46 protein-coding genes and 6 pseudogenes (1 of these 52 running past the window's edge) are annotated in these 57,671 nt (G+C 31.0%); 1 reads left to right on the top strand and 51 read right to left on the bottom strand.

All coding sequences use genetic code 11. The annotated features are described in order from the left end of the window. From HGAG_RS10850 to HGAG_RS07440, 29 genes and pseudogenes are all read right to left on the bottom strand, one after another. Nucleotides 1–226, bottom strand: a pseudogene (locus HGAG_RS10850) (DNA-binding protein); the annotation flags it as partial. A 43-nt stretch (nt 227–269) separates the two neighbouring features. Beyond that, nucleotides 270–6,107: pseudogene (locus HGAG_RS07300) on the bottom strand (helicase-related protein); the annotation flags it as partial. Nucleotides 6,108–7,899: 1,792 nt separating this feature from the next. Then, nucleotides 7,900–8,865 carry a DNA cytosine methyltransferase gene (locus HGAG_RS07305; protein ID WP_019118540.1) on the bottom strand — a complete coding sequence of 322 codons (966 nt, stop codon included), beginning with the start codon at nt 8,863–8,865 and terminating at the stop codon, nt 7,900–7,902. Next, entirely contained in the window at nt 8,858–10,579 is a 1,722-nt protein-coding gene (locus HGAG_RS07310; protein WP_019118541.1) for a DNA topoisomerase 3, read from the bottom strand. Before HGAG_RS07310 ends, HGAG_RS07305 begins: the two co-directional genes overlap by 8 nt. Nucleotides 10,580–10,671: 92 nt before the next feature. Further along, nucleotides 10,672–11,655, bottom strand: a complete 984-nt coding sequence (locus HGAG_RS07315) for a nucleotidyl transferase AbiEii/AbiGii toxin family protein (protein ID WP_019118542.1) — start codon at nt 11,653–11,655, stop codon at nt 10,672–10,674. Next, a complete protein-coding gene (locus tag HGAG_RS07320; protein ID WP_019118543.1) occupies nt 11,648–12,259 on the bottom strand; it encodes a DUF6088 family protein in 612 nt (203 codons plus the stop codon). The genes HGAG_RS07315 and HGAG_RS07320 overlap by 8 nt, the downstream gene beginning before the upstream one ends. A gap of 74 nt (nt 12,260–12,333) precedes the next feature. Next, nucleotides 12,334–13,199, bottom strand: a pseudogene (locus tag HGAG_RS10855) (CD1107 family mobile element protein). Nucleotides 13,200–13,213: 14 nt separating this feature from the next. Next, complete coding sequence (locus HGAG_RS07330; RefSeq protein WP_019118544.1) at nt 13,214–14,797, bottom strand: stalk domain-containing protein; 1,584 nt, start codon at nt 14,795–14,797, stop codon at nt 13,214–13,216. After that, nucleotides 14,784–15,023 carry a hypothetical protein gene (locus tag HGAG_RS07335; protein WP_001080402.1) on the bottom strand — a complete coding sequence of 80 codons (240 nt, stop codon included), beginning with the start codon at nt 15,021–15,023 and terminating at the stop codon, nt 14,784–14,786. Before HGAG_RS07335 ends, HGAG_RS07330 begins: the two co-directional genes overlap by 14 nt. A 14-nt stretch (nt 15,024–15,037) precedes the next feature. Then, nucleotides 15,038–17,617 (bottom strand): C40 family peptidase, encoded by a 2,580-nt coding sequence (locus tag HGAG_RS07340; RefSeq protein ID WP_019118545.1) that lies wholly within the window; start codon nt 17,615–17,617, stop codon nt 15,038–15,040. Nucleotides 17,618–17,624: 7 nt separating this feature from the next. Further along, the gene (locus HGAG_RS07345; RefSeq protein ID WP_407648126.1) at nt 17,625–20,027 is read right to left on the bottom strand and encodes a VirB4-like conjugal transfer ATPase, CD1110 family; all 2,403 of its coding nucleotides are present in this window, start codon (nt 20,025–20,027) and stop codon (nt 17,625–17,627) included. Beyond that, a complete protein-coding gene (locus tag HGAG_RS07350) occupies nt 19,939–20,349 on the bottom strand; it encodes a PrgI family protein (RefSeq protein ID WP_004812226.1) in 411 nt (136 codons plus the stop codon). The genes HGAG_RS07345 and HGAG_RS07350 overlap by 89 nt, the downstream gene beginning before the upstream one ends. A gap of 1 nt (nt 20,350) precedes the next feature. After that, nucleotides 20,351–20,641 (bottom strand): hypothetical protein, encoded by a 291-nt coding sequence (locus HGAG_RS07355; protein WP_000914151.1) that lies wholly within the window; start codon nt 20,639–20,641, stop codon nt 20,351–20,353. A gap of 9 nt (nt 20,642–20,650) precedes the next feature. After that, a complete protein-coding gene (locus HGAG_RS07360; RefSeq protein WP_000466917.1) occupies nt 20,651–21,514 on the bottom strand; it encodes a VirB6/TrbL-like conjugal transfer protein, CD1112 family in 864 nt (287 codons plus the stop codon). Between the two features lie 10 nt (nt 21,515–21,524). Beyond that, the gene (locus tag HGAG_RS11380; RefSeq protein WP_425277032.1) at nt 21,525–21,605 is read right to left on the bottom strand and encodes a Maff2 family mobile element protein; all 81 of its coding nucleotides are present in this window, start codon (nt 21,603–21,605) and stop codon (nt 21,525–21,527) included. A gap of 6 nt (nt 21,606–21,611) precedes the next feature. Beyond that, the gene (locus tag HGAG_RS07365; protein ID WP_019118547.1) at nt 21,612–23,258 is read right to left on the bottom strand and encodes a recombinase family protein; all 1,647 of its coding nucleotides are present in this window, start codon (nt 23,256–23,258) and stop codon (nt 21,612–21,614) included. Between the two features lie 3 nt (nt 23,259–23,261). Further along, on the bottom strand, nt 23,262–23,486 hold the full coding sequence (locus HGAG_RS07370; RefSeq protein ID WP_004825731.1) for a hypothetical protein: 225 nt from the start codon (nt 23,484–23,486) through the stop codon (nt 23,262–23,264). A 154-nt stretch (nt 23,487–23,640) separates the two neighbouring features. Then, nucleotides 23,641–24,342 carry a hypothetical protein gene (locus HGAG_RS07375; protein WP_019118548.1) on the bottom strand — a complete coding sequence of 234 codons (702 nt, stop codon included), beginning with the start codon at nt 24,340–24,342 and terminating at the stop codon, nt 23,641–23,643. Between the two features lie 82 nt (nt 24,343–24,424). After that, the gene (locus HGAG_RS07380) at nt 24,425–25,495 is read right to left on the bottom strand and encodes a PDDEXK nuclease domain-containing protein (RefSeq protein WP_019118549.1); all 1,071 of its coding nucleotides are present in this window, start codon (nt 25,493–25,495) and stop codon (nt 24,425–24,427) included. Between the two features lie 380 nt (nt 25,496–25,875). Beyond that, entirely contained in the window at nt 25,876–26,907 is a 1,032-nt protein-coding gene (locus tag HGAG_RS07395; RefSeq protein WP_004829661.1) for a PDDEXK nuclease domain-containing protein, read from the bottom strand. Between the two features lie 202 nt (nt 26,908–27,109). Continuing rightward, nucleotides 27,110–27,637 (bottom strand): PcfB family protein, encoded by a 528-nt coding sequence (locus HGAG_RS07400; protein ID WP_019118551.1) that lies wholly within the window; start codon nt 27,635–27,637, stop codon nt 27,110–27,112. Nucleotides 27,638–27,820: 183 nt separating this feature from the next. Then, nucleotides 27,821–27,994: a hypothetical protein gene (locus tag HGAG_RS11655; RefSeq protein WP_019118552.1), complete on the bottom strand. Its 174-nt coding sequence runs from the start codon at nt 27,992–27,994 to the stop codon at nt 27,821–27,823. A 73-nt stretch (nt 27,995–28,067) separates the two neighbouring features. After that, entirely contained in the window at nt 28,068–29,702 is a 1,635-nt protein-coding gene (gene mobQ, locus HGAG_RS07410) for a MobQ family relaxase (protein ID WP_019118553.1), read from the bottom strand. A gap of 331 nt (nt 29,703–30,033) precedes the next feature. Next, the gene (locus HGAG_RS07415) at nt 30,034–30,324 is read right to left on the bottom strand and encodes a DUF3847 domain-containing protein (protein ID WP_019118554.1); all 291 of its coding nucleotides are present in this window, start codon (nt 30,322–30,324) and stop codon (nt 30,034–30,036) included. Nucleotides 30,325–30,677: 353 nt separating this feature from the next. After that, a complete protein-coding gene (locus tag HGAG_RS07420) occupies nt 30,678–32,423 on the bottom strand; it encodes an ABC transporter ATP-binding protein (protein ID WP_019118555.1) in 1,746 nt (581 codons plus the stop codon). Continuing rightward, nucleotides 32,416–34,191: an ABC transporter ATP-binding protein gene (locus HGAG_RS07425; RefSeq protein ID WP_244263854.1), complete on the bottom strand. Its 1,776-nt coding sequence runs from the start codon at nt 34,189–34,191 to the stop codon at nt 32,416–32,418. The genes HGAG_RS07420 and HGAG_RS07425 overlap by 8 nt, the downstream gene beginning before the upstream one ends. A gap of 116 nt (nt 34,192–34,307) precedes the next feature. Next, nucleotides 34,308–35,771 (bottom strand): ABC transporter ATP-binding protein, encoded by a 1,464-nt coding sequence (locus HGAG_RS07430; protein ID WP_019118557.1) that lies wholly within the window; start codon nt 35,769–35,771, stop codon nt 34,308–34,310. Beyond that, nucleotides 35,768–36,481 carry an energy-coupling factor transporter transmembrane component T gene (locus HGAG_RS07435; protein ID WP_019118558.1) on the bottom strand — a complete coding sequence of 238 codons (714 nt, stop codon included), beginning with the start codon at nt 36,479–36,481 and terminating at the stop codon, nt 35,768–35,770. The genes HGAG_RS07430 and HGAG_RS07435 overlap by 4 nt, the downstream gene beginning before the upstream one ends. Nucleotides 36,482–36,485: 4 nt before the next feature. Continuing rightward, complete coding sequence (locus HGAG_RS07440; protein WP_019118559.1) at nt 36,486–37,067, bottom strand: MptD family putative ECF transporter S component; 582 nt, start codon at nt 37,065–37,067, stop codon at nt 36,486–36,488. 537 nt (nt 37,068–37,604) lie between these two features. On the opposite strand from HGAG_RS07440, the gene HGAG_RS07445 reads away from it, so the two are divergent. Further along, nucleotides 37,605–38,597, top strand: coding sequence for a helix-turn-helix domain-containing protein (locus HGAG_RS07445; protein WP_019118560.1), 993 nt, complete (start codon nt 37,605–37,607; stop codon nt 38,595–38,597). A 260-nt stretch (nt 38,598–38,857) separates the two neighbouring features. Here the strand turns inward: HGAG_RS07445 and HGAG_RS07450 are convergent, their stop codons facing one another. From HGAG_RS07450 to HGAG_RS10870, 22 genes and pseudogenes are all read right to left on the bottom strand, one after another. Next, nucleotides 38,858–39,352 (bottom strand): hypothetical protein, encoded by a 495-nt coding sequence (locus tag HGAG_RS07450; protein WP_019118561.1) that lies wholly within the window; start codon nt 39,350–39,352, stop codon nt 38,858–38,860. 429 nt (nt 39,353–39,781) lie between these two features. Continuing rightward, the gene (locus HGAG_RS07455) at nt 39,782–40,000 is read right to left on the bottom strand and encodes a helix-turn-helix domain-containing protein (RefSeq protein ID WP_002839984.1); all 219 of its coding nucleotides are present in this window, start codon (nt 39,998–40,000) and stop codon (nt 39,782–39,784) included. Between the two features lie 117 nt (nt 40,001–40,117). Then, complete coding sequence (locus HGAG_RS10860; protein WP_004825242.1) at nt 40,118–40,276, bottom strand: Maff2 family mobile element protein; 159 nt, start codon at nt 40,274–40,276, stop codon at nt 40,118–40,120. A gap of 1 nt (nt 40,277) precedes the next feature. Further along, on the bottom strand, nt 40,278–40,589 hold the full coding sequence (locus tag HGAG_RS07465) for a single-stranded DNA-binding protein (RefSeq protein WP_019118562.1): 312 nt from the start codon (nt 40,587–40,589) through the stop codon (nt 40,278–40,280). 191 nt (nt 40,590–40,780) lie between these two features. Next, the gene (locus HGAG_RS07470; RefSeq protein WP_019118563.1) at nt 40,781–41,056 is read right to left on the bottom strand and encodes a hypothetical protein; all 276 of its coding nucleotides are present in this window, start codon (nt 41,054–41,056) and stop codon (nt 40,781–40,783) included. 18 nt (nt 41,057–41,074) lie between these two features. Beyond that, nucleotides 41,075–41,890, bottom strand: a pseudogene (locus HGAG_RS07475) (VirD4-like conjugal transfer protein, CD1115 family); the annotation flags it as partial. A gap of 11 nt (nt 41,891–41,901) precedes the next feature. Then, entirely contained in the window at nt 41,902–42,087 is a 186-nt protein-coding gene (locus HGAG_RS07480; RefSeq protein WP_002842105.1) for a transposon-encoded TnpW family protein, read from the bottom strand. A 157-nt stretch (nt 42,088–42,244) separates the two neighbouring features. Further along, nucleotides 42,245–42,958 carry a hypothetical protein gene (locus HGAG_RS07485; RefSeq protein ID WP_019118564.1) on the bottom strand — a complete coding sequence of 238 codons (714 nt, stop codon included), beginning with the start codon at nt 42,956–42,958 and terminating at the stop codon, nt 42,245–42,247. Nucleotides 42,959–43,046: 88 nt separating this feature from the next. Next, a complete protein-coding gene (locus tag HGAG_RS07490; RefSeq protein ID WP_019118565.1) occupies nt 43,047–44,042 on the bottom strand; it encodes an ORF6N domain-containing protein in 996 nt (331 codons plus the stop codon). A 432-nt stretch (nt 44,043–44,474) separates the two neighbouring features. Then, entirely contained in the window at nt 44,475–45,002 is a 528-nt protein-coding gene (locus HGAG_RS07500; protein WP_019118566.1) for a DUF3801 domain-containing protein, read from the bottom strand. Between the two features lie 183 nt (nt 45,003–45,185). Further along, complete coding sequence (locus HGAG_RS11660; protein WP_019035175.1) at nt 45,186–45,359, bottom strand: hypothetical protein; 174 nt, start codon at nt 45,357–45,359, stop codon at nt 45,186–45,188. Nucleotides 45,360–45,432: 73 nt separating this feature from the next. Next, entirely contained in the window at nt 45,433–47,073 is a 1,641-nt protein-coding gene (mobQ, locus tag HGAG_RS07510; RefSeq protein ID WP_019118567.1) for a MobQ family relaxase, read from the bottom strand. A 178-nt stretch (nt 47,074–47,251) separates the two neighbouring features. Continuing rightward, a complete protein-coding gene (locus HGAG_RS07515; RefSeq protein ID WP_009346081.1) occupies nt 47,252–47,581 on the bottom strand; it encodes a DUF3847 domain-containing protein in 330 nt (109 codons plus the stop codon). Between the two features lie 83 nt (nt 47,582–47,664). Next, nucleotides 47,665–48,081, bottom strand: coding sequence for a sigma-70 RNA polymerase sigma factor region 4 domain-containing protein (locus HGAG_RS07520; protein ID WP_001074477.1), 417 nt, complete (start codon nt 48,079–48,081; stop codon nt 47,665–47,667). Between the two features lie 265 nt (nt 48,082–48,346). Further along, nucleotides 48,347–48,931: pseudogene (locus HGAG_RS10865) on the bottom strand (MptD family putative ECF transporter S component). A 10-nt stretch (nt 48,932–48,941) separates the two neighbouring features. Beyond that, nucleotides 48,942–49,646 carry an energy-coupling factor transporter transmembrane component T gene (locus tag HGAG_RS07530; protein ID WP_025194627.1) on the bottom strand — a complete coding sequence of 235 codons (705 nt, stop codon included), beginning with the start codon at nt 49,644–49,646 and terminating at the stop codon, nt 48,942–48,944. Nucleotide 49,647: 1 nt separating this feature from the next. Further along, the gene (locus tag HGAG_RS07535; protein WP_002842626.1) at nt 49,648–51,153 is read right to left on the bottom strand and encodes an ABC transporter ATP-binding protein; all 1,506 of its coding nucleotides are present in this window, start codon (nt 51,151–51,153) and stop codon (nt 49,648–49,650) included. Nucleotides 51,154–51,155: 2 nt separating this feature from the next. After that, nucleotides 51,156–52,865 carry an ABC transporter ATP-binding protein gene (locus HGAG_RS07540; protein ID WP_004838399.1) on the bottom strand — a complete coding sequence of 570 codons (1,710 nt, stop codon included), beginning with the start codon at nt 52,863–52,865 and terminating at the stop codon, nt 51,156–51,158. Beyond that, nucleotides 52,858–54,597 (bottom strand): ABC transporter ATP-binding protein, encoded by a 1,740-nt coding sequence (locus HGAG_RS07545; RefSeq protein WP_002842637.1) that lies wholly within the window; start codon nt 54,595–54,597, stop codon nt 52,858–52,860. Before HGAG_RS07545 ends, HGAG_RS07540 begins: the two co-directional genes overlap by 8 nt. 140 nt (nt 54,598–54,737) lie before the next feature. Beyond that, the gene (locus tag HGAG_RS07550; protein WP_000708365.1) at nt 54,738–55,256 is read right to left on the bottom strand and encodes a ClbS/DfsB family four-helix bundle protein; all 519 of its coding nucleotides are present in this window, start codon (nt 55,254–55,256) and stop codon (nt 54,738–54,740) included. Nucleotides 55,257–55,306: 50 nt separating this feature from the next. Then, entirely contained in the window at nt 55,307–55,879 is a 573-nt protein-coding gene (locus HGAG_RS07555) for a TetR/AcrR family transcriptional regulator (RefSeq protein WP_000079884.1), read from the bottom strand. Between the two features lie 75 nt (nt 55,880–55,954). Further along, nucleotides 55,955–57,671: pseudogene (locus tag HGAG_RS10870) on the bottom strand (DUF4368 domain-containing protein) (it continues 121 nt past the right edge of the window).

Raw genomic sequence — 57,671 nt, forward strand, 5'->3', positions numbered from 1 at the left:
TTACATTTTCAACAATCTTACCTTGTTCTTTCATATCATCTATCATATAGTCAAAGTCATCACTTAGTAGACCTGTTGTGTCATTGTTCATATATAAAACATAAACTTCTTCAAGTGCTTTTTCGTCATTGATACCTTTTTCTATGCTCACAAGTGCTTTTATAAAATCCTTGTAGTTATCATTCATCATTTCTTCTAAGTTTTCTCTAATATCTTTGTATTCCATAATTTCCTCCTTGTATTAAATAAGGAGAGCTTTTAGCCCTCCTCTATCGTTCTTGTCCTTTTTTACTTTTTTCTTGATTTCTATCTTTTTCTTCTTCTGATTTTAATTTTGATATTTGTCCCAATATTGATGGTTTCTCTTCTCTTGCGTGAAGATTATCCTCTACATCATAAGTTGATTCAAAGTAATCACTATCTTTAAAATCATTGTCATACCTATCTGGTATTCCATCATTGTCAAGATCTTTTGCTAGTGGATCATAGAAGTTTCCATCATCATCTATTTCTAGTCCTAGTGCTTGTTTTAAATCTTCTTCATCTACTGATACCAGATCATCAAAACTTGACATCTTTATGGCTTCAGTCATATCTTTAAGAGCTTGTGAATTGGATATATCTTCTTCTACAAAAGATTCTGTTCTAATAGCTACATTATCTACATACTGAGTCCATGTTTTTTCTTCCAAATTTACCTCATATTGAATAGAGTGCTTCCCATCAGGTGTTTCTGTATAAGCAAGTCCTATATGGCTTAAATCAGGGTATAGTTTGTCAAAGTCTTCATAACTATTAGATTCTGAAAACTCGTAGTTAGAATAATCGACTATCGCCCTCTTTAAATTTTCTAATAATGGTGATTGGTTTTCTAATTCTTCGACTTCTCCCATATCTAAAAGTTTATTAATCTCAGCTAGTCTTAGTATCTTATCCCTTAACTCATCTGCTCTTTCAAATGGTTTTGTCAATTCTACTTTGGCATTTTCTAAAGATTCTTTATAGTTTTGAAGATTTTGATTTAATCTTTCAAGTCTTGCAGGCATTTTTTCAATGGCATTATCAAGCCTTGTTATATTACCATCAGTAGAGTTTGAAAACTCTCCGAAGTATTCGGCTTTTCCTAAAAGTTTAAAGGTATGAGTATTAGTCATAAAGTTATATGAAACTTGTAAGTCTAAATTTCTATATTTACCAATAACCTTGCTATCATTTATCTTTACCTTTTTTATTTCTTCTAATAGCTTCTCTCCAGCTTCTTTCTTATCTAAAATTTTATTTGTCCCAAGACTGATTGAAGTGAATTTACTATCTCCTTCTCCTAATTTCTCAACACTTGCAATATCTTCTTTAACTGCTTGTATTTCCATTTCAGTTTTTAAAATACTTTGAGGATAAATTTTATTTACCTTATCTTCAAGCTTATATTTATTAGACTTGTAGTTTGATTCCAACATTTTTAGTTTTGTAACTTCGTTATCTAAATCCATCTTTTCTTTAATTAAAGGATTACCAGTAGCTAAAGCCTTAATTTCTGAATAAGATAGACTTGCCTCATCAACATCTTCAGCAACACGCACAGGTGTCTTGCTTGTCATTATTTGTGATATGAATTTCTGCTTATTCTCTATTGTCTGCCACAAATAAGAATCAAAGGTATTCTCTGTGACATATCTAAAGATATTTACCTTATCATTATCATTACCTTGACGAACAATTCTACCACTTCTTTGCTCTAGGTCAGACGGTCTCCATGGGACGTCTAAATCGTGTAAGGCTATTAATTTGTTTTGTACATTTGTACCTGCTCCCATTTTTTGAGTAGAGCCTAATAATACTCTTACTTCTCCTCTCCTTACTTTGGAGAATAATTCGTCTTTTTGTTTGTCTGTATCTGCTTCGTGGATAAAGGCTATTTCATCTTTTGGTATTCCCATATTCACTAGCTTATTTCTAATATCATCATAGATATTAAATTCTCCATCTCCTTTTGGTGTGGACATATCCGAAAATACTAATTGAGTCGATGAATTTTCTTTTGTCTTATCCCAGATCGAAAAGATATTTTTAACGCATACATTAACCTTTGAATTAGGATCATCGGGAAGTAGTGGATTTATTAATCTTTGGTCAAGAGCAAGTTTTTTACCATCATTTGTAATCTTTAACATATTATCTTCTGTTGGCTCGACCTGGTTATTTCTAACTGCGTCAGCTCTTTCTGAAATAGCTTCTAATATTTCTTTTTGTTCCTCAGTAGGTTTCGTTTTAATAACTTCAAAATTTGCTTCTGGCACTGGCAAATTTAACATATCTGAAGTCTTTATATCTGCTACTTCTTTAAACATAGACATCAACTCTGGCAAGTTATAAAACTTTGAAAATCTTGTCTTTTGCCTATATCCTGTGCCTTCTGGAGATAATTCAAAGGTGTTTTCTGTTTCTCCAAAAGTAGAAGCCCAAGCGTCAAAATGTTCTAATCCCCTTGCCTTTAAATCATCATACTGAAGGTATCTTTGCATGGTATAAAGCTCTGTCATTGAATTTGATATTGGTGTACCAGTAGCAAATACAACGCCCTTTCCATCTGTCATTTCATCCATATACCTACATTTCATATACATATCCGAAGACTTAAAGGCTTCACTTTGACCGATACCCGCAACATTTCTCATCTTGGTATGCAAGAATAAGTTTTTGTAATTATGAGCTTCGTCTATAAATAACTTATCTACTCCTAGTTCTTCAAAGGTTATTACATCGTCTTTTTTAAAGTCATCATTTAATTTTTCAAGTCTTACCAAGAGTTTCTTCTTTGTCTTTTCCAGTTGTTTTACTGTGAAATTTTCTCCTCTATTTCTTTTGTTCTCATCAATAAAGGAAACTATATCATCTATTTGGTCTTGTATATGCCTTACCTGGTATTCCTTGGACATTGGTATTTTTTCAAATTGAGAGTGTCCTATGATGACTGCATCATATTCTCCTGTTGCAATCCTACCAATAAATCTTTTCCTATTTTTTGGTTGAAAGTCTTTTTTATCTGCCACCATAATATTTGCTGACGGATATAATTGCATAAACTCTCTCCCGATTTGAGTGATTAGATGGTTAGGAACTACAAATAATGATTTACTTGCAAGTCCTAACTTTTTAGATTCCATAGCAGAAGCTACCATTTCAAAAGTTTTTCCTGCTCCTACTACATGGGCAAGTAGTGTATTTCCACCATAAAGAGTCCTTGCAATGGCATTTTTCTGATGTTCTCGAAGTCTGATTTCAGTATTCATTCCATCAAAAGTTAAGTTAGAACCATCAAATTCTCTATTCCTAATTGAATTGAATTTTTCATTGTAAATTTTTTCTAGCCTATATCTTCTATCAGGATCTTCAAATATCCAATTCTTAAATTCTTCTTTAATCAGCTCTTGCTTTTGACTTGCAAGCATAGTTTCTTTTTTGTTTAATACAGAAGTCTTAGAACCATCATCATTTATTACTTGGTCAAATACCTTTGTATCTTTTAGATTAAGAGCATTTTCAATTAGCTTATAGGCATTCACTCTACTTGTACCATAAGTCATGTTAGCAAGGTCATTAGTCGAGTCAACACTTTTACCTTCAATATTCCATTCACTTGTATGTGGCGAAAACCTAACATTTATATTCCACCTATCATAACCTGGCGTTTTTAAAAGATTAAAAGTAAAGTCTTCTATATCTTTTTGAGGTATCCAAGTTGCTCCTAACCTTACATTTATATCAGAAGCAGTGAGTTCTTCAGGCATAACTTCTTGTAATTTTTCTCTTTGATATTTGAGCTTGCCTAACTCGTTTAATAATGTATCTTTCTTTTCAGAAGGTGCTAAATCTATTACATTTTCAATTTCTCCTATATATGAATTGAGATAACCAATCTTTTCTCTAATATTGCCACTTAGATACTCATCAGCCGATACATATGAAAAGTGAAAGGGATCGTCATTATTAAAGTTTTCAAAGGGCATTCTGTTATTTATTAGGTCTGTGTCCTTAATATCTAAAAAAATCTCGCCCTCAAGCTCACCAATTAAAGTATCCCTATCTTTATTAGTGATAGATTCCATATATTCAAAATCTACATATCCTTTTTGTGAAACTGATAAAACTAAAGCTTCAAGAGAAGTATCTACATGGTCTACTACCTTTGCCTTTGTTATTGTTCTTTTTGAGAATATATCACTCTTAGCTTTGAAATTATCCTCATCATCAAGTATTTCTATTGATGAAACCAAAGAAAAGTTTGAGTCTTCCTTTAAGGCTCTAGTGTTTGATAAGGAGTTAATAAAGCCATGTTTCTTTGAAAAGTTATCATAGACCTCATTTAACTTTGCTTGTGACTCTTCTATTTCTTCGTCTGAAAAATCGTCCTTTTGCTTTTCTATTACATCTTTTAAAGCATTCATTACATCAAGATAATCTTTTATCTTTTCTTTATTTTTATCTGATATATTCTGCTTAATTAATACTGAGTTTTCTCTTAGGTAGACTTCTTCATCAATGATGGTATAGGAAAAATTCTTAACATCATCTGTTGCTGGAAGACTTAATTCTTCATCTTCCAATAGCTCGACTTCTTCATATTTTGAGTTTGAAGATATTTCCTTACTTGCAAGATCCATTAAATCTTTTAGATTTTCGTCTTCTTTTTCATCACAAGTAATAGTATTTCCAAATCTTCCAGATATTTCTTTCATATCCCCTAATACCATCTGAGGATTATCTACAAAGTATTTATTGTAGGTCAAACCTTTATTATCAGTTGCTAGATGAATCCAATCGTCATCTCTTTCTATAACTGAATCTCTCTTTTTTAAGAAAATAATATCTGAAGTAACTTCTGTGCCAGCAAGTCCTTTAAATGTTGTATTAGGAAGCCTCATAGCTCCTAAAAACTCACATCTTGCATTAATATATTTTCTAACGGATTCATCTTTTTTATCCATAGTTCCAGATGAGGTTATAAAGGCAATAATTCCTCCATTCCTTACCTTATCTATTGACTTTGCAAAAAAATAATCGTGAATCAGAAAATTATTTCTGTTATATTCACGATCGTTAACTTTAAAATCTCCAAAGGGAACATTTCCTATTACCAAGTCAAAGAAATTATTTGAGAAGTTTGTTTCTTCAAAGCCTTTAATTTGAATATTAGCTTCAGGATAAAGTTCTCTTGCTATTCTTCCGCTTAGACTATCTTTTTCTACTCCATAGACTTTAGAGCCTTGTATTTCACTTGGCATATTACCAATGAAGTTACCAACTCCTGCAGCTGGTTCAAGAATATTTCCAGTCTTAAAACCCATATCTGTTAGAGTCTTATATATTCCATCCATTACCTCTCTAGGTGTATAAAACGATGTTAAGGTAGACTCTTTAGCATTTAAATACTCTTCATTTGTTAGATTTTCTTTTAAAATGTTTCTTGCTTCAAGCCATTGCCCTCCCTTTTCTTCATCGAAGACATCGGCAAGACCTCCCCAACCCAGATAATCAGCCAGATATGCTTGTTCATACTCTCTTGGACTCCTATTTTCATTTTCAAGTCTTTTTAGCATTTTAATAGCTTTGATATTTTTATCTAGTCTTTCTGATGGTGTAAGGTATTCTGAGTAGATATGATTTTTCAAGTCATAATTTCTAGCAAAACTTAGTCTTTCCTTATTAGGTTCATAGCCTAGATTCTTTAAATCTTCTTTACCCCTCAATAAGTTTTCGGCTGCTTCTCTTGGAACATTGTATCTATCCATCATTTGGTCAATTTCAAGATTGTGGTTATCTATAAAGCTTTCTTGCTCTACTTGTCTTTCAATTTGTTTTTCATGCTCAGATAATTTGTATATCTCATAATTTCCACTATCTAAAAGGTCATCAATCTTTCTACTTTCTTCAAATGTTTCACCCTTATATAAAGGATATTCTTCCCCATTAATTTCTACTTTAGTTCCAGTTTCAATCAAGTTAATTCCATCAAAGATCTTCTCATCTTCTAAAATAAATTCTTTTCCAACTTTTACTGCTAGTTTTTCTGATGTTTGACTTAGATTTTCAAAGATTTCTTCAAGGTATGAATCGTTTCTATATGGAATTACTTCCGAACCCCTAATCATACCTCCCATGTATTCCATATTATCTCTAATGGTTACAGTTTTAAGTCCTCCACTTAGTTCATCAAAATCTGTAATTGTAAAGTCCTTATCTTTATATCTAACCTGATCGCCTATCTTAAATTTAGGCTCTATCTTTTCCTTAATTTCTTCTTGTAGAAATTTTTCCTCACTTAGGGCAACTTGTTCTTCTAAATATGAAAATTCACGCTCATTTACTTCTTCACCATCACCAAGATCAATCCTATAGTGTTCGACAACTTCGCCGTCTACATAGTGGTCAAAATAGAATTTGAAATATCCGATATAATCATCTGTCATTTCTCCAAATTCATTTTCTCCAAGAGTTTGATTATGGTCTTTAACATCTATATCTTTTTGTCTTAGGACATTTATTAATTCTTTGGTTACTATCTGTCCACTATAATCAGGAACTAATTCGTGGTTTTCATTAAATTCTACAATCCAATAATCTTTTCTATCTTCAGTGTTTTTGCCATCAAAAAAAGAAGCTTCATCAGCTTCCTTTTCTTGGCTTATTTCATTTTCTAAGCTTCCACGTATTCCTTGATTGCCATTCTCTTCACTGTTGCCATCAAGTTGTTCATCTGTCCTTGGTATTGCTCTGGATTCTCTCTCATCATCTTCTCTGTCAATCCTTGTGCTTTCATCATCTTGACTTTCTCTCTCTTGATAAAGTCCACTGCCTGATTCTGAATTTCCTTCAGGTGGTTCAAAAGTGTTTTCTCCTCGTACATTTTCTGAAGTTTCTTCCAGTTCTCCATGTCCTCGCTCCCTACTAGGTAAGACAGTCTTAGAACTGCGTATGTTGGATTCGGAAATCTCTCCATAAATTCCAGATCCTTCTCCATCATGTCCAAGGTTTTCTCTTCGATCTTCATCGCTATTTCCTCTGTCGCTTCCATCTGTGAAAACTCGTCCATCTCTACTTCTTGACCTATCATCTCGTCTATATAAATCATCTTGACCTCCTCTATCTTCATTTATATTTTCTATATCTCTATTATAGTCGGCACCGGCCCTTTCTGTCAGCAGCCTAGCACGATCCATTTCCTTAGATTTTTCTATTGTGCTATCTATAATATCTTCGCTAACCCTTGATATTACAAGACCTATCTGTTCTAAAGAAATTGTATTTATCCTAGAAAAATTATTTTTTAAATTTTCCATATCCATAGGATAGACTGTATTAAACCTATTAGCTACCGCATAGGATATTGAGTCTCTAATAAATTTTTCAAAGCTAAGTCTATCCTCTATATCTATCCTCAAATCAGCAAGAGCCAATTTAATGTATTCATCTCCATAAATTCGACTTAAAGAAAATATATTTTCATTAAGTGAATCACTAGATTCAAATGAAAAATCTCTTATTATTTCTTTTAAAGCCTCGTTATGGTTTTCGTGGTCAAACTGCCATAAGCTAACCTCATTAATATTCCTATTCATTGATGTGGTCTGACTAATATCAAAAATGTATGAAACTTTTTTGTTTATATCACTTCCAACTAAAATTGGAATACCCTTTTGCCCCCTCATAACAACTCTACCAAAATATTTCTTCCACATATCAAAGGTCGCACAAGCTCTAGCTTCAGGTTCCTTGTTATATATACTTAACTGGCTTGAAAAATCATATTTCTGATTATTGCCTATAACTTTTAATAGCTTTAAATATTCTTTTTCATCTTGTAACACTTCATACTTTATAGCTTCTTGTATATTCTTAAAATCATTTACTTGCATTCTCTACCTCCATTCTATAAATTTCTTTTATAATAGCCATTAAAACATCAACCACAATAGAATTGCCGGCCTGCTTATATAGTTTACTTGAAGTACAATTTTTTCTTCTTGGATGCACTTCTTCTAATTTATCCATATCACTATCATCAAAACCCATGAGTCTTAAACATTCTCTTTCTGTTAAATACCTATATTTACCATTTCCAATATCTATTATTCCTGAATTAGGAACTCTCATCTGTTTTGTAGAAATAGTATAAGAAAAATCTTTAATCACTTTGAGTCGCCCTCTAAAACTATTATCTATGCCTTTATTTAAAGATTTCAGCATATAAGGTTGGGTCATTGTATAAAGTTCACTTACATCCTTTTCTAAAAAATCACTTAGTGGTCTTGTTTCTTTCCTCTCCAATTTATTAAAAGAAAAGTTATTTGCTCCAAGACATGAAACAACAAATATCCTCTCCCTTTTTTGAGGTATCCCAAAGTCCATTGCATTTAAGATTTCATACTTGCTTTCATATCCAAGGTCTTCTAGATCCTTTAGATAAATAAAAAAGGAGTCCCTCATATTTCTATCAAGGACTCCCTTTACATTTTCCCAAATTATCCATTTAGGTTTTTCTTTCATTTCTTTAATTATTCTAATGGTTTCAAATAGTAGGCTTGATCTAGTTCCTGAATTCTTTACTCCTCCTTGCTTTTTTCCTATTCTTGAAAAGTCTTGGCAAGGACTTCCATGCATAATTAAGTCTATCTTTTCATTAGGACCTTTATATCCTACTACTGATTTTGGCTTATAATCTTCTCCATAAAGTGCGTTGTATGATTTAACACAAGCCTTATCTATTTCTACATAATCAACAACTTCATAAGGTATCTTTAAATTAACAAAAGCCTTTCTAATAGCACCTATGCCACCGAAAAGCTCTAGTATTTTTACCTTATTCATTTAGATTATTCTTGTACCTATCTACAAGCTCCCTTATACTATCTTCTATTTCTCTTAAAAAGTCTTCTTTATCAACTTCGCCAGAGCTAATATTTGCAAGTTTCATTTCCCATTCAGATGTTGTTTCTGCCGACTTAAACTTATCCTCTACAATTGATACAAGCCTATTGCCTTTTTCTGTTACAAGTAAATTTTTCTTATCTCTTCTTATAAGGTCCTTATGGATAAGATTTTCAATAATTCCTGCTCTTGTAGCTGGTGTTCCTAAGCCTTTTCTCTCTACTTCTATATCTTTATCCAAGGATTCTACTCCTGCATTCTCCATAGCCTTTAAAAGTGTATTTTCATTATAATGACTTGGAGCTTTGGTAAATTTCTCCGATATATTTTTAGAAGTTAGCTTAATTTTATCTCCAGTCTTTACATCTGGTAATTCATTTTCTTGTCTTTCCTTTCCATAAGCCTTTAGGTACTTTGTATAACCTTCATCGATTATAGTCTTGCCACTTGCATTGAAGTTAAACTTGTCATATTCATATCTGATTTTTCTACTAGATTCCTTTAAGTTATCCGAGCATGAAGCAAGTAATTTATCCTTAATTAGATTATAGATTTTGCTTTCTTTATCAGATAAATCTTTGGATTTTCCAATGCCTGATATAGTAGGAATAATTGCATAGTGGTCTGTAACTTTAGATGAATTAAAAATAGACTTGAAATTTGATTCATTGATTTTAAAATCTTTTTCAAGTCCTTCTAATAATTCTTTCATAGTATTAACCATGTCATCGGTTAAATATCTACTATCTGTTCTTGGATATGTGATTAGCTTCTTTTCATATAAAGCTTGTGCCAGATTTAAAGTGTCATTTGCTGAATATCCAAAATATTTATTTGCTTCTCTTTGTAAGGTAGTGAGATCATAAGGCTTATCTGGTTTTATAATTATTTCTTTATCTTCTACCTCTGTAATAACTATTTCATCTTCTAGCAAGTTTAAAAGTTGCTCTGCAACTTCAATTCTATCAATCCTATCTGATACAAGCTTCAATCCTCCATAAGATAGGTCAACTGTATAATATTTTTGCTTCTTAAATAGGTTTATTTCACTATCCCTTTTAGCTATCAAATATAGAGTTGGTGTTTGTACTCTACCAACTGAATATGTTTCCTTGTAAATGCAAGAATAAAGCCTACTTAAATTCATTCCTACCAGCCAATCAGCAATTGCTCTTGCACTTGCTGATCTATATAAGTCTTCAAAGTTTTCCCCGTCTTTAAGATTTCTAAAGCCATCTTTAATAGCTTTGTTTTCCATTGAAGATATCCAAAGTCTTTGAATCTTCTTCTTACATTTAGCTTGATTATATACAAGCCTGAAGATAAGTTCTCCTTCTCTTCCAGCATCACAAGCATTTATAACTGTGTCGATGTTCTTATCGTTTAAAAGTTTTTTCAAAACTCCATATTGTTTTTTAGTGTTTTTAGATACTTCATAAATATATTCCTCTGGGATTATAGGAAGAGTGTCTATTGTCCATTTCTTCCATTTTTCGTCTATCTTATCTGGACTTGCCATTTGAATTAAATGACCTACACACCAAGAAACAATGTATCCATTCCCCTCATAATATCCGTTTTTTCTTGTTCTTGCTCCAATTACTTTTGCAATTGTAACTGCTACACTTGGCTTTTCTGCTATTACTAATTTCATTCATACCTCCATAAATAAAAAAAGAGCGAAAGATTTCTCTCTCGCTCAAAGTTTTTCTCCCGAATAATATATTATTTTCGGGAGAATTCTATTTACTTATTAATTTCTTTTTCTAGTTCTTGAAGAACTTTTATAATCTCTTCAAAGTTTGGATATTCTCCATATATCATTTCTGACATAGCCTTATAATCTTTTTCTATTTCAGAAAATCGGTAGTCTCTTGGGACTAATTTTAATCTACCATTTAATGCATCTTCATACTTTGCCCACTTCCTAGGATAAAATTTCATTTTAAATTCAGTCACTTTCTTTAATAACTCCTTGTCATCTAAGGCTTTGTTCTTAAAATCTGAATTTGCTATTTTATATAGGTCATAAAAGTGTCTTGCATACCTATGTGGCATAGGAGAAGATTCTGGTCTATTTGCTTCGTGGTGTAAAATAGTTGCCTTTTCCCAAAAAGTTCTCTCTGGTGATACTGTTCTTATATTAGTTTTTTCTTTAAATACATTTGGATATGCTTCACTGATTATTGGTGAAATTTTAACTCCAATTGCAGGTGTCCATGCTGCAAGACTTCCTATTTCGAGTCTTATATTTTGTGTCAAATAATTAGATTCAAAGATTTTAGGATATTTACATAGAATTGTTTGTGGATCAAGAGTATCAATCATAAATTCAAAGTCCATGTCCTTGAAATCTTGTTCTAAGACTTTTAATAATTCATCTCTTAAAAAGATTTCAGTCTTTTCATTGACTTCTTTGTTGAATTTATCCTGTTTAGTATTTGATCTTTCTAACCAAGGTTCTTTTTCTTCGTAACCTAATACTCGCCAATCTAAGATTAGATCTATATCTTCAGAAAATCTTTCTATAAGTCCAAAGCATTTTGAAAGTGATGTTCCTCCTTTAAAGGTAAAATATTCCCTCCATTTGTTTTCATTAAATAGATAATCTAAGATAAAAGTAACCCAATAGTCCTTTTCAATAACTGCCTCAGATATATTTCTCTTTCTGGCTGTATTTACCATTAAAACTCTTAAGTCTTCTTTGTTTTCTATATAAAACTTATTCATTTTTGCCCTCACAAATTTCCCTTATTACTTCATATATCCATGCAGGAACTGATTTTGATTCGTTCATTAAGTCTGTTCTTTCTTTTTCACTTAAGTTTTCTCTTATCTTTTGTATAACTTCGTCAGTTATATTTTCTTTGCCCAAAGATTTAATTGCTTGAATCACAGTCGCTGTCTTCAAAGACATATTGGCAATTTCTCCTGGATTTACTTTTTTAAATTCTAAAACCGTATCCCCAATTTTATATTCCTTATATCTGCCACTAGATATATATTTATAGTGAGTTGGTACTTGTGTTGAAAGTCCTAATAAGTTTAAGGCTGTGCTATTATATGGTGCAATATTCCAATTGTATTTTCTTGCTATGGCAAGTGCTAATTCGTGAATTGATACTGCTTCGTACTCTCCAATTAATTCACTATATATTGGATTATAATAGAATCCATTAATTACTCTTTTTATTTTATTTTCACTAACTAGTTGATTTAAAGTTCTACGAACAGTTTCATTTCCTGCTATATCTAAGAAATCATTGTTTATAAAAACTTTTCTGTTATCAAAATCATTAATTCTATTTTTTATTTGATCTAAATAGGAATTCATTTTGCACCACCTTTCTCCCGAATATTGTATCATATTCGGGAGAAATAATCAATTTAGATTAAATTTTCATATCCTTATAATAGTTCATCGTCATCATCATCATCTAGTGATTCTTCATTACTTTCTTCATTGTCAGATTCATCTTCTGACTCACTAATATAATCCTCATCATCTTCTTCAAAGTCTTCCAACATTTTATCTTCCTTAGCTTTGACTACTTTAAAATAATATCCTGCTCCTACAACTCCTCCAATTACAAGTGCAACAATTAGAAATGAACCTATCCCGCTTTTCTTTTCTTCTTTTACTGGAACAGTCTTAGGTTCTTCTTTTTTACTTCTTCTTTCTTAGGCTCTTCAACCTTTATAGTATTTTTATCTTCTGATTCTATCATATTAAGTAGGTCTTGTTCTCCTACTTCTGTCAATAGCCTTACATTATCTTGGTTTGATGAGTGATCCACTATTAAGTGCATAGTTTTTCCACTTTTAGTTTGAAATGTTAAAAATTGTCTTACATCTACTGGATTTTCTTTATCTTTTTCTGTATCTCCACTTGGTGTAATATCTTTTCCATTCTTATCTACATTTTCAATTACTGAACCTCTTGCCTTATTTTCCCCAGTCGCAAGATTATTTACTGCCTTTGTATTACCACCTTTTACAAGTGGTGTTTTCTTAGGAGGATTATTTGAATGCTTATTTGCTTCACTTGTATTTCCTGGTATTCTTGGAACATCTTGATAAGGAATCTCTTCTTTTGATGGTGTAAAAACATCATCTTTCAACATTTTTTCAAATTCTTCTTTTTGTGGTTCATAGATTGATTCGTTTTGACTTTCTATTTGCCCTTCATTTGTCATTGCAAATGTAGTTGCTGGTACTGTAAATGTAAAAAGGAGTAACGCTATGGCTACTCCTCGTTTAATGCTCATATTCATTTTTCTATCCTTTCTTATTTTACATTTTTAAATACATAGACTGCTTTTCTAGCATTGTCCCATTCTATTGTTTGGTTTTTACCATCTTTAATATCTCCATGACTTGCTCCAAAAGCTTTAGCAATATTTGAAATTGAAGCATGAATTCTTCCATTTATAATCACTGGCTTAACATCTGAATTGTAGACCTTTCCATCTGAATCTTTCATAACACCAGTATCAATATTTAGTCTTAATGTCTTTTTAGCTAGGATATTATTCTCTTTATTGGAGAAAATAGCTTCACGAGTAGAGTTGTCATACTCAACATTAAAACCTAGAGTATAGGCAATATATCTTACTGGAATCATAGTTCTTCCTTGGTCTACATAAGTCTTCACATCCATATAGACTGTTGTCTTACCATCTTTGTTGATAATGTTATAAAAGTTTTTATCTACTTGAAAAACTGCAAATTCTTTTTCATCTTTAACTTGTTTTTTATCTCGTCTTTCTTCTTGCTTTTTCATCTTGTTAAGATCAAATTGATTTAGAATGTTCTTGTCATCAGCTTTCAAAAGTTCGTCCCACTTCTTATCTTGAGATTTCTTATCTTCTTTCTTCTCTTTGTTTTCTTTTTGGAGTTTTAGAAGTTCATCTAATTTCTTAGATAAGTCTTGGTTTAGATTTTTGTCTTTTTCATCTTTAGATTGTTTTTCAAGTTCTTCTTTCGATTTTTTATTTACTTCCTCGATTAACTTCTTTGCTTCTTCGATTTTCTTATCTAATTCTTCTTTTAGCTTTTTAATTTCTTCTTCAGAAGCTTTTTGTTTTTCTTCTAGTTCTTTAATCTTCTCTTCTAATTCTTTTTTTGTATTTTCAGAAGATTCTTTTAAACTATCAATAGCCTTTTGAAGCTCTTCAATTTTCTTACAGCATTCTGACTTAGAATTTTCTGTCTCTTTCTTTTTAGACTCGAGGTCTTTTATCTTAGCATCTTTTTCATCAAGAGTTTTTTCTAAGTCCTTAATTTTATTATCTTTATCCTCAATTACTTTAGTCTTCTTTGCAAGCTCCCCTTCTAAAGACTCAAGCTTTTCTTGCATTTCTTTGGTTTTATTTTCGTTTTTATCGGTCTTTTCTTTCTCAGCTTCTAACTCCCATTTTGTAGATGAATAATCCTCTTTTAGTTTTGCATTTTCATCTTGCAATCTTTTTAATTCATCTTTAAGCTGAGTAATTTCTGCTATTAGTTCATCATTATTAGAATTTTTAAGATCCTCAATTTCTTTATTCAATTGAGCAATCTTATTATCTTTATCTCTAATCTCTTCTTCTAACTTAGATTTTTCTTGTTTTAAGTTCTCTCCATTATCTTTGCAAGATTCTAACTTTTTCTTTAATTCATCTATCTTTGATTGGTCTTCTTGTTTCTTATCATTTAAGTCTTTGATCTGATTTTCTAAATCATTAATATTACTTATAGAACTTTCTATCACTTTTTTACTACCATCTGTATCATCAGCTTTAGCTAGTACATTAGTAGTTGAAGTTGATGTTAAAACTAATAAAAGAGCCATAAAAAAGGCTCTTAGTTTGTTCGTATTAAATTTCTTCATTATGAATGTTCTCCTTTTCTTTTAATTTTTCTTCTCTTTTTCTATCATTGATTTTCTCCATTAATTCTTCCAAGCTAATATTGTTCCTCCTAAGAGTTACAATTATTTCTTCATTTTCAACTTGTATTTCTTCATCGCAAATTTCCTTGTATTTTGCATTTAAATCTTTTAATTTCTCTTCTATTTTTTTCTTTTTGTTCCTAATACTTATAAGTTTTCTGTTCACATAATATCTCCCTTCTATCTTGGTCTTCCAAAACCATAAAAGTGTGATTTCCAATATTTTGAATTTATTGATGTGTATTGAATTGGATCTCCTGCGTGAATCATCATTCCGTTACCTGCGTATATTCCTACATGAGATATTGGAGTTCCACTGTTATATGTTGAGTGGAAAAATATAATATCTCCAGGTTGAGCTTCACTTGGACTTACTGGATTACAATAGTCTTTGTATATTCTCCATGCAGTTGTTCTTGGCATTCTTTTTACACCAGACTTTGTAAATGACCAACATACAAATCCTGAGCAGTCAAAGTTAGATGGTCCACTTGCTCCAAACACATATCTTTTGCCTATATGTTTTTCTGCTTCATTAAATAAGGCTTTGGCAGTAGCTGAATCAAAAGCAAGACCAGGATTTCCAAAGTTTGGATTATCTACTATTTCTCCTAAGTCCCCACTACCTGATCCAAAAACATCTCCCATATTTCCTTTAGCTTCAAGAAGAGCTTCATAATGAACTACATTGTCTGGATAATCTTTAAATATTTCCCTAACAACTTCATCCATTTCTTTTTTCTTTAAAGTTACAATTAACTTTTTATATTCGTACTCTTCTTTTTCATAGCTAGTATAAGGATTGCCACGACTATCATATCTAGTTCTTGCTACTGTTCTTGTTCTAATCTCAATTTCTTCTTTAAAATCAAGCTTATACATCTTATCGAAAAGTTCTTTTAAAATTCCTTTTACTTCAGATGCTGATTTTACTTCTCCACATCTTGAAGTTATATAGGATAAAAGTTCATGGGTATTATGACCAATTTTTCCTTCTTTGTTTATGATATATTCGTCATATCCAGGATGACTTGTTTTTACACTTTCGATTTGTGATTGTAGGTCATATTCCATTGATGAAAATTCTTGATTAACTTCACTTAGAACTGTGTCTTGTGATAGGTATGTTGTTGTCATTACTGAGTTTACTGAATTGCTTAGTCCACTCATACCAACACTTCCACCACCAACCATGATTGATAGCATAAGACCTAGTCCTATTACTAAAAATAGAATTATCTTACTTTTTCTTACTATTAGTTCTTTAGAAGCCTTACCTAAACTTAAAATAGCTTTTTTAACCCTATCTACAAGTCTTGTTTCGTGCTTTTTAGCTATCATGCTTTTCATTTGTTTTCTTTGGTAAAACTTCTTAAATCTATTTTTCTTTATATAGGAGTCTGACTTTTTTAAATCTTCCAATCCACTTTTAAACTCCAACTTGCTTTTTCTCTTTCTTATTTTCTTATCAAGTTTAGATAGCTTTTTTAAGGACTTTTTCTTTTTATCTAGCTTATACTTCCTTATTCCATGCTGGAGTTTAGAGCTTACATTAGCGACTTTTTCTCCAGATTCTACACCAGTATTATCAGATCCTGAACTTAGATAATCTCTCACTAACTCTGATGACTTAGCTCCAGATAATAAAACCCCAGAAGATAGGCTTCCTTTAGTTTTATTCTTTAAGATATTATCCTTTAGCTTACTTTTAGACTTTTCAAGCTCTCCAATCTTTTTATCTGAGATAAAATCTTTAACATCTTGTGATTTCTTAGAATCTTTCGGTGTAGCTTTCTTAGATTCATTTTTTAAGTTATCAATTTTCTTTCGAGTGAATTTATCACTTTCATAATTTTTTCTCTTGTAGTAAGTCTTCTTTTTATTAACTTTCTTTTGTTCTGAAGTTTTAAGGCTTGTTTCTTTTTCATCTTTTATAAATTCTTGATTATTGTCTTTAAACTCAGGATTATCAAAAGTCTTATCTGTATCAACTCCGCTTAGCTTATTTTCTTTATCTATTTCATTAGAAATTTTTTCCTTATCCCTAAACTTCTTTTCTTGATAAAGCTTCTGCTTTTGCTTTTTATCGATACTAGTATTACTCTCGTTATTGCTTACTTCATCTTTAACAAGCTTATCTTTTCTATATACTCTCTTGCTTTTCTTTGCTTCGATAGGTTTATCTTCGCTTGTGTAGATTCGCTTAGACTCTTTCTCGTTGATTTTGTCTTGGAATTTATCCTTACTATGGATAAGTTTATCCTCATAATTTTTAAGAACTTGTCTTTTACTTGATGGCTTCTTATTGCTTATTACTTCAGAGTTAGCTGGAATATCATCTGTTGTTAATTTATTAGAATTAATATTTCTACTGTTTTCACTACCAAAATTCACCTTTTTGAAGTCTACATCTAACTCTTCATCAAGTTTAAAGCTTTCATCTGTCCTTATTTCAAGATTAGTTTGTTTTGTTTCTCCAGCCTTATCCTTATTATTTAAAACTTCTTTTCTGATTCTTTCCTTGTTTTTAGCCTTCTGAAAATCTTTTAGTTTATCTTGTTTTTGATCTTTAGCTAATATATTCTCATGGATAAGTTTAGATTCTTTTTCTGAAATTTTATCTCCGAACCTATCCTTAGTCTTAATAATCTTATTGGTATAATCATCTGAATGAACAAGTTTACTATCTATATTCTTTTCAGGAGCGTCCCTATTTCGGATAATTTTCTTTTGAAAATCTTTTTTTAGTTTTTTATCCATATCACACCTACTTAGCTTCTTCTGGTTTTGTTGTCATCAGCTTATATAGCATGGTGTCTTTAGGGAATTTATCTATAAAGGGAACAATGGTATTTCCAAAGAATAATAGTCCCTCACCTGCGTTTGAATTAGTAATATAGTTTAACTGATAAGGCGATATTTTTAATTTCTTAGCAAGAATATCCCTATCTCCAGATGCTTGATTTAACATTAGAACAAAGTCTGTATTATCAAAGATATTTTCAATTTCCTGACTTGTTAAAAGGTCTTTTACGTTTTGAGTTATACCTGTTGGAATACCGCCCCATTTTCTAAATCTTTTCCAGATTTCTACTGAATATGAAGCAGTTTGTGGGTCTTTTAATAAAAGATGGAACTCATCTATATAGTATCTAGTAGACTTGCTTCCTCTGTTTAGGGAAACCTTGTTCCAAACTTGGTCTTGAATTACAAGCATACCTATTTTTTTAAGTTGTGTTCCTAGCTCTTTTATATCAAAGCAAAGCAGTTGCCTATTTAGGTCAACATTTGACCTATTATTAAATACATTAAGACTTCCCTTAACATAAATTTCCATTTCTGTTGCGAGTTTTCTACCAACTCCCTCTTCTTGGGATAGGAGCATATCGTATAAATCTCCTAATATTGGCATATTTTCTGGTTTTGGGTCTTCAAAATATTTTTGGTATATCTTTGGTAAGCACCTATCTATAACAGATTTTTCTGCAGCAGTAAGACCAGATCCTCCTACCACGAGTTCAAGCATAGACATTATGAAGTTTGCCTTATCCTTTAAAGGTGCGTCCCCATCTCCATAGTTCATATTAATATCTAGTGGATTTAGATAGTCCTTTGACTTTGCTGAAACTTTAATAACTTCTCCATTAAATTGTTTTACAAGGTTTGAATACTCGCCTTCAGGATCACAAATAATTACATCATCATCTGTGACAAGAATTGCATTTGCCATCTCTCTCTTTGCTGAGAAAGATTTACCAGAACCTGGTGTACCTAATATTAATCCGTTAGGGTTCTTTAGTTTCTTCCTATCTGCCATTATCAAGTTTTGACTAAGGGCATTTAATCCATAGTACAAAGAATTTGCCGAATCAATAAATAGCTCTTCTGTTGTAAAAGGCATAAAAACTGCCGTTGATGATGAGGTTAAAAATCTTTTTATCTCGACTTGATTAACTCCTAAAGGTAAGGCAGAAACAAGTCCTTGTTCTTGTTGGTGAGATAATCTTTTTACCTGACAATTATGTCTATTTGCAATTGATGATATTTGAGCAATGGTGTTTTCTAATTTTTGATTAGTCCTAGCAAAATTCATCATTACTATGGTAACTACAAAGAGCCTTTCATCTCTATTTTGTAAGTCAGATAACATGGACTTAACATCAGCCCCAAAAGTATTTATATCTGATGGAATAATATCCATATCATATCCAGCACGAACTGCTTTCTTTTGTTCTTCAATTTTCATTCTGTCTAGGTCTGTGTTCTTTCTCTTAATAAGTTTTATAGCTTCTGCTTGTTCAACTACATCTATATGAAAAGCTACATAAATATTGTCATCAATATCTAAAAACTCAGATAACATTCTGTCTGATAACTCGCTTGCTAGTATTTGAAAATGACTTACTGCTCCAATGAATTTGCCAAATTTAAAATTATTTGCTGGTGCAAAATTAAAGATATTGGGAGTTATATGTGATTTTGTAGACTCTTTTTTCTTCAAATCTTTATATGAAAAATCAAAGTTTTTGTCTGGATTTAACATATCGTGAACAAGTCTTAGTATTTCTTCGCCATCAAGGCTCTCAGCTCTTACTCCCATAGATTTAAAGTTGGATAAAATATCTACTTCAAGTCTATTTAGCTTTGCCCTTGCTTGCTCTAGGTTATCGGCTTCTGTGGTGAAGGTTATATACTTCATCTTTTTAAGTCCGTTATTGCCCTTTGCAAGTTGAAGCTTTAACATCTCCCTAAACTCTTTTCTTACATCGTCATAGAAGTCTCCCTTATCAGCAATTTTAATTGCATCTTGTAGGTCTTTATTTCTTCCTAATTGATTTACATACGAAAGTTCAATGTGGACACTTGGATCAAAAGAATTTAAAAAGTTGGCAAATTGGTTAAAGATTAAATCTCTATCTTCTTCCAATGCCAACTGGTAATTTATATCTTGAAATGAAATTGTCTTTGAATAATTTTTTTCATCTAACTGGCAAATGCCCTCTGGTAACATTCTTATATAGGGAATTGTATCCTCAACAGTAAATCTCTTTTTCTCTTTATTTAAAATTACACTTAGAAGACTATTTGTTGGATCTTTCTTTGTTTTTAGCTTTCTTACTTCCTTTCGGTCTTTTTTTAATTGTTTTTCCCTTAGATTTAAGTCGCTGATTTGCTTTTTTCTTTGCTTCAAGGTATGCCTCCTTTCTTATTCTCTTAGTTGGTTGATAAAACTTATGAAGATAGAAAAATCTAAAATATTTTTCAAAAGTTAAAGTGTCTTTTTCATATAAGGTTATAAAAAAGATTGGTAGGGTTACTATTAGCATTACAATAATTGAAACATCATTAGGTAGATATTTCTTCATAAATAAATAGATTGGTATGCCAATTAGTCCTGCCACAGAAAAACCTATAAGTTGTCTTTTAGTTAAGTTAAAGGCAACCTTTGTTTTAATCTTGTCCAAATCTTTTGGTATTGGTACATACGCCATTTTAATCTCCCTCTACTTCTTCTTTAGAAAGTTCAAGTATATGGTCATAATTAGATGTTGTTTCCTCTTCTAGGTAGTTAATTCTTTCTTCTAATTCTTCTTGTTTTTCTTCATTTCTGTCATTGTATTCTCCTTGATACATAACAAATTCATTGTGACATCTTCCGAGTCTATTTATTCTCCTCTTTAAGTTTCTAATCTCTTCATTTCTTTTCTTCTCTTTTAAGATTTCATAAGTTCCTCCCAATAAAATTCCAAGTCCCAATAAAGCACAATTTTTCTTTTTTAACATTTATTCCTCCTAGTGCGTATTCATAATACTTTTTGCAACTGTTCCACTCTTAAACATCATAAGTCCAAGTAGTAGAGCATATCCTAATATACTAAACAAGCTTGCGTGAATATCTGTAATCTGTACCGTTCTTATTAAAACGGTGTAGATACCTAAACATATCATCAAAAACAAACCTTGTAGTCCCAAGGCAAAAAGTCCCTTGATATAATTTGTTCCAATCTGACCCCATTCTTTATTTCCCATAGTCGCAAATGGTATGGATGATACTGATGAGTAGACATATATTTCAAACATACGCCCATATACTATTAAGGTAATAGTTAAAGATATACATTGAATTGCAATCCTTACAAGGCTTGTTTCAACTAATATCATTAAAAGCTCACCTATTTCTTTTTCTTTTAATGTATCAACCATTGCAACTATCTGATCTCCTGAAACAGTGGCAGAAGTAGTAATTACCCCTGCCGCTTTGTTTACAAGATTTTGTGCCACATCAAAGACTGCCATTGAAAATTCAAAGGCATGGCTTGCAAGGTAGACTGCTATAAACATCTTTATAATGTATTTGAAAAACTCAAAAGTATCTGTATCGTGCATATTATTCTTTTGCATAACCATATTTATGAGTTCAATACATAAAACTGCTGTTATGATAAGACCTGCTATTGGAACAATCACATTATCATTAATGTTTTTTATGAAGTTGTATACTTCTCCATTCCAACCCATTGGTGTCTTCCCAACATCAGTTGCAATAACTCCTACCTTGTCATTTATATCTAAGAACATGGACTCAAGATTTGCTTTGATACCTCCGAGTAGCATATCCTTAAAAAATTCAGTTAGCTTGTCAAAGATACCAAACATAGACTTTCTCCTAATTTAAAACATTTGCAAGTAGTGGAATTAATTTAATACCGATTAGTACAATTCCTCCACCAGCCATAAGCTGCTTTATGCCTAATTAGAGATTGTAAAATACTTGTAGCGTGTCTGTATTTCCTATGAAATTGTAGTAAATATCAATTGTTTGGGTGATTTCTCCATTCACTACTTCTTTTTCGTGAACATAGATTTTTGAGATGAGTTCGTTTAAGGTTTCTTTGTCCAGCTTCTTTATATCCCTATGTTTTTTTATGAGTTCAATCCATTTTTTAACATTAATATCTTCAAGATCTTCTTTGACAATCAATTTTTGATTATCTTTTATTCTTTGATTTAGATAATCTTGTTCGTTTTGTGATTTTTCAAGAATTTTTTGGAAGTTACTTTCACTTATCTTATTGTCTAGCCAGTCATCATATAATCTTTCAATCTTTTTAGTTAAGTCTTCTACTCTTATTTGATCTTCGTAAATCTTATCCATAATAAATTTTTGTTCTTCTTCATTATCAATTTCTCGTGATTTTTCAAGTGCTTTTATGATTTCTTTTTCATCTTTTAATGCTATTTCTGCATTTTTTCTAATATCTTTAAGCACTATCTCATAAAGAGTATCGTAATAAATTCTATGTTGACTACATAATGACTTTCCGTATCTTCTATAAGTGTTACAAGTGAGTAACTTTTCTCTTTTCTTTGATTTGTTTCTTCCAAGATTTAAAGATTTTCCACAATCGGGGCATTTTACAATGCCTGCAAATATACTTTCTTCTCCATTTTTAAATGGTCTTCTCCTGCTCTTTAATTTTTCATTTGCTATATTATAAATATCTTCAGAAATAATTGGTTCGTGTGTATTTTCTACTATTATCCATTCCTCTTTAGGTTTATCGGATAACCAACCTACTTTGAATTTATAATTAACTTTTTGACTAGCAATATGACCAATATAAACTGGGTTTTCAATAATTTCTTTTAGGGTTGTGCAGTCCCACCAATACTCTCCACCATCTACGGTCATTTCTAACTTAGTTTTTTTATTTCTAAGTCCTTTTTTTCTATTCCACCAAGTAGGTGTAGGTATTTTTTCTTCAAAAAGCCTTCTTCTAATTGCTTGTACTCCATAACCACTAAAAGCAAGATCAAAAATTTTTTCAACAATCCATGAAGTTTCATCATCGATTACTAATTTATGTGGATCATCATTGTCTTTCCTATATCCTATTGGAGCAAGACAACCAATAAATTTTCCTTGCCTTGCCCTTGTCATATAGGCAGATTTCATCTTTTTAGAAACATCTCTTGAATAAAACTCGTTTAAAACATTTTTAAAAGGAACTATTTCGTTGTTTTCTTGAAAGGTATCTACTCCATCATTTAAAGCTATATATCTGACATTGTTCTTTGGGAAGAAATTTTCTGTATAGTATCCAGTCTGCAAATAGTTTCTTCCAAGTCTTGATAAGTCCTTAGTGATGACTATATCCACTTTCTTATTTTCAATATCTCTAATTAGTCTTTGAAATGAAGGTCTATTTGTATTTAATCCAGTATATCCATCATCTATATATACATCGTAAATACTCCAACCTCTTGATTTCACATAGTTTTCTAAAAGCTCCCTTTGGTTTTGTATGCTGGCACTCTCTCCTTTCTGCTCATCATCTTTAGATAGTCTGCAATAAATTGCAGCTTTGAATGAAAAGTGATTTGAATTTGTTTGTATCATTTCCTATTCCTCCTTATTTGAGTTTTCGGAAATAACACAACTTTCTCTAAAACTATTTTTATTATAGCACTCTTTTTTATTACTATCAATATTATATTTGTTATACTCAATTTCATTAGTCTTATTTAATTTGCTTGATTTTTTTATTAATCTTAGAAAAGCGTCTGTGTCTGTTCTTCTATTATCATAATTTCTTTTTACAATATATTTTGTTTGTCTTTTTGTCATAGCTTATCCTTTCATACAATAAAAAAAAGGCGATTAGATTTTTAATTTTCTAATCGCCTTTTAAGTGTCATATTTACATTTTTATTATCTCTGGCATACTTTGATACCTTTTTAGACTTAAAGTCTTTAATAGTGGCTTTCCACCTCTTTTTATCTATAGAGATTCTCCTACATCATAGTTCATTTTTTTATTTAAACTTTTCTGTGTTAGTTTTTCTTTATCTTCTTCATACCATTTTAAGATTGTCGCATAGTGGTTTTGATAGGTCTTTCCACTGCTTTTCATGTATCTTGATAGTTTATTTATCATTATGTCTGTGTGTGAATTTAGTTTTTCTTTAAGATTTTTATATTCTTCTTTGCTTAACCTTACATTTTTGAATTCTCCATAAAAAATGGGGGTGGAATGTTCTTCTCTCCCCTTATCTATACTAACCTTATCTAATCTACCCTTATCTATACTGGGTTGACCACTTGACAACCTTTGGTCAACCAAATGACAACCAACTTTTTCTTCTGAAATATATGCTCCATTTTCCGTTTGATAAAGCTGTTGTTTCTGCTCTATATACATTGTTGGCTTATATCTGTCTTTTCTAATATAGTTATTTATCTTCCAATGAGTAATGACGATAATTCCCTGATCAAAGACTATTACAAAGCCTTTGGCAATAAGTATTTTTAGGTCATCTTCATTAGCTCCGATAATTTTGATTATTTTCTTAGGATTATTTACAAAACCATCATCATCTGCTCGCATTGATAGATGAAAATACAGACATTGACTACTTAGTGGCATATCCAAAAATAAGTCGCTATCTACTATCTTTAGTGAAAACATTCTTTTATCTGCCATGCTCTCCTACCTTTCTTTAAATAAAAAAAGACGATAGTTTTTACTTCTACCGTCTTGCGTACATTTATTATGTTTTTAAAATTTATTTTAGTTCGTTTTCAATTTCTTCTATGGTTGGTAATGCTCCCTTTAAACTTTCAGGAATTAAGTTTTGTAGTTGATATTCTGAAATTCCAATAGGCTCTCTTGAGCTTTCAGAAGCATATTTTGCCAATACATTATCCTTTGTCTTACAGATTAAAAGACCTATTGTTTGATTATCTCTATCTCCCTTTAATATATGGTTTACAGATGTTACATAGGTTCCAAGTTGTCCTATATCCGCAGGTTTAAATGCGGAAATTTTAACCTCCACAACTACATAGCAATGTAGCTTAATGTTGTAGAATAACATATCAATAAATTCTTCTGAATTTCCAACTACAAGTCTATATTCTCTGCCCACGAACGAAAAACCTGTCCCTAGCTCCAATAAGAATTTTTGAATATTATCCATCAAAGCGTCTTTCAATTCTTTTTCATCATAATTTTGCCTTATAGCTATAAAGTCAAAATTATACGGATCTCTTGTCATTTCATTAGCTAAATCACTTTGTGTAGCAGGCAAATTATTTGTGAAATTTGTTATTGCTTTTCCTTGTCTCTCAAACAGATCTGTATCCAAGAAATTTAAAAGCACAGCTCTACTCCAGCTATTTTCTAATGTTTTAGATATAAAGAAAAATGCTTTATTCAAATTTCCCTCACATCTATCCATAATATATCTTTGATGTCCCCATGGGATACTAAAAATCATATTAAAATCTCCACCGACTTTAGATATTTGTAAATCGTCCACAAGCTGTGGACGATTTAATGGCGAATACATTTCATAAAATTTTTTCATATATTTTAAATTAGTAACAGAAAATCCTTTGACATTTGGAATTTCATTTTTTAAATCCGAACTTAATTTTTTATAGAATCCGCTACCCCATCTGCTTTCTGCCTTTAAGCTAATAATTTCTTCTCCTAAACTATAATAAAACTTTAGCATTTCAGAATTAACCGAAACTGCTGCTTTAAGTTGCCTGCTTGTATATGATTTTTTTATTTTCTCAAGCATTTTTATATATTCACTATCTCCTACAATAGCTAAATCTTTTTTATCCATTCTCATCACTCCAATCTGATTCTTTATTTTATTCTATTTCTTACACCAATGGTGGGAGTTTTAATATTTTTATCATAATCAGCTTACGGTAAACAAGCTCATTTTATCATTACACATTTAGTTTAATTAATGTGATTATACCAAAAATGTTAAATCTTTTCTATCTCTCCCTCTCTCTTTATCTATCTCTATATCTTTCTCTATCTCTTGTCGGACATGGGTTGGACTCATTAAGGACAATGTCCTCTATTTATTTTGTCTGTGAAAAATTCTTCTTTTAATTTTATCCAATAATATCTCTTGTTTATTGCCATTCTAATCCTCCTTGCAATAAAAAAAGAAGTAGATTTTTTTCTCTACTTCTCCTTATAATTTATATTTTATTTTTCCTTGTATTTTTTAATGACCTTTTCTACTTGTTCTTCAAGCTCTTCCCTGTCTGGTATATACAAAGTATATTTTGAAGCGAATATTTTATTTGATAAATTTCCTAAGGCATATTCTGCCTGTACTCCGTCCTTATCAGTACATAAGATTATTCCTATTGGTTCATTGTCCATCTCATCATTGACTTCTGCTTTATAATAATTGAGATACATATTGATTTGCCCAACTGCTTCCGGCATTAGCTTACTTGTTTTTAGTTCAATTAAGACATAAGACCTTAATATTTTATTGTAAAATACCATGTCCACATAATAGTGGGTGTTGCCGAGCGTTACTCGTTGCTGACTACCTACATACATAAAACCCTTGCCAAGTTCTAGCAAGAATTTTTCAATATGGTCTATGAGTGCCTTTTCTAAATCACTTTCCATCATTGGTTTTTCTTCTGGCAAGCCTAAAAATTCAAACACATAAGGGTCTTTTACAAGATCTGCTGCCTTATTTATTTCATTGCCCTTTAAGGCTAGGTCTAAGACTTTTTCTTTGTTTTCTTCTCCTGATGATAAGAGCAATCTTTCAAAAAGTGAAGTTTTAATTTGTCTTTTAAGTTCTCTCACTGACCAATTTGCATTTATACTTTCTTTTTCATAGAAGCTTCGCTTTTTCTCATCGCTGATAGATAAAAGCTCACAATAATGGGACCAGGTCAATTTAACAGACACTGTCTGTTGAATTTCATACTCTTGAAAAAATCTCCTCATAAATTGCAAGTTTGATACTGAAAATCCTCGCCCATATTCTTTAGTTAACCTCTTTGATAAATCTTTAAGAAGCTCTTTGCCATACTCTGCTCGTTCTGAATGACCTTGCTCATCTTCTACGATAATACGTCCAATCTCCCAGTAAGTTTGAACTAAAATATTATTGACTTCTCTTGCTACTTCATTTCTTGCCTTATCCATCAATGTTTTTATGCTATTAAAAACATCATCATGAACTCTATCTATGTTATTTTTCTTATTCATACAAGCACCTCTTTGACCTCTTAATTGCTTTAATTATATCATAAATATTGTGTTTATTCAATTTTATATCCTATCCGCCTTAATATTTCCCAGATTTTCGATAATCGAAATTCTTGATTTCCGATTTTCGGAATTCTGGACTTCTGCTTTTCGGAAGTCTTGTTATTATGGTTATTTAAGGGTGTAACTTTTCGTTACTACCTTAGATTTCTCTGGTCATATCTTTTTTGCTTGGTTTTACTTTTTCTTTTACTTTTCTTTTTACTTTCTCTTTTGTCTTATCCTTGTCCTTGGATAGGTCTTTGTATTTCTTTATTTGTTTTAGAATGCTTTCTTTTTCTTTTTTATTTTCTTTGGCTATGACTTGCTTAAAGGCATATTCCATTACTTTTATATCTTTGGCTTGGAAGAATACTTCATAATTTTTGCTTTCTTTATTTTTCATTACTGAAAAGCTTACTCCAAGTTTGTTTAGTTCTTTTTTTAAGTCTTTGAGGTCGCTTTGATCTATGCTTATGTTTTCTAGTTGTCCTTTTTTATATAGGTCTTTTAGTTTCATTTCATCGCCCATAAGACTTTTGATGTTTCCATTTGCTTTTTCTAAAGTTTCATTCATCTTTTTTCTTATTTCTTTTTCAAGATTGATTGTTTCTTTTGCTGCCTTTATTGTGTATGTTATTATGGTTTGTGCTGCTTGACCTACTTCTTTACTTATTTCTTCGTTTATCATGCTTTATCTCCTTTGTTTGAATTAAAAAAAGGGAAGTATAGGCTTTAATTTTTCTATACTTCCCTTGAATTGTTTTTATTTGGTTGTTCTTAGTGGTGGAATGCTTTATTTTGATGTTTTTATAGCTTACTTAGGTGTTTGTACCTTTTGTTGTTTTTCTGCTCTTATTTTGCTTTTCCACCTTTAGTAGTTTATGTGTGTTCTTTTGTCTGATAGATAGTTTTTCATGTTGGAATATATAATCTGTATTTCTTCATTGTTCATCGCTTTTATTTCTTCTGTGCTTTTATATGTTTTGTATGTTCCATCTTTATCTGCTTTTATGAGTTCATCTATTAGCTCTTGCCTTTTATTCATCTCTATTACCTCCTAGATCTGACTTTATTTTCTTGGTCATATTATAGCTTGGATAAGATATTTTTACCAGGTCTTATCTCTCTTGATTTTTGTAATAGTCTTTAGTCATTTGTCTTTTTTTATTAAACTTATCACTATCTTGCTTATACTCTTTTATCTTTTCTATGATACTTTCTTTTTCTCCTCTCTTAATCGCCTTGTCAATTTCTATTGATAGGTCAATACTATATTCTCTATTTACTACTTCTACTGCATATTTGATATGATTTATTTCCTTGTATCTTTCCCTTATCTTTTCTGACTCTGTATTTAATTTACTGATTTCATCTTCTAAGTTTTTAATTTCTCCTAACCATTCTTTTTCTCTTAAATTTTTCTTTCCACTGATTTTTTCAATTAAGTTTCTTGCCCTTATATGTTGGTCTATTTCCTTTTGATTATTCTTGTAGAAGCTTTCTTTGAATATTTTCTTGCTTTCATAGTCTTGGTAGGTTGCTTTTGTTTTTCTTACAGTCTTTGCATAGGCTAAACATTTGTTAAGGTCTTCTATCTTTTGACTGTTTTCTTTTATGGTCTTATATATTTCAGAGTTTTTACTTCTTAGAGTATTTATATGCCCTTGTAGGTCTGATATGGTTTTTATTTTGTTTTCTCTTAGATAATTTATTCCACTTGCATATCTTTTTAGATCATATATTGCTTTGTTTCTTTTCCCATAAAATGATAATCCAGCTCTATTATTTTCTTGCATTTCTTGATAGAAGCTTAAATATTCATAGAGGTTAAAGAGTCCTGATTCATTTTCTATTTGCTTTTTGCTTTGGTTTTTATATTCCTTGTATGATTCTTTTAGCTTATCTTTGAATTCTGCTAACCATGATGTTATTTTCTTTATTTCATCGCCTATGTTTTTTAATAGTTCATTCTGTTTTTTTATTTCACGATTTATATCTCCTTTTTCTGTTCTTATTCCTTTTCTTTCCATTGCACTAGCACTTGCTCCTAGATGTATTGTTGGTATTTGTTTTATGCCTTGTCTTTTAAAACTCCTATGGTCTACTCTTTTTTCTATCTTGTTTTTTGCTAGATATTCATTGCAAAGGTCTGAAAAATTTTCTCTCCATTTTTCTACATTGCCCTTATCGTTCCAGGTTGTTAGTTCTACTTTTCTTGTCTTAGGTTTTCCATTTTTGTTTAATACTTTTTCTCCTTTTTCATCTAGGATATATTCTTTTTTTGACTTTGCTAAGAACTCTCCTTTTTCGTTTATGGGTCGCATTATGGTCATTATATGACAATGGATATTTCCATTTTTATCTTGACTCTCACCATGAATTGCATAATCTACTATCATTCCTTGGGATGTTAGATTTTCTTTTATAAATCTTTCGACTAGGTTTTTATTTTCACTTAAAGTTAATTCTTTTGGTAGTCCTATTATGAATTGTCTTGCTAGTTGTGCATTAGAATTTTTTTCTGCCATTTCTACTTTATTCCATAAGGTCGACCTATCATTAAATTCTTTTGGTATATGATCAGGCAATATTATATTTTTTACTAATACTTTTTCTTTTCTTGTATAGTCATGGGTTACTCCGTCCCATTCATTTTTTATTTTTTCTCCACTTATATATGCTGCACTTGCTACTGCACTTTTGCCTTTTCCTCTTGATATTATGTTTACTGAAAAATGAAAACTGTCTGCCATTTTTATCACTTCCTTTCTTTCTTTGTTGTTTTAGGTGGAGGCTTAATAGATTTTTATATCCTCTTTGTGAATGAGCGTTTTGAAATGATAGAATAGAAAAATCCGACTACTGAATTAATTTTGTTGTTTCAGTATGTCGGCTTAATTGTTACTTTCATTTCAAATTTTAAAAGTCAAGGGCGAGCGTTAGCGAGTTTATTTACCCTTGACTTTTAAAAAGCGAATGGTTGTTGGTCGCTTCAGGGTTTGGTTCCGCAGGACGCAAGCACCCTTTTGGGTGTATAATTGCGCCCTTAGAAAATCTAAGGGATATTTAATTATTATATTTTCCCTAATTTTCTCTCATTATTTTTAGTGTTTCTTTGAATTCTTTTGTCTTTGTTGCTTCTTCTAGTAGGATTTTTATTTCTTCATCTGTTAGTTCCTCTGCATTTTCTATAAGGCTTTCTAAGATTGCTCCTCTTGTTATGAGCCTATGAGTTCTTTCTTTTCTTTTTTTCACTATGTCTTGTTTTAATATCTTTTTTTCTTGATTTTTTAGTTGCCTTAATCTTTCTTCTGTATCATCAATTTTATCTTTTATTTCTTTTGATTCTTGTCTTATTTGTTCTAATTTTTTCATATAAATCTCCTTTCTTGTATTAAAAAAGACGACTAGTTTTTACTTTTCTAATCGTCTTTTTTCTAAATGTTATACATTTCTATATTACATTTTAGTTTTACGTTTTCTATATATCTTTCCATGTAATCCCAATCTGGAATGTTATAACTTTTTGTTTATCTTTTTTATCATATTTTCCCACAAAGATAAAAGATGTAGGCTATTAGTAGATAAATTCTTCTGCCATTTTTATTTATATTATTAGAGCTCCACTCAATTTTAAAGCCCATTTCAGTGATTTTTTTCAAGCCTCTTGTAAATTATCAACCCTACATGATATGTGACTCAATTTTAGCATTTATTTTATCTCCTTATTATATTTTCCAATTTTCTACTTTACCCCTGATTCTCATAAAACTTCTATAGAGTCCCCCTTCTTCTATTAAATCTTTATGTTTTCCTCTTTGAACAATTTTCCCATTATCTAATACAAGTATTTGGTCTGCTTCCTCTATTGTTACAATTCTATGGGCAATAATAATTACAGTTTTTCCTTTACTTAAATTAGATATGGCTCTTTGTATTAAATATTCATTTTCTGGATCTATGCTAGATGTCGCTTCATCTAATATGATTATAGGAGCATCTTTTAGCATAGCCCTAGATATAGATATTCTCTGTTTTTCTCCTCCTGATAAGGCTTCACCACCTTCACCAACAATTGTCTTATATCCATTTGGTAATTTCATAATAAAGTCATGGCACTGAGCTTTTTTTGCTGCATTAATTACTTCTTCTTTACTAGCACTAGGCTTTCCAAATTTTATATTATTTTCGATTGTATCATTAAATAGATATACTTTTTGAAATACTGTGCTTATATTAGAAAGTAGACTGGATAAGGTTAAGTCCCTTATATCTACATCTCCAATTTTTATACTACCTTCCTTTACATCATAAAAACGTGAAATAAGATTACATATTGTCGTTTTACCTGAACCTGATGGGCCGACTATAGCTGTTATTGTTTTTTCTGGAATTTCAAAGGAAACATCTTTTATAATAGGCGTCTTATCGTATGAAAAACTTACTCTATCAAAGATAATATTATGATTTTTTAATGGCAAATCTTTTCCTTTTTCATCTAAAAAGTCTACACTCTCCATTTTGTCCAAATTATCCAATGTTTTATCCAAAATCTCTAACACATGGGTTGCCGAGTTTACATTTTCTACAGAAGCAAACATAATAAAGGAAAATATAAACACAGCAATCATAATAGGCATTTCTATTTGAGCCTTTATAGTCATAATTCCAGCAAATATAACAATTAAAATTGATGCTAGTTTCAACGAAAATAGATGTAAGCAGTTGAAGGGTGTGTACTGACTTTCAATTTTAATATTAGTCTGTTTGCTACTTAAAATAGCCTCATTAAAATTCTTAAGACTAGCATCATCTTTATTAAAAGCCCTAATTGTTGGAAGTCCCATTACAAGCTCCATTGTGGCTTCCACCAAATTATTTTGAGCTTTATGGTAAGGACTAGAGTTTTTTTCAGAAAACCTGCCAAGCAGGGCTAGGAATATATATGAAGTCAATACCCCCGAAACAGCTATTATCGCTAATTTCCAAGACAAAAAGGAGATACTAAGTATCATGACAGCTGCCATTATATAGCCATTAATCACAATATCTATCATTTTCATGGCATAATTTTCAAAAAAAGATAATTCCGTAGTCACAGCACTAGTAAGTTCTCCTGGGTTGTTTTCTTGAAAAAATCCAAGTGCTACTCTTTTTAGTATATCACCGATTTGAATTCTTTGGTCAGCGGTTACTTCATAGCCTATACTTTCTTGATTTACAGCCTTAAGGTAGGAGGTGGCATATCTACCCAGAACAAATATAATCATTAATATTGTAACTATAAGTATTTCTTTCTTCCCATAATTACCTTTATCAAAATAGTTCTTAAGAATGAGGTTGAATACGTATACCGATAACATAATAGGCATAGAAATAAAAACAGAATTTAAAAATGAATAGACAAAACCTTTTCTCATTCTTTTTTTATATTTTTTGGCCCATTTTAAAATTCTACCTGTAGTTTTAAACATAGCTCTCTCCTCCTGTATTAAAAACAGTAGACTTTGTTTTTGCCCCTATATGGGATAACCACATATCTTTATATAGGCTAGATCGTTTAAGAAGTTCGTCATGACTTCCTACGTCTAATATTTTCTTGTTGTTTAACAAAACTATTTTATTTGCATCTTTTACAGTAGACAATCGATGAGCTACTACTATCAATGTTTTGTTTTTTGTTAAAAGTTTAATTGCTTCTTGTATTTTTTCTTCATTGTCTGGATCTATAAATGCTGTAGCTTCATCAAGTAGGATTATAGGTGAATCCTTTAACATCATTCGAGCTATAGAAAGTCTTTGCCTTTGTCCTCCCGATAGTTTACTTCCAAGGCTTCCTACATTTGAATTGTATCCATCTTCAAGTTCCATAATAAAATCATGACAAGCGCAGATTTTTGACACCTCTATTACTTCTTCATCACTTGCATTAGAATTTCCCATTCGTATGTTTTCCATGATGCTTTCGTTAAATAAGAAGTTATCTTGAGATACATAGCCAAGCAAATCATTAAGCTGTTTCAAAGGTATATTTTTGATATTTTTCCCACCTATTGTTATTTCGCCTTTATCTATATCCCAATATCTTAAAATAAGTTTAACAATAGTGGATTTTCCTGATCCAGATGGTCCAACAATGGCTGTAAAAGAATTTGCAGCTATATCTAAGTTTATGTTATCTAAGACTGTATTTTCATCATCATAAGAAAAAGATACATCTTTAAATTTTATGTTCATTGTATCTACATCAACTTCTCTATCAGTGGAAATAAGGTTGGGTATTTGTAAAATTTCATTTATATCCTTTATTGCATATTCTATACTTTTTAACAGATTTACATAGTTTGTAAACTGTGTAAGAGGACTAACTATCCCTAGGGAAAGCATTAAGCATATGCAAAAGTCAGCTGGAGTTAAAGATCCTTTTAAATATAAAATCATTCCTACTGGTAAGGTCCCTAGAAATGTTGATGGTAACACAGAGCTTGCAAAATTCATAATATTCCATGTTGATTTAAACCAATTTAAAGTATGTTCCTTATATCCATTTACAGCGTCCTTATATTTCTGGTAGGATTGGCTATCCTGATTAAAGGTTTTTATTACTTCAATACCACTAATGTATTCTACAATCGTAGAATTCATGTATTTATTTGACTTCATCTGAGCCTCATAAAGTTCATTAAAGTTTCCCATGAGTTTTTTATATGCAATTAGAGCCAATGGAACCGTAAGAAGCATCGCCAGTGTCATTTCCCAGCTTATGAATAACATGAAGATTGCAATAGCCACTGATAAAAATAAAGCAGATATACATTCTGGTATGATATGGGCGAGAGGCAGTTCAATTGTTTCAACCCTATCTACAATAATCGACTTATACTCTCCTATTGTCTTTTTTGACGCATTTCCCATAGAAATATTAAGTAATTTTTCACCTAATCTTTCTCGAATACTTCTTAAAATTGTATAAGCAGATATATGTGATAATGATGTTGATATTCCATGGCAAATATACCTTACTGCATAGGATATGATTGCAATAGCTCCATAATATACGACACATTCTATATTTGCCTTCTGCTCCATAAATGCTACAATTAGCCTATATACCGCCCAATAAGGTATGATACTAGAAAACACACCAATAATTGCCATAATTACTGACAAAATTAACTTATCTTTGCAATTCGATGCAAATTCAAAAATTGTTTTTATCCAATTATTATTCAACAGAACCACCATCCTATTCTATTTATTAATACTTCTATATTGTTTCACCATGTCACTGGTCCTACTTTATTTTTAATATATTTTAATATATTATAAATAATATTAAATTATACTTTTATAGCCTTTTATATTTGATTATCACAAAAATAATCCTTTAATTTTTCATTTCCCTTATTGTTTAAAAAATAAGAATCCTTAATTTCTCCATCTTCCAGATGTATAACATAATCACAAGTTTCTAAAATCAGCTCATAATCATGAGTTACAATAATTTTAGTTACATCGTCTGAAAGTTCCTTTACAAAATTTGAAAACTCAAGCATATTGTCCCTATCAAGTCCTGAAGTAGGCTCATCAAAGATTAAAATTTCCCTTTTAGAGACTAATGCTGTAATTATAGCAAGTCTTTGTTTTTCTCCTCCTGATAAAGTCATAGGATGGGAATCAAATTTACTCTTTAAATTAAATTTATCCAATATTTCATTTATCTTACTATCATCAATTTTATCAGTTGAAATTCGTATCTCCTCATTTACGCTTTCCGTAAATAGTTGATGATTAACGTCTTGCATTACTAAAAATGACTTTTTAAGCATTTCTTTATTTGTATGTGTTTTCCCATCAATCACAGTTTTTCCATTAAACTTTCTTTCTAAACCGCATAGACACCTTGAAAAAGTGGTTTTTCCTGAGCCATTATTGCCAATTATTGCAATTGTATGATTTTTTGGAATTACACATTTTTTTATATTTAGAATTTGTTTATCTTTATAATGAGAAAAAAAATAGTTTTCTATGCTTATAAAATTTTTCCCAACTGCAATTTTATTTTTGTTTTCTTTACACATTGTAATATTTCTTGTTCTTAATCCTAATGCCCCATAATCAGATTCATCAATATTATTAAAGGAAATAGCTGAATAAGTTTTTTTAACCTCTCCATTTTCTAAAAAAATTACTTCATCTATCAAATCCATCAAATAATAAATTCTATGCTCGGCTATAATTATTGTTTTATTTTGTTTTTTCCAATATTTGATAATTTCACTTAGTTTTTTTATAGCACATTTATCTAGATTAGACGAAGGCTCATCCATTACAATAATATCTGGATTGCTTACTGCTAGTGAAGCACATGCTATTAACTGTTTTTCTCCTCCTGATAAATTAAATATATCTTTATCTAATAGGTGGTCTATTTTGAGTTTGGCAATTACATTTTCTAAATTTTTACATATTGTTTTTTTATCAACTCCTTGATTTTCTAAGTTAAATACTAATTCACTAGTTGTATCTATATTGTAAAACTGGCTTCTGGGATTTTGAAATACAGTACCTACTTTTTTTGATAATTCATACATAGGAATATTCTCAATATTTTCGCCATATATTTTACATTCCCCATGAAGATCGCCTTTATAAAAAATAGGAATTAAGCGATTTATAGTTCTTATAATTGAAGTTTTCCCGCAACCACTTTTTCCGCACAAAAGGTAAACTTTTCCTTTTTCAAAATCTAAATTGATATTTTTGATAGCATCTACTTTATCATTTTGGTATTTGAAACTTACATCATCTAACTTAATCATAGCTTCACCTTATCAAAGAAATAAATAGCCCAACATAATATACAGGAAGTTATAAAGACGACATCTAAAAACTTAATCTTTATATCAAAATAATTAGTTCTTTTTATTGGATTATCAATTCCACGAGTCAATGAAGCTGCTATTAACTCATCACCTATTGTAATAGTTGATACTATAAATGGAATAATTCTATACTCAAACATTTTTACTGGACCATTTTTCCATGAAATAGCTCTCATAATCATCGCATCTTGGATATAAGAATATTCTTCTTTCATTGTTGGGAACATACGTAATAGCACAGAAAGTGGTATAATTAAAATTTTAGGAGTTTTTAATTTCTCCATGGCTAAAATAAATTCACTGACCTTTGTTGTAACAAATAAATAATATGCCATTATAAAACCTGGTAACATATGCGTAAATATTCCTACCATAGCACCTAATATGAAATTTAATGTTCCTTTAATATTATTACTTAAATTTACATCTATAAAAAATAGCAGACCATATAAAAAAAGTAACTTTACAAAAAGTGTTACCTTACCATCAATAAATAGCAAGACTATGGGGGTCAGTGACAAAAATATTCTCACATAGAACATATTGCCCTGAGTCCCTCCACTAACTAAAATGGTACTAATAGTAAGCACCAATAAAATTTTTGTCCTTGGATCTAATTGAAATATTTTTTTTTGATTGATATTCATAATTTTATTTTATTCCAATTCTCATGAAATGTTTCTTAAATATGCGCACACCTAATTTTGCTCCGATGAGTCCTGAAATGAAAGTAATAATAATTATAACTGGTAATGTCCATGTTGGGGTTAGAGACATTAAAGTATCTACATAATCTTTTCCATAAGTTTCTAATTGAGAAGCAAAAAAATTTGTTCTATCTATATACATTCTTAAGCTAAACCCTACACTCCATAAGGAAAAAATTGCATAGCCCAATATTGTTCTTTTTAAATCTTTATATCCTCCTGATTTCATAACTAAATCAGCCAATAGACCAAAAACAATCCCCAATAAAAGTACAATTACCCCACTCCCCATAAAGGAAAATACTAATCCTGATAAAACTCCCATTAATGATACCATTCCAAATTTATCTACTTTTGAAATATATAAGATACATGGTATTGCGCCAAATATAGCCATTACTCCTCCTAAGAAAGGAATCATGATTGGTAAATATCCCAACATCATAGACGCAAATATTACTACTAAATATAAAGCAGTAAATATTCCAACTGTCATTAAATCTTTAACTTGTAATTTTTTATTCATTTTTTTTCAATCCTTTCACAATAATAAATTTAACCCGATTTTTCAGAATGGTTTAAATCAAAGAGCTTATAGCATGCTTTCTCTAAACCATCAATTCTTCTTTCCCTCAAATTTGTTTCAATCGTATATCCCAATACATGTGAAAATATCGTTGAAACAAAATAAAATATCGCTCCACTTCTTAATGCAAAGACTGATTTTAATGCTATGCACTCTGCACCAGATAAATCTGCACGGATAATTAAGTTGTCTAAAAATCTGTAGATTAAATAATATCCATATACTGTAAGTACCGCAGATATAACAGAAAAAACTATGGAGAAAACCCCAAGATATTTTATCCTCTACATAAGCAAATAGTTTTTATAAATCTTCATAATCATCTCCCCTTTCTTTAATATCCCTTTTAGATATAAGTTCGCTTAGTTGATAATAAATATCATTGCGTTTTTATTATACATCAGTTATAATTACTTATACAATAGTTTTGAATTAATAAGACTAAATGGAATATTGTCTAAAAGGGATAGGTGTGTTATGACTTATTATGATTTTGTAAAAGAATATATGAAAGTAGATGAATGTAAAAATAATAAGAAATACTCAAGTGCAGGGCATACATTTTGTTGGAGTAGAGAAGATTTAACTTATGCAGAAGGGCTTTATTGGTTCTATGAAGGCGATGGTTTTATTATTGGTATACATGATTTTTATATCAGTGAAGAAGTAGTTCAAAACAATACTTATAGTATGTCGGACTATGTTTCTATATACACTAGCTACATAGTAAGTGCAAACGGTGAAAAATTTAATCCTTATCAAACACTTACTGCAAACTCCTTATGTACTTTTGATTTTGATAATATAAAAGACGACTTTATGTTTTTATTACACGAAAATTCGAATTATCTTTCTGTTTCTATAGGCTTTAAAAAAGAGCTTTTGGAAAACCACCTATCAGCCATTAATATTGATCCGGAATCATTTTATAGGGCTTTACTTCAAACTAATCAAATAATACTTACAAAGTCTTTAGAAAAAGTGGCAATGGAAATATTAAATTGTAAGATGGATGCTCCAGCCGCTGATTTTTTCTTTAAAGCCAAAGCAAATGAATGGGTAAGTATAGTAATAGATACCTACTTAAATAGGAAAAAATATAAAATTGAGTCTGATGATAATAAAGCACTCGAAGATGTAGCCAGATTTTTAGACGATCATTTCGCCATGAATGTAAATCAAGAAACCCTTGAAAAAATATCTACAATGAGCGGGACTAAATTAAAAAATCTATTCAAAGAAAAATATGGTCAAAGCATTACAGAATATACTCAAAGAAAAAGAATGAACGTGGCTGAGACTCTTCTCTTAAATACCGAACTTCCTATAAAAGAAATAGCTCAATCTGTTGGATACACATCCCATAGCAAATTTTCCATTTATTACAAAAGATACAAGGGAAAACTTCCTAGTGAAGTTCGTAATTTGACTTGCGACCACCACAATTTAAATTGTGATTGCAGTGATTAAACTAATTTTTTTATACGCCTTTATCTTATATGAATTTGCATGTATAGATATTTGTATAGGAATGGTTCTTGTCTTGTTTTTAAGATATGCTCACATTCATTAGATTGAAGTTTCTTTCGTTTATATTTCACTCTAACCCATCTTCATACAACTGTTCATGGCTTCTATCTATTTCTGATAATTGGTTCTTTTTAAGCTACAGCCCCTTAAAATAAATAGCCAAGAAGTTGAATTGAACATTACAAGTTATGAATTTTTAGTTAAACCAAAACGGTCAGTAAATATGCCAAAATTAGGCTCACGAAAAAGAAGATTATAATTTTTGCAATCTGACTTTTCGCATTAAATCCAAAATTATCATACCCCTTAGCACCAACCGTCTCTGGGTAAACTTTAGTCGGCAATTTTAACTTGGTAAGCATGAGATAATCAAAAAAGATAATATCAAAAAGCTTATATCCTTCAAATAGTATTAAAAATCTAACAAAGGCTTGCTGAAAAGTTAAACTAAATTTTACTGTATCAACAATTGCCCAGACTAGGACGGCTGCAATGGTTAGCAATCCAAGTATCATGATAAGTCCGCCGATTATATTGACCCAAATCGGTTTATCTGGCAACTTACTCATCATAACTTTGATATCATCAGGTGCGCCGAAATGCTTCGAGCCAAATTTTGGTATAATAAGTATAAAATTCATCATCATAATTGATGCTGTTAAGCAGATGATTGTTAACATACCAAGTGTTTTCATCAATTTAGTTCACCTCCTCTCTTGAAGTATAAACCATTTCGTAAATGGGAGCAATTTTTCTTAGTTGTGTCAACTAAATTCGTATAAATTTTCTTGCTAGTATTAGTGCTATACTTTTTTACAATTTATATAGTTGTTTAAAATCTATAATCACAGATGTCTTCTTGTCAATGTAATTATACACATACAGGTCATGTATTAGGAAGTTTTGTAAATTCTCAAATAAATTACTCACAAAACTTTGGATTCCAATCTAAAAGATATTTACAAAATCATTGACAAGATATAAAAACACCCTATATAAAGATTACAATTCTAAAATTGTAAGTAAGCTATCACAAATTATACATTATTTCAATAAAATTTTAGAAACCTTTATTAAGATTTTCTTTGATCCCTTGTAAATCAAGTGTAAAGAACTATAAGAATTTAAATCTCTTTTTCAAATTCATCTTCAAAACTAATAATATCATTAGGAGTGCAAGATAGAGCCTTACATATTCTTTCTAAATTCTTAAATGTAATTGGTTTATCTTTGCCCATTTGTGCCATAACATTTGTTGTAAGTCCTGCCATAGCTATTACATCTGTTTTCTTTAATCCTTTTTTTGCTAATTGTATCCATAATGGTTTATAGTTAAGTGCCATAATATCCCTCTTTTTCTCTCTATTAGATTTATTTAATTATAGCATAAATATTGATTTCATTCAATCTTACATTGATTTAGTGATTTGTTTTAGAGAATTTGTTGTGTTATTCCGTCCTTATTTTGCCATAAATTGCTTAATACCTTGAGATTTAGCACCAGGGTTATCATTACCATAACCTTCCATTAAGTTAATAACTCCCCATGCACCTAAACCTGCACCAATTGCAGTTACAAGTGTCTTTAAAACTCCAACTCCAGCTGTAAAAAATTCCATATTATTCCTCCTCGTTTTCTTTCTTATTTTCTATTTTATTTAGTGATTTAACTATAAAATTCTTGTAGACCTTATCTCCTTTTTTATTTTCTTTGAAATATCCAAAGACATGGATTAGATCTCCTTTTTCAAATTCTTTTACAATTTCTACCTTTTCTCCATATACTGAGCAATTTGTATATTCTTTGCCCTTGCCATAATTTTTTACAAGAGCAAAATTTGCTACTTGAACACTTTCTCCATCTTTTTCAAATTCTGAAAATTCAGCTTCCTTAACTAAATTTGCATTAATATTTATCATTTCTCTATCCATTAATTTCTTCTCCTTAATCTATAAATTTCAATTAAAAAAGCGACTGAAAAGTTAATTCCAACCGCTAAATGCCTTATATATTAAATTGTTTTAAGTGGGACTTCTTATCCTTATCATTTTAACCTCCTAATTTTGAGTATAAAAAAAGACGATAGAGTTTTTAATTTCTATCGCCTATTAATACCTTCTTTCTAATCTTCTAAAATCGATACTTCAAGATCTATCGCTTTAAATTTAACATTTATTCCTACTTCTTCTTTTACTGTTTTTTCAAATAGATCAGCTATATCATATGGGGACATATCATATATATCTTCATACCATTCATTGTTTTCATCGTACATTGTCTCACATATTGCTTCAATATAATTTTTCTTATCCCTTGTGAGTTCCGTATCACTTTCTAGAATAAACTGCTCACCATTTATATTTAATATAATTAAAGATGATTTTCTATTTTCACACATTTTACTTTCTCCATAAACTCAAATGTTTAACCTATTTATTTTATAACTTGATTTTAACTTTACCTTATCTCTATTTGTTAGATACTCTTCCACATCAAACAAGTTCTTCTTATCATAATCTTCTAACAACTTGTAATTCTTATGCTTTGTAATATCAAATTTATCAGACAAGAAAGGTCTTACTCCTCTCAGCTGGTATATACACTTTCCACCATCCATTACAGTTATTTCATCTTGGCTCATAAGTTCCTTTCCAGTCTTTTGGTAATTTAGACCAAAAGATTTTTGATTTGATCTTGTTTCTGATGTGTTATATAGGTCTATGGTTTCTTTTCCTAAGGTTTCTGATAATTCTTTTACTGTTGTTTTTTCTTTTCCTCCTAAAAAGAGTGTGGAGTCACAGTTACCAACTATTGTATCTGCATGGTCTTTGTAAATTGCTTTTAATTGAGATTGTGCTTGCAGTATTATGCTTGCTGATATTTCTCTTGAACGAATTGTTGCTATTAATTTTTCAAATTTAGGAATTAAGCCAATATTTGCAAACTCATCAAGTAGACACCTAACATGAACTGGAAGTCTTCCACCATACACATCATCTGCCTTATCACATAGTAAATTAAATAATTGGGAATACATTATTGAGACTACAAAGTTAAAAGTATCATCAGTATCTGATATTATTACAAATAAAGCAGTTTTTCTATCTCCAATTTTATCGAGTTCTAATTCATCTTCGCTCATTAGTTCTCTAAGCTCTCTTATATCAAAAGGTGCAAGTCTTGCTCCACAAGATATTAGAATTGACTTGGCAGTTTTTCCTGTAACAACTTGTCAAGGACTTTCTAATCATTTTTATGAGGTTTTTTATCTTTTTCTCGCTCCATTTCTCTAAGCATTATCCTTTTCAATTTATCTTGCATAGTTTCAGTCGCATTTTCATTAAAGTGAACAACAACCTCATAAGTTGCTTTACCAATTTTCTTTATAGTTTTTATCCCTGTATTCTGTTCATTTTTATTTTCGTGCATATATTTTCCCTCCTGTTTGTTTCAATAAAAAAGACGATTAGATTTTTAATTTTCTAATCGCTTTTTAAGTGTCATATTTACATTTTTATTATCTCTGGCATACTTTGATACCTTTTCATACTTAAAGTCTTTAATAATGCCTTTCCACCTCTTTTACCTATAAAGATTCGCCTACGTCATAGTTCATTTTTTTATTTAAACCTTTCTGTGTTAGTTTTTCTTTATCTTCTTCATACCAATTAAGGATTGTTACATAATGGTCTTTATAGTATTTCCCAGAGCTTTTAATATATCTTGATAGCTTTTCAATCATTGTATCTGTATGACTTTGCAGCTTATCATTTAACTTATGATATTCTTCTTCAGTTAATCGAACATTTTGATATTTTCCGTAAAAAGAAACTGGGGCTGCTTGGTTTTCTTTTTCTCCTCTCCCCTTATCTATACTAACCTTATCTAATCTACCCTTATCTATACTGGGTTGACCACTTGACAACCTTTGGTTAACCAGATGACAACCAACTTTTTCTTCTGAAATATATGCTCCATTTTCCGTCTGATAAATCTGCTGTTTCTGCTCTATATACATTGTTGGCTTATATCTGTCTTTTCTAATAAAGTTATTTATCTTCCAATGAGTAATGACGATAATTCCCTGATCAAAGACTATCACAAAGCCTTTGGCAATAAGTATTTTTAGGTCATCTTCATTTGCTCCGATTATTTTGATGATTTTCTTAGGATTATTTACAAAACCATCATCATCTGCCCTCATTGATAAATGAAAATATAGGCATTGACTACTTAGTGGCATATCCAAAAATAAGTCGCTATCCACTATCTTTAGTGAAAACATTCTTTTATCTGCCATACTCTCCTACCTTTCTTCAAATAAAAAAAGACGATAGTTTTTACTTCTACCGCCTTACGTAAATTATTTTGATTTTTATTTTTGTATATTAAATTTTTAAGTCTTTATTATTTAACATCTTACTAAACATATCATGGTACATATCTTTAGAAGATTCTTCTATCTTGGTAATACTTGATATTTTATTTCCCGCATCCTTTGACGAAGCTCCGCAAAGATAAAAGGCTTCATTTTCTGTTCCAAAGTCTATTGCTATATATCTATCGTGATATTTTTTACCTGCTATCTTCAGTTTCAGGTCTATATTAGGATAGTCTTTTCTAAAATCATCTAAGATGTTTTTTGTAAGCATATCCTTGTTCTTAACATTATCACTAAAGACTATGATTTGAGTCTTATCTCTTGCAGCTCTTAAAAGTTCCAATGTTTTAAGTCCTATATAGTTATCTATAACATAAATGCTTTTCTTTGCTGATTTATATATTTTTGTATAGGCAACATCAGCTTCTATCTTATCTCCATTCATCAAGAGGAAATGTTTATATGTTTCCGGGTCTATAAAATTATCCATTACCTTTTTCAAATCTTCTTTAGTAGCTAATGTGTTAATCTTACTATCTATCCTTGCGATATCATTTGTGTTTTGATTTGTTTGAATTGCTATTTGTACTAATTCTTTTGAACCGATAAAATCTTGGTTTTCAATGATGAAGTCTTTCATCTGCTTAAACATTCGTATTAAAGCCTTGCTCTGTTTAACGGCAAGTTCTCCCCTTAATACAGTCATAAGCATATAAATACCCTGCTCTGTAAAAGCATAAGGTAGTTTTCTACGACCGCCCCAACTTGATGTCGATTTTTTCGATATCAAGTTTTCAAACTCTGATTTCGTCAACTGAAACATAAAATCATCATCAAATTTCTCCGAATTATTTTTTACTTGTTCGTTAAATCTTGTCGTTGTATACCCATAGATTTCAGCCAACTCAAAATCAAGCATAATCCTTTGATTTCGTATATAGTAAATCTTACTTTTAATTGTAGTTTCATCTATAACTACAATTTCCTTATTTTTCTCTGCCACAAAATTCACCTCCTATATATTTTTGGGGCTACAAGTTGTAGCCATTTTCTCTTTATTTCATTTAGCTTACAGATCTTAAGCCAATTATCCATAATATTTTCAAAGCCTAATTTCTATAATTATACCAAAAATATTAAATCTTTTCTATCTCTCCCTCTCTCTCTTTATCTATCTCTATATCTTTCTCTATCTCTATCTCTTATCGGAAATGTGTTGGACTCATTAAGGACAATGTCCTCTGTTTATTTTATCTGTAAAAAATTCCTCTTTTAGTTTTATCCAATAATATCTTTTGTTTGTTGCCATATCTGCTCCTTTCTTGATTTTCGATAATCGAAATTCTTGATTTCCGATTTTCTTAAATTCTGGACTTCTGCTTTTCGAAAGTCTTGTTATTATAGGTATTTAAGGGTGTAACTTTTCGTTACTCCCTTAGATTTCTCTGGTCATATCTTTTTTGCTTGGTTTTACTTTTTCTTTAACTTTTCTTTTTACTTTCTCTTTTGTCTTATCCTTGTTCTTGGATAAGTCTTTGTATTTCTTTATTTGTTTTAGGATACTTTCTTTTTCTTTTTTATTTTCTTTGGCTATGACTTGTTTAAAGGCATATTCCATTACTTTTATGTCTTTGGCTTGGAAAAATACTTCATAGTTGTTTGTTTCTTTGTTTTTCATTACTGAGAAACTTACTCCAAGTTTCTTTAGTTCTTTTTTTAAGTCTTTGAGGTCGCTTTGATCTATGCTTATATTTTCTAGTTGTCCTTTTTTGTAGAGGTCTTTTATTTTTATTTCATCGCCCATAAGACTTTTGAGGTTTCCGTTTGCTTTTTCTAAAGTTTCATTCATCTTTTTTCTTATTTCTTTTTCAAGATTGATTGTTTCTTTTGCTGCCTTTATTGTGTATGTTATTATGGTTTGTGCTGCTTGACCTACTTCTTTACTTATTTCTTCGTTTATCATGTTTTATCTCCTTTGTTTAAATTAAAAAAAGGGAAGTATAGGCTTTAATTTTTCTATACTTCCCTTGAATTGTTTTTATTTTATTGTTCTTGGTGGTGGAATACTTATTTTTGATGTTTTTATATCTTTCTTAGATATTTGTACCTTTTATACTTTTAAATAGCTTACAATGCCTTTCCACCTTTAGTAGTTTATGTGTGTTCTTTTGTCTGATAGATAGTTTTTCATGTTGGAATATATAATCTGTATTTCTTCATTGTTCATTGCTTTTATTTCTTCTGTGCTTTTATATGTTTTGTATGTTCCATCTTGATCTGCTTTTATGAGTTCATCTATTAGCTCTTGCCTTTTATTCATCTCTATTACCTCCTAGATTTACCTTTATTTTCTTGGTCATATTATAGCTTGGATAAGATATTTTTACCAGGTCTTATCTTTCTTGATTTTTGTAATAGTCTTTAGTCATTTGTCTTTTTTTATTAAAACTATCACTGTCTTGCTTATACTCTTTTATCTTTTCTATGATACTTTCTTTTTCTCCTCTCTTAATCGCCTTGTCAATCTCAATACTTAGGTCTATGCCATAATCGTCATTGACTGTCTTGACTGCATACTTGATATGGTTGATACTTTCGTACTCTTCTTTGATTGATTGTGATTGTCTGTTGAGTTTCGATATTTCATCTTCAAGGCTTTGGATTTCTTTTTTCCAGTCTTTAGACTTAATCGCCGATGAGCCTGTTATCTTTTCAAGAATTACCCTTGCTCTTTTATATTTATCTATCTCATCTTTATGGGAATTGTAAAAGCTGTCTTTGAATAGGGATTTACTGTTCCATTCCTCAAAGACTTTTTTGTTATCCTTGATGATGTCCGCATAGGCAAAGCATTTATTTAAGTTTTCTATTCTTGTGGTTTTCGCCTTAATGTCTTGACTAATCTTCTTATTTTGGGATTGTAATGTGCTTATCTTTTCTTGTAGGTCGGCTATGGTTTTAAGATTGTTGCCTTTCAGATATATTCTTGCTTTGGAAAATCGTCTTAGGTCTGCACCTATCTTTTTGTTGCTTGCATAGGGATTTAACTTTCTTGCTTTTTCTCCCTGTAAGTCATAATAAATACTGATGTACTCATAGAGATTAAAGAGTTCCGCCTTGTTCTCATATTCTTCTTTTTTCTCCTGTTTGTATTCATCATATTTTACTTGCAGACTTCCAAGTAACGAGCCTATCCAAGACGTAAGTTTGGATAGCTCCTCTTTTAATTTTCTAAATTCTAAATTCAAGGCGATGATTTTTCTGTTTTGGTTTCCTCTCTCTGTCTGTATGCCTTTTTTCTCCATCTGATAACTGCTTGTGCCTAAATGAATTTGCGGGAGTTCTCCTCTTCCTTGTTCTTTAAAGGTGCGTGGATCTATCCTTTTATTTATGTTGTTTCTTGCCAAGTATTCGTTTGCTTTCTTTGAAAAGTTTTCTCTCCACTCTTTTGCTTTGTCAGGTTCGTTCCAATCGTTCAGATTTACTTTTCTTGATTTATAGTTTCCGCTTTTCAGTTTTATCTTTTCTCCGTTTTCATCAAGGATATATTCTTTTCTGCATTTCGGTTTCCAATTCCCTTTTTCGTCTATTTCTCTAAGGGTAAGTAAGATATGGGCGTGTGGTTGTTCTTCATAATCGCTTGCCATAGGATTATGAATATTACAGTCTGCTATCATACCTTTAGAAGTAAAGTTTTCTTCTATAAATTCGCTGATTAACTTTATTCTGTCCTGTTCATTTAATTCTCTTGGAAGTGTAAAGAGCAGATTTCTTGCAAGTTGTGAATTTTTACTTTTCTCTATTTTTTCAACACTATTCCATAGGTATTCTCTGTTTGAAAACTCTTTCGGGATATGTTCCGGCAGAAATATTTTTGAGAATACAAGGTCTTCTTTTTTAGAATAGTCATGTGTTTTTCCATAGTATTCATCTTGTAATTTATCTCTTGCATTGTATGCAGCTTTTGCAATCACGCTATGCCCTTTTGACCTTGCCACAATATCTACATGGGTATGCAAACTTTTGATTTCCATTGTCTTTTCCTCCTTTATCTGTTTTCAATTTTGGGATTTTACTATCCTAATGTTCAGGTCGTATCTTCGCTCCCTTTTTCAAAGGGCGCAATTATACACCCTAAAGGGTGCTTTGCGTTCTGCGAAGCTTTTTGCCCTTGCAGGGAGCTTCTGAAAAAACTAAGGTCTTTTATTTTATCTACTCTATGTCTGTTTCATCTTCCATATCTTTCCCATTTATCATTTCTTCATAGGCTTGTCTGTATTCTTCTGTGTGAGTAGAGATATTTAACAGTTTTTCTATCTCCTCATTGGTAAATATTAGAGGATTTTTAATGACCCTTTCTACTATCAATCCCCTTTGTATGAGCCTGTGATTTCTTCTTTTTCGTTCCTTTTCATTTGCCAGTTTTTCTAATTTTTTGCCTTGATTTTGTAATTGTTTCAGCTTTACATCGCACTTTTCTCTTTCTTCCTGAAGTTCAGAAATTTGTTCCTGTACTTCCTGTAATGTTTTTTCTTTCTTCATTTTTAATTCCTCCGTTTTGGTATCTGCTTGTTTCCATAAAGAAAGGTTAAGCACCTTTTTTGACACTTAACCTTTCCAAGTTTTTAGATTTTATCTTCTAAAATCTTTCTCAGTTTTTCTAAAATCCTATCCCTCCTCCCACTGATTGCTTGATGTGTAACTTTCTCTCTTCTGCTGATTGACCTTAGACTTTCTTCTTTGTAGAAGATGGCTTCCATTAGTTCTCGTTCTTCTTTTGTAAGAGTATTTAATGCTTTATGAAGTTCTTCAATTCGCATTTTTACTTCTACAATTTTTTCTAAGTCTATCTTTTCATCTATGATGTTATCTACAAAGTGTCCATCATGATCCAGTGCCGAAAATGGTATTACATTATGCTTCCAATCTTTTCTTTGGAGATACTTTTCATGCTCTGTTATCTTCCAATAGGCTTTGTAGACTTCTTCACTTACAGGTACGGCTTTGCCTTTTACATAAAGGTAATATTCTTTCTTTGCCACTTAGTCATCCTCCTTTTTAAGTTCTCTGTTTTGGTTTTGAGAATAAAAAAGGAGGACTTCTACACTTTGGCGTAAAAAGTCCTCTCGGCTTAAAAACTAATGTTTTATATAATTTTCTATTTGGTCGTTTCTGGTAAAGTATTATTGCTATGTGTAAGCAATTCCAAGAATAAAAAAGGATAATTATATCGTTCTGTGAAAACCGAAACTATAAGTTTTGACATAATTATCCCTCCATTATTTTCCCTCCTAAGTAAATTTATTATTAAATCACTCCTGCTTTTTCAAAATGCTTTTTGAGTATCTTTGTTGCAACGAATGCTCCTATGCAAGCAAGAACAAATGTTATCAAGGCAAAGCCTACTGCCCATGAAACTTTGAAATAAGATAATGCTTCATTTATTTGTGCTTCACTCATTTTCCATTTTGATGCTCTTTCCACAAAAGAAGCTGTTCCGAATAAAATCACAGGAATTACTGTCCCTAAAAAATCCGCTAATGCAAATATCCCCTATCCAATAATCATTCGTCCCTTGCTCTCATAATTTCCTATAATCAAATCACATATAATTCCACCGATTACAGCAAAGACTGCATGAGGCAAATGTCCTCCTGACAATGCAATTAAACCAAGAAGCGTTCCTGATATTGTAAATACGCCCTTCTTTTTAACTTTCAAAGCCATAAGGATATAAACGGTAGCAGCTACCATAAAGCTAACTCCTGAAGCAATAAATCCTCCAATCACTGTTGTTGCCATAGCAAATGCAACCGCCATGTATATGACAATTCCAATTGCATTAAAGATTCCGATTGTAATAAAATCACGACCATTTAATTTGTTTTTCATAAAAGTCCTCCTAATAAATTTTCTGTATTACTATCACAAGAGCAATCATCAAAGCTCCTAATAGTCCAATCAACAAATCCGTTGTTCTAAACCTCAATTTTGTTAATGTAACCCTGTTCTCATCACTATCAAGTCCTCTAATGAGTGCTGAAGCTGACAGTTCATCTGAAATCTTAATCATTCTCATTAAAAGCGGAACAAGCGTATATTCAATATATTTAATTGGATGTAGCAAGGGAAAAAATCTACTTGTTACGATTCCTCGAATCTTCATATTCTCTTTTAATGCCTTGAGTTCTATTTTTATAGTTGGTACAAACCTAAGCAAAACACTAAAAGGTATACCAATGCTTCTTGGTACTTTCATTCTATTTAATGCTTCAAGCATTTCACTTACACTTGTAGTCTTTGTTATATATCCACCAAACATAGCAATTAAGGTCATCCTTGATGCAAAGTAAATAAACATATATATTGCAAATACGATACTTGCTTCACAAAACTTTCCAAGCCATAACTCTATGCAGTATAAAATCACAAAAAACAAAATAAAGCGTAATGCTCTTTTCCACATACTGCTGTATACATACAGAAAAAAGGCAAAGAGAATCAGTCCGAAAAGTAGAATTGTATCGCTTATAAAAAAGCTCGTAAATCCAACAATTGGAAGTAGAGTAAGTTTTATTCTCGGATCGACTGTTTTTCTATCCATCAAGTTATCTACCTCCTCTCATCTTGTCCAATATGAGAATTTTATTACTTTCACTCATATTCAAAACACTTTCTATTTTTCCATCTCCCATTACCCAGAGCTTACTCACTGTGTTCGCTAAAAACTCAAAATCATGACTTATCACCAAAACTGTTGTTCCATTTTTTAATTGTTCTTCAATTAATTTTGCCACTGAAAGCATTGAGTCTTTATCACAACCTGATGTTGGTTCATCATAGATAAAAACTTTTGCCTGTTTCATCATTCCACAAGCTATTGTGAGTCTTTGTTTTTCTCCTCTTGATAAAGCAAACGGATGCTTATCAATGTATTTATCTAAGCCAAGTACATTCAAAATAGACTTTGCCTTTTGAGTATTTTCTTTTTTATCTTTACTTGAAATACCAAGCAGCATTTCATCAAGTACACTTTCCGAAAACAACTGATAGTCTGAATCTTGAAAGACAAAATATGACATATCCATTAAATCTTTATGATTAAGCGAATTATCTTTCCCCGTCCATATCTTCCCCTCTTTTATCTTCTCAAGTCCTGAAATCACTCTTGCAAAGGTAGTTTTTCCGGTACCATTTAAGCCGATAAGACCAATGGCTATTCCGCACTCCATATTGAAATCAAGATGATTTAAGATGTATTGATTTTGCTTATTTCCAACCTTAGTTGCACTTGGGTAACAAAATTTCAAGCCTTTCCCACTGATACTTTCATCATTTAATTGATATAAATCTTTCTTCTCACTTATCCTGTATTCTTTTAATTCAAGAGTTCTTAGTCCATTATCATCCCAAAACTTCCCTTCAAGATGGATAACTTCTTCCCGACTCAAGTCCTGTGCAATCTCTCCATCTTTAACCAAAAGAAAACGGTCAAATAAAGATTTTACATAGTACAAACGATGTTCAATTAGAACAACAGTTGTTCCCTTTTTCTTTAATTTTTCCAAAATTAAAAATAGGTCAAATGTTGCTTTCATATCCAAATTTGCTGAAGGCTCATCTAAAATTAAAACTTTCGGATTCATTGCATAGATGCTTGCAATAGCTATCTTTTGTTTCTGCCCGCTTGATAATTCAAAAACAGATTTTCCTTTCAGTTCCTCAATATCCAGCTCTGCATATACTTCTTCTACTCTCTGTTTGATTTCATATCTTGATTTGCAGATAGTTTGAAGCCCAAAAGCTATTTCTTCATCTGTCGTTGTCGTGAAAAATTGACTTCTTGGATCTTGAAATACAGTACCTACAATACGCCCTATTTCATGAAGCGATAATTTGCTTATATCTTTTCCGGACGCAAAGGCTTCCCCTTTCATTTTGCCTTTGTAATAATGTGGAATAAGACCATTCATCACACTTCCAAGAGTACTTTTACCACTTCCACTTTTCCCTGAAATTAAAACAAATTCACCTTTTCTAATTTCAAGATTGACATTTTTTAAAGCAGTTCGTCCATCTTCCCATTCATAATAAACATTTTTTAGCAAAATCATGGTTATACCTCATACTGAGCTTTCCATAATTTTGTGTAGTAACCATTTTTTGCAAGAAGTTCACCATGCTTTCCTTTTTCAAGTAAATTTCCTTTTTGAAATACGAGAATTTGGTCAGCTTTTTGAATTGTTTTTAAATGATGAGCCACTACAAGTACAGTTCTATTCTTTGCAAGTTCTGTAATAGCATCCTGTATCAAAGATTCATTTACAGGATCAACATTACTTGTCATTTCATCAAGAATTAAAATCGGTGCATCTTTTAGAAAAGCTCTTGCAATAGATATTCTTTGTCTTTGTCCACCTGATAAAATTCCTCCATTTTCGCCAATATCAGTTTCATAACCTTTTGGTAAACTCATAATGAAATCATGTATTCTTGCTTTCTTTGCAGCTTCAATGATTTCCTCTTTTGTAGCTCCTTTTTTACCTACTCTGATATTTTCTTCAATCGTGTTATCAAACAATTGAACATTCTGCATGACAATGCTAATACGGTCTAAAAGCTCATCATAAGGAATATCCCTTATATCAATTCCTCCGAGTGTAATTTTTCCTTTATGCACATCATAAAATCTTAGAAGTAAGTTGGTTATAGTGGTCTTTCCACTACCTGATTCTCCAACTAAGGCTGTCATTGTTTTTTCAGCAATAGAAAAGCTCAATTTTTCCATTTTAAATTCATCTTTTTCATAGGAAAATCCAATGTTATCAAAAGCTATATCATTATCTTTCGGAACAATTCCATTCACTTTATCCGGGATTACATCTGCATATAAAATTCTTGAAAGTCTTTCGTAACTATCTACCGCCGAAACATAGTTCATATAGTGTTGTTCCATAGAAGCGAACGGCTTATAAAACTCTTTTGAAATTACCGCAAAGATAATAAAATTAAGCACATCGAGATTTCCCTTTATAACAAGTATTGCTCCTGCAATTAAAAGAACTAAATATCCAATATCCAGTAAAAAACCAAATATAGATAACTGTTTTGCCTTGAATCTTGAAGCTGCTTTACTTGTTTCTCCGAACTTTTTCGTTTTGTTCATAAGCTCATTATCTAAGCTCTTATTGTTTGAAAAACTCTTTAGTACAGGTATTCCTCTAACATATTCAACAAATAAGCTAACCATATCAAGAAGTGCTGAGTTGTTCTGATTTTCTATTTTTTCAGATTGCTTAATTGTCAGATATAGAAAGATAAGTGCAATCGGAACAGATACAGCCATAATAATAGCAAGTTTGAAATCAATACTTGCAAGACCAACAAATACGACTGCACCTATCAAAAAATCACCAAACATTCTTGACCACATGTGTCCTACAACAAGGGACATATTATCAACATCTTTGTGTAAAATTGTATTGATCTCGCCCAGTCTTTCGTTGGTATAAAATCCTAAGCTGAATTTTTTTAATTTGATAATCATGCGTTCTCTGATTTGCTGAACAATATCAAAACCTGCACTATGCTTTTTCATATCTGCAACCATATTACAAATACCTTTGAACACTACAAGTAATCCAATCGCAATAAAATATTTATATAGACTTGCTAAGCTCGTTCCATCGAATATTTGGAACAGTATAGAAAATACGATCACAATCATAGCTATGGAGCTTAGTCCATAAAGGGCAAAGAATACACTCGATATAATCAAATCTCTCTTGCCAGTTTTTGTAAGTAGTTTTAACATTTCTCTAAACATTTTCTGTTACCACCTCTTTCAAATTCCATCTATCTACCTTGTTCTGTGCTTCAACCATATCCTTATAAAAATCACATCTTTTCATCAGCTCTTCATGGCTTCCTGCATCAAGAACAACACCCTTATCCATAACAATAATTTGGTCTGAATCTCTAATCGTATTTAGATGATGAGCAATTGTAATGATGGTTTTATCCTTGCTTAAATCGTCAATTGCTTCGCCGATAAGTCTTTCATTTTCACTATCAACAGCCGCCATTGCTTCATCTAATATTAAAATCGGTGCATTTTTCAGTATCATTCTTGCTATAGAGATTCTTTGTTTTTCTCCACCGGATAACTTAACTCCCATTTCACCTACTCGTGTTTCATATCCATTTGGCAATGCTGAAATAAAATCATGGCATCTTGCTTTTTTAGCAGCTTCTATGACTTCTTCTTTTGTTGCATTTAGTTTTCCAATTGCTATATTTTCAAAAATACTTAAGTCAAAAAGGATAACTTCTTGTTGCACACTACCAATCAGCATTGAGATATTTTCTTGACTATATTCTTTTATATCTTTTCCATTTATCAGTATTTGTCCTTCATCTGCATCCCAAAATCCCATAAGCAAATTAGATACCGTACTCTTTCCACAACCGCTTGCTCCTACAAAGGCGTTCAAACTATTTTTCTTAAAATTCAAATTGATATTTTTAAGCTCAAAGCTATCTTTTCCGTATGCAAAATTCACATCTTTAAATTCTATGTTTCCAAATTCTAAACCTTGTTCTGTCTTTTTGTTTGGAAGTGGAACTGTTAATACTTTCCCTATCGCCTTTAACGCTTCCTTAAACACAATAGAAAAATGTTGCAATGTAGCTGTCTTACTTATAGAAGCAGTAAAAGCAGACGATAAAATAATGGCAAGGATAAAATTAGGCGTTGTAATATTTCCATGATAAAGAAATATGCTTCCCAAAATCATGACAATAACCACTCCAATTTCCATAAATATGTCAATGAGTCCCATTGGAATTGTAACCATCCCCATGCTCTTTTTAACCCAGTAAATATATTCTCTTGCCGTTTTTAATGTTCTTTCACTAATTTCCTCTTCTTTAGCAAAAGCCTTAATCACAGAAATATTTTTTACATATTCCATTAGCTCTTCTCTCATTCTGTTTTCATGATTGAAGTAAATCGCAAAGTTTTTATCCATTGTTTTCTGTGAAAGAACTTTTACCAAATACATGAGTGGAACTCCGGCAATCATCCCAAGAGCAAGACGCCAATCCACAAAAATCATAGCTACAAAAATAATGGTAGGCAGAAGTGTAACTGCCATTATTTCAGGAAGACCATGGGCAAGGTATACTTCCACTTGCTCTACATCATGTTGAACAATGTTGGTAAGCTCTCCTGTATTATGTTCTTTAAAGAATCCCAAACTTAGTTTTTTCAGATGACCGATAATATCTAACCTAAGTTCTGTTAATTTTTCGTATGCTTTCTCATGGGCAACCTTTGTTGCAAAATAATAAAACACTCCTTTTAATACAAACGATATAAAGATTCCCAAGAATATATACTTTAAATTACCTTCGTTAATATTGTTTGTGATTAAAGAACTAATCAAATATACAAGTAAGATTTGTGGTATCAAATCAAATACTATTTTTAAAGCAAGAAGTGAATTGGATAAACTATTTTTCCCAATCACTTTTTTCCTTAATTCTTTTTCCGGCATGAACAACTCTCCTTTCAAAATTGAATAATATTGAATTTTAATTCAGTATTAAGGTTTAAAGTAAGACTTTGCTGATTACGCAAAGTCTATTTTATCCGATCACTATATTTTTTTAAATTACTGTATCAGCAAATCAAAAATTATAGCACAATCTTTTTCCATTTTCTAATCTTAGTTCTAAACGTTCCAAAAGGGGCAACCGTATTAACATGAATAAACTTATAAACTTCCCATGTCGCTGTTTTAGTAGCTTCATCAGCCCATTTTCTCATATGCGGTTGAAATAATTCTTCTTCACTTAGTGTATCAATCATTGTATAGATAGATATAATATTTTCTTTCAATCGTTTCTTTAATTCTTCTATCGATAAATGAGCATAAGTATCGGTAAACCACTGATATAATTCTCCAAGTTGATTCCATTTAAACATATCCGACGGTGTCTTTACTTCAAAACCGTTTTTCTCATCTTTTTCCCATTTCAAAACTAATGTTGTCCATCCGAGTTGATAAGCAAGATTTTCTGCTGGTGTTCTGTCAACTTCAGGGACTCTCTTATCTTTGAGAGATTCAGGAATAATATCAAATTCAGAAATATACTTTTCAAAACTTTTATTTATCTCAGATTTCAGTTCTTCTTTATCTTTATATATCTTCAAAATATCTCCTCCAAAAATTTAAATTTATCGCATTTAAATATCAAATCAACTTACAATGATTCCACTCCCTTGTAATAACACTTTGCAATAAGTTTTAGCATATCTTTTGCCCACTTTTCACTTTGATAATGCCTTGCTATTTCAAGAAGTCCCTCTGTAAAGTTACTGGCTAAAATATGGGCAAGCATTGGATCATATTCCTGTTTCGATTGTCTTTTTAAACTTACTTCAATATGAACCTGCATTTGCGATATGAGTTTTTGTTTTGCTTCTGTATGCTTTGTACCTGAGCTTTTATCCATTAAAATAATTAACTTCTTACGATCTTTTAAAAGTTCATGAATATAATTTTCTCCAACTTCATCAAACCTTTCAGAAGCAGAACCTTTTTCCAAAGATTCTTCCTCATTAAAAGCTGACTCGAAGTTTATATAAACAGAACTTACTACTGCATCAAACAAAACTGCCTTATTTTTGAAATAGGTATAAATTAGTGCCACAGGAATATCTGCTTCTTTTGCAATTTCTGTTAATTTGGCACCTCTATAATCCTTTTTATAAAATACTTTTTCTGCTGCTTCGAGTATTCTATTTCTAACTTCTTCTTTTAATACTTGTGCCATAGCACACCTCTTTCTATTCCAATACTGAATCTACATTTAATAATAAATTAAAATTCAATATTTGTCAAGATAGATTTAAATATTTGTTTTTATATACTCACTCACCGGTATCCCCACTCTTTTCAAAACCTTTATTTTCTCCTGTTTCTTCTGTTCTCTTCTTGCCTTATATTTATCTTCATACTCTTTCTGTTTTCCACTCGCTTTACGCTTTAGGTAATTTTGATGTAGCTTGTCTTTTCTTTCTTCGATTTTTCTTTCTTCTTCCTCAAGTTTTTGTTTTTTTCTTCGCTTAACTCCGCCTGTGGTAGTTCGTAATTACCTATGAAATTAAAGTAAATTTCTATCTTTTGCTTTGATGTCTGACTTCCTTTTCTATCTCTTTCATGTACGATAATCTTTTCTACAAACTCATTTATCATTGTAGTTGTAAGTTCATCAAAGTTTTCATAACGACTGATAAGAGATATAAATTTTCTTGCTCTGTCTGTTTCTTTTTCATATCTTGATACCTGCTGCTCTAAATCTTTGATCTCTTTGCTTAAAGTTATCTGCTCTGTTTCATATTGATTGTTTAGTATCTCATATCTGCTATTTGGTATTTTGTTAAGGATCATATCTTCGTAAATTCTGCACATAAGTCGTTCGAGTTCCCTAAGTCTGTTTTGGCTTTCCGTTAATCTTACCTTTTTCTTTTCTATCTCTATTTTTTCTTTTTCTTCCATTTCATTTTGAATGGAACAGATAAAGGCTTCATTATCTTCATCAAGGTATTTTTTAATATCTTTTAGTGTGTCTTGTATTAAATTTAAGACTACTTCCGCTTTTATTCTGTGTGCTGATGGACAAAGCATGCCACAAGGTGTTTTAGTATAGGCACTGCAAGTGTAATAGGGTATATTTTTGTAATTGCTTGTTCTATGAACATACATTTTACTTCCACAATCTGCACAATACATCAGTCCTGTGAGTGGGTGATATTCTCCCCAACCGTCAGGATACCTTTTTACATTTCCTCTTATCCTTTGCACATTGTCAAAGGTTTCTTGATCTATAATTGGCTCGTGTGTATTTTCAAAAATAAGCCAGTTATCCTCGGATACATATTTGCTTTTCTTGTCCTTGAAGTGTTTTCTTGTTTTGAAATTGACTGTATGTCCCAAGTATTCCTGTTTCTTTAAAATGCTTGCTATGGTTGAGCTGCACCAACGATAGGGATGTTCAAAGTTTTTGCTTTGATATAGTCCATAGCCTAATTTCTGTTGATGATAGGCTGGTATATCTACTTTTTCACTCTCCAATATCTTTGCTATTCGATACGGACCATTTCCTTGCATGGTCAGGTTAAATATTCGCCTTACTATCTCTGCTGCTTTTTCATCTACTATCCACTTGTTTTTATCTTTTTCATCTTTGATATAGCCATAAGGCGGTGTACTTGCAGTATGTTTCCCACTTTCGCCTTTTGACCTGAAAGTCGATTGGATTTTTCTTGATGTATCTCTTGCATACCATTCGTTCATGATATTTCTAAAAGGGGTAAAATCATCTTCTCTGTAAAAACTATCTACATTGTCATTGATAGCGATTAGTCTTACGCCCTTTTGTCTTAGTATCTCCATACATTGACCGACTTTGAGATAATCTCTGCCAAGTCTGCTCATATCTTTTACAATGATACAACCAATATTTCCTTGATTGACTCCGTTCATCATTGCCATAAATCCCGGTCTGTCAAACTGCGTTCCACTGATTCCATCATCTGTAAAGTGAATGATGTTTGACAAATTAT

The sequence above is a fragment of the Anaerococcus obesiensis ph10 genome (assembly GCF_000311745.1).
Taxonomy (GTDB): domain Bacteria; phylum Bacillota; class Clostridia; order Tissierellales; family Peptoniphilaceae; genus Anaerococcus; species Anaerococcus vaginalis.

Excerpts from the sequence above, each read along its gene's own strand:
- HGAG_RS07305 (WP_019118540.1), bottom strand. The coding sequence starts at position 8,865 with ATGAATAAGGTAAAAATACTAGAGCTTTTCGGTGGCATAGGTGCTATT.
- HGAG_RS07310 (WP_019118541.1), bottom strand. The coding sequence starts at position 10,579 with ATGAAATTAGTAATAGCAGAAAAGCCAAGTGTAGCAGTTACAATTGCA.
- HGAG_RS07315 (WP_019118542.1), bottom strand. The coding sequence starts at position 11,655 with ATGAATAAGTTTTATATAGAAAACAAAGAAGACTTAAGAGTTTTAATG.
- HGAG_RS07320 (WP_019118543.1), bottom strand. The coding sequence starts at position 12,259 with ATGAATTCCTATTTAGATCAAATAAAAAATAGAATTAATGATTTTGAT.
- HGAG_RS07330 (WP_019118544.1), bottom strand. The coding sequence starts at position 14,797 with ATGAAGAAATTTAATACGAACAAACTAAGAGCCTTTTTTATGGCTCTT.
- HGAG_RS07340 (WP_019118545.1), bottom strand. The coding sequence starts at position 17,617 with ATGGATAAAAAACTAAAAAAAGATTTTCAAAAGAAAATTATCCGAAAT.
- HGAG_RS07350 (WP_004812226.1), bottom strand. The coding sequence starts at position 20,349 with ATGGCGTATGTACCAATACCAAAAGATTTGGACAAGATTAAAACAAAG.
- HGAG_RS07355 (WP_000914151.1), bottom strand. The coding sequence starts at position 20,641 with ATGTTAAAAAAGAAAAATTGTGCTTTATTGGGACTTGGAATTTTATTG.
- HGAG_RS07360 (WP_000466917.1), bottom strand. The coding sequence starts at position 21,514 with ATGTTTGGTATCTTTGACAAGCTAACTGAATTTTTTAAGGATATGCTA.
- HGAG_RS07365 (WP_019118547.1), bottom strand. The coding sequence starts at position 23,258 with ATGATACAAACAAATTCAAATCACTTTTCATTCAAAGCTGCAATTTAT.
- HGAG_RS07370 (WP_004825731.1), bottom strand. The coding sequence starts at position 23,486 with ATGACAAAAAGACAAACAAAATATATTGTAAAAAGAAATTATGATAAT.
- HGAG_RS07375 (WP_019118548.1), bottom strand. The coding sequence starts at position 24,342 with ATGGCAGATAAAAGAATGTTTTCACTAAAGATAGTAGATAGCGACTTA.
- HGAG_RS07380 (WP_019118549.1), bottom strand. The coding sequence starts at position 25,495 with ATGGATAAAAAAGATTTAGCTATTGTAGGAGATAGTGAATATATAAAA.
- HGAG_RS07395 (WP_004829661.1), bottom strand. The coding sequence starts at position 26,907 with ATGAATAAGAAAAATAACATAGATAGAGTTCATGATGATGTTTTTAAT.
- HGAG_RS07400 (WP_019118551.1), bottom strand. The coding sequence starts at position 27,637 with ATGATAAACGAAGAAATAAGTAAAGAAGTAGGTCAAGCAGCACAAACC.
- HGAG_RS11655 (WP_019118552.1), bottom strand. The coding sequence starts at position 27,994 with ATGAATAAAAGGCAAGAGCTAATAGATGAACTCATAAAAGCAGATAAA.
- mobQ (WP_019118553.1), bottom strand. The coding sequence starts at position 29,702 with ATGGCAGACAGTTTTCATTTTTCAGTAAACATAATATCAAGAGGAAAA.
- HGAG_RS07415 (WP_019118554.1), bottom strand. The coding sequence starts at position 30,324 with ATGAAAAAATTAGAACAAATAAGACAAGAATCAAAAGAAATAAAAGAT.
- HGAG_RS07420 (WP_019118555.1), bottom strand. The coding sequence starts at position 32,423 with ATGTTTAAAACTACAGGTAGAATTTTAAAATGGGCCAAAAAATATAAA.
- HGAG_RS07430 (WP_019118557.1), bottom strand. The coding sequence starts at position 35,771 with ATGATTAAGTTAGATGATGTAAGTTTCAAATACCAAAATGATAAAGTA.
- HGAG_RS07435 (WP_019118558.1), bottom strand. The coding sequence starts at position 36,481 with ATGAATATCAATCAAAAAAAAATATTTCAATTAGATCCAAGGACAAAA.
- HGAG_RS07440 (WP_019118559.1), bottom strand. The coding sequence starts at position 37,067 with ATGAATAAAAAATTACAAGTTAAAGATTTAATGACAGTTGGAATATTT.
- HGAG_RS07445 (WP_019118560.1), top strand. The coding sequence starts at position 37,605 with ATGACTTATTATGATTTTGTAAAAGAATATATGAAAGTAGATGAATGT.
- HGAG_RS07450 (WP_019118561.1), bottom strand. The coding sequence starts at position 39,352 with ATGAAAACACTTGGTATGTTAACAATCATCTGCTTAACAGCATCAATT.
- HGAG_RS07455 (WP_002839984.1), bottom strand. The coding sequence starts at position 40,000 with ATGGCACTTAACTATAAACCATTATGGATACAATTAGCAAAAAAAGGA.
- HGAG_RS10860 (WP_004825242.1), bottom strand. The coding sequence starts at position 40,276 with ATGGAATTTTTTACAGCTGGAGTTGGAGTTTTAAAGACACTTGTAACT.
- HGAG_RS07465 (WP_019118562.1), bottom strand. The coding sequence starts at position 40,589 with ATGGATAGAGAAATGATAAATATTAATGCAAATTTAGTTAAGGAAGCT.
- HGAG_RS07470 (WP_019118563.1), bottom strand. The coding sequence starts at position 41,056 with ATGTGTGAAAATAGAAAATCATCTTTAATTATATTAAATATAAATGGT.
- HGAG_RS07480 (WP_002842105.1), bottom strand. The coding sequence starts at position 42,087 with ATGCACGAAAATAAAAATGAACAGAATACAGGGATAAAAACTATAAAG.
- HGAG_RS07485 (WP_019118564.1), bottom strand. The coding sequence starts at position 42,958 with ATGGCAGATAAAAGAATGTTTTCACTAAAGATAGTGGATAGCGACTTA.
- HGAG_RS07500 (WP_019118566.1), bottom strand. The coding sequence starts at position 45,002 with ATGATAAACGAAGAAATAAGTAAAGAAGTAGGTCAAGCAGCACAAACC.
- HGAG_RS11660 (WP_019035175.1), bottom strand. The coding sequence starts at position 45,359 with ATGAATAAAAGGCAAGAGCTAATAGATGAACTCATAAAAGCAGATCAA.
- mobQ (WP_019118567.1), bottom strand. The coding sequence starts at position 47,073 with ATGGAAATCAAAAGTTTGCATACCCATGTAGATATTGTGGCAAGGTCA.
- HGAG_RS07515 (WP_009346081.1), bottom strand. The coding sequence starts at position 47,581 with ATGAAGAAAGAAAAAACATTACAGGAAGTACAGGAACAAATTTCTGAA.
- HGAG_RS07535 (WP_002842626.1), bottom strand. The coding sequence starts at position 51,153 with ATGATTTTGCTAAAAAATGTTTATTATGAATGGGAAGATGGACGAACT.
- HGAG_RS07540 (WP_004838399.1), bottom strand. The coding sequence starts at position 52,865 with ATGTTTAGAGAAATGTTAAAACTACTTACAAAAACTGGCAAGAGAGAT.
- HGAG_RS07545 (WP_002842637.1), bottom strand. The coding sequence starts at position 54,597 with ATGCCGGAAAAAGAATTAAGGAAAAAAGTGATTGGGAAAAATAGTTTA.
- HGAG_RS07555 (WP_000079884.1), bottom strand. The coding sequence starts at position 55,879 with ATGGCACAAGTATTAAAAGAAGAAGTTAGAAATAGAATACTCGAAGCA.